The following is a 57,671-nucleotide window of genomic DNA, read 5'->3' on the forward strand; positions in this document are numbered from 1 at the left end:
ACCCGCCTGATTGACCCAGACAGGCGATCCCCCCACAAAACCGAGCGGCCCGTGATCGAAATTCATGCTGTTGAAATCATCAATGGCAACCCCGGCGCCCCCCGCCCCTACGAACTGGTTGGTATAGGTCGAAGGTGGTAGCCACACGCGTGAGGACGTGATCGTCTGGTAGACGAAATTGCGTCCGACCGTTCCGGTATTGCTGACCGGATCGTAGGGTTTTCCGATGCCCGAGACCAGCATCAGATGCACATTGTTGAACTGGAACGCTCCCAGAATAACCAGATCCGCCGAGAGCGAGATTTCTTTCCGGGTTTTCGTGTCCAGATAAGTGACGCCGGTCGCTTTTGTTTTCGTACTGTCGAGATCGACGCGCAGAACATGGGCATCCGCGATAAGGGAAAATCCTGGATCCTGCCGCAGGACAGGAAGGATGTTCACGTTGGGTGAGGCTTTTGAATACAGGTAGCAGTCATACCCGCTGCAATAACCGCAGAAATTGCACGGCCCCATCTGGCAGCCGTAAGTATTGGTATACTGACGCGACGCATTGGCCGCAGGAAGCGCGTAAGGATGATATCCGGCATTTTTCGCGGCATCCCGGAAAACCGATGCTGAGAAAGTATCCTTCATCGCAGGGAGTGGAAAATTATCGGAACGATCCGGAGAAAAAACATTCCCGTCTCCAACGATTTTTCCCTGGACCCTGTAAGCTTCTCCCGAAGTGCCGAAGACCTTTTCCGCTTTGTCGAAAAAAGGTTCCAGCTCGTCATAGGTGACGCCATAATCCTGAAGATTCATGCCTTCGGGAATGAATTTTTCTCCATACCGTTCGATCACGGCACTTCGGAGCCTCAGGTCTTCCGGGGCAACGCGGAAATGAACGCCAGACCAGTGCAGACCCGCACCGCCGACGCCTTCGCCGGGCAGGAAGGCTGCAAGCTGCCGGTACGGCAGGGCCGTCTGGTCCATGGTATTGCGGATCGTCACGGTCGACTGAGACAGGTTCTGGAAAAGCCGCTTGCGGATGGCTCCGCGCAGTTCGTCAATGGATTCCGGATAGGCCCCTTCAACGGGAGTCGTTCTTTCCGACCCCCGCTCAAGCATGACGACCGACAGACCGGCTTCGGTCAGTTCCTTGGCCATGATCGAGCCGGCCCAGCCTGCTCCTACAATGATCGCATCGACATGTTTGACCATCAGGCAGTCTCCCCGGAAATAGAGACCGGACCAATGGGATAGGACGCCCCTTCCTGATTGACCCAGTCCATGAAGTCCGCCCGTGCGCCGGGAAAGCCCAGCATGACCCAGCCCCCAAGGCCGCGATTGCCACCGTAAAGCGGATCGGCAAAAGCCCCTTCAAGCGTGTTGGTCCGAAGCTGTTCGAAAAAGACTCGTCCCGGAATGTCGCCAAGCTGTACGGAGCCACCTTCCAGGGCTGTCAGGATTTCGTCCTGCTGCATGGCGGACAGAGCGGCAAATCCCTTCCCGTATTGCTGGCGGGCGTAATGCTCCACGCCTGCAATCCCCTTGCGATACAGGTCCTTGGGTACAAAAGGAAGCTGGTAGCCCAGATTGGCTGGGCCCTGTTCAAACGGGCCGGACATGTACCAGTTCTCACCCCGTGCGTATGGGGTCTGCATCTGCCGGTCCAGGAATTCCGCAACACCGAGCGCCCTTGCGCCCGGGCCGTTATGATCAGCGGGGAACAGACGTTCGCAGGCGGATTCGAGAAACTGGTATTCCGCAGCATCGAAAAAAACCGGACGATAGGGCTGGGCCGCTTCAGCAGCCAGAGCTTCGGCCCACCGGGCGTTTCCTGAAGCCATCCAGAATGACGTGGTTCCCAGAAGTCCTTTCACGACACTGCGGCGGAATGGATTGTTCAGTGTCGGTTCCATGGGGGGCACAGCTTTCTCCGGGGATAGAACCAGGGGCACAGAAGATCTGGAAACGGGTGATTTACAAACCCGTTTTCTAACGAAAACAGACGAAAACCGCCAGACAATCCCTCATCACAACATGACGAGAGATCTGAATCCTCTGGATGATTTTAGTGGGTTGCTGAACTGCCTGTTGAAGGAAGTTGCAGGGTTCCGGGCTGGGGCGAGCGCTGAACGGTGGTGGGTGTGGCTGCCGTGTCGGTCTCGGCCCCTGTCGGAAAAATGGCGTCCGGCGCATTTGAAGTCGCAACAGGGGTTGTGGTTTTTGGGGGAGCAGGAGAGACGGTGTCCGGTGCAGCCAGCGCGGGCGTGGTGGGTGCAGCCGCTGGCTCAGCGCCCGGAACTCCGAGTGTCTGCTGCTGTACGCCCCCGTTGACGATGGGCGTTCCCGCAGCATCCGTCATCCAGGACAGGAGCTTCTTGCGGATCTGGAATTCCAGTTCCACATTCATGTCCTGCATCATCTGGTTTGTGAGGGTATAGAGTTCCCTGCGGGATGTCGGATCGCGGTCGCCGGCGTCCAGCTTGCGCGTGATGCGGGCATGAACGAATCCGGTATGCTGGTTGCTGGCATCCGACACGTTCAACTGTACATCCATGGCGCCCGTCACCGCGTTGTCGCCCGCGCGGTTCAGATAGGCCTGCTTGATGATGAAGTCCGCCTTGCCCGACGTTCCGCTTGCGACCAGACGCTGTCCGGCCATGTTTTTGAGTGCCTGATCCGGCGCGATGGGCGCTTTGGCCGACAGAGAATCCGGTGCGGCGGGCGCTTCGTCCTGAACGTCAATCGAGGCCACGTTCAGATGGATCTGGGGAAGATAGCTGTAATCGGTCGGGGGGAATGTCTCGTCCGCGGTCCCGTCCGAGCAGGCGGCCATGCCCAGAGACAGCATCAGGCTCCCCAGACCGGTCCAGTAACGTATGCGCATATCCTGTCTCCTGAAGGCGTTACTGACGACTGAAAAGGGACTTGATCCGGCTTTTCAGTCTCTGTCCAGATGCTGGAGGGTGAGAAGGGGACGCTGGCGGCTGTGGTATCGTAAAAGATGGCGCTGCCTTGGGAGAAGGGGGTGGTGGTGTTTCGTCCGGAACACTGGGACGAAGACCAAAAGCCTGCCCGACGCCGAAATCTTCCGCTCTGAACGGACGGGCGTCCCGGATCAGGGACACATGTTCGGGATGACGGGCATACCAGCCCAGAATGAGCCCCGGAATCATCGCCGCTGCGGGATCGTCACTGATCAGCATCGGAGCGTCAGGATAGTAAAAAGACGGGCGCAGGGCCGGAAGCGTTTCGTTCCAGATCAGATAAAAAACCGTATCGGCGTCCTGAAAGCGGCTTACGCTGAACGCCCCCACCTGAAAGGTGATCTGAGCCAGAAGGGGCAGCGCCGTGAAGGGAGACGAGACGATCAGCGGGCCCTGCCCGCGCTGGGCTGCCAGCAGCGCAGTGATCCGGTTTTCGCCGATCTGCCGCCCGTTCGGGCAGGGCAGTGCTTCACCGCTATCGGCATGGCCCGACGGCAGAAGAAGCGTATGCGGCGCAAACCCTCCAAGCCAGGAGCCGGAAAGTTCATTGACGGCGATTTCAGGCAGGGTGTCGCATGACGGACCGGTCTGCGGAGGAAGCGGAGCGCCCAGCACTCCGGTCGCGAGCGGCCAGAACACCGGATCCATCGCCATCAGAAGACGCCGCCGGACGGACGCTTCGAGCGACAGGACATGGCTTGCGCGGTACTCGCCTCCTTCAAGCCACCAGCAGGCCTGCTTCCCCGTGGCGTCTTCCGTGAAAACCACCACGCTGAAATCATCCGCCACGATTTCCCGGCTGCTTGCGCTCCAGCAGGGATAAAGCTGCTCGACCGGAAAGCCATCAAGCTTCACGCCATCAAGCAGGGGGATCATCATGCAGTCCGTTCTCCAAGTTCCCCGCGGGTGAAGCGGAAACCCACATTGCAGAATTCACAGTTCATCGTGATGGCGCCATTTTCGACCATGTGGTCGAGGTCGTCTTCCGGGAATGTCTCAAGAACGGAGGCCAGCCTCGCCCGGTTGCACCGGCAGCCATAAGCCAGGGCACGCGGCGTCCCTACGCGGACGTCCAGCGTCCCGAAAAGCCGCTGGATCAGGCGCTCGTTGGACAGGTCCGGGTCAAGGACTTCCTGCTCCGTCACCGTTCCGGCTAGTGTGCAGGCAGTTTCCCAGGCGTCCTCATCCTGTTCGGACGCCTCGATCCCGCCTTCTGCCGCGATCCGCTCCAGAACAAGCGCTCCGGCCTTCCATCCATCCGCCGATTTCGCACAGAACAGCCGGATCCAGCAGTCGTGCTGCTCGCTGGTCTGGAAATAGTTCACGGCCATGTCCGCCAGCGTCGTGCCGGTCAGATCCACGATGCCCTGATGCCGGTCCATGTCCGGCCCCTGGTCGATGGTGAACGCCATGTAGCCGTCCCCCAGAAGGCCCTTGGCCGTCTCAGGGAGGGCATCCCGGTCCGCATCCTCGCGCAGACGTGCGAAGAATCGCAGATCCCCGCTGTCTGTGGCATCCGTCACCAGCATTGAAACCGGACCGTCGCCCTTGATCTGGAGGGAAAAGGCCCCCTTGAACTTTAGGGCCGACACCATGGCCGCCACGAGGGCCAGCGCCTCTCCCCCAAGCTGCGAAACCCCATCGGGATTGTCATGCCGCGACAGGATGGCATCTGCCAGAGGCCCAAGCCGCACCAGACGTCCCCGCACCGGGGAGCGTTCCAGATAAAAGGGCGTAACGCCGCCCGAGACGACCATGTTCGGAACGTCAGGCCGGTTCGTGTCGAGGAAGGGTGGTGTATCCATCAACCGTTTTCTTTCCCAAGAGCCCAGAGCAGCAGGCCCTTCTGCGTGTGCAGGCGGTTTTCCGCCTCATCGAAGACAACGGACGCCTGGCCTTCAAAGACCTCCGGCGTCACTTCCTCTCCGATATGGGCAGGCAGGCAGTGCAGGAACAGGGCATCGGGCGCAGCTTTTGCCATCAGCGCCGTATCGACCTGATAGGGCTGGAACACCTTGAGGCGCGTTTCACGGTCCTTGTCCCCCATGCTGACCCAGGTATCCGTCAGCACGGCATCCGCGCCCGTGACGGCTTCAGCAGGGTCGCGGAAAACCTCGATCGTCGCACCATGGGCCCTTGCCCACGCCACGGCGTCAGGGTTGGGCGCGAACCCTTCCGGCGTTGCCAGGCGGACATTGAAGCCGAGAAGGGCCGCGCCTTCCATCAGGGATGTCGCGACGTTGTTGCCGTCGCCGATCCAGGCCAGCGTCTTGCCGCGGATCGGCCCGCGATGTTCCTCGAACGTCAGGACATCCGCCAGAATCTGGATCGGATGGGAGACGGGCGTCAGGCCGTTGATGACCGGAACCGAGCTCCATTTCGCCAGTTCGCGCAGATTGGCGTCATTCCCGGTCCGCAGCACGATCACGTCCAGAAAGCGCGACAGGACGCGGGCCGTGTCGGCCACCGTCTCGCCCCGGCCAAGCTGCATGTCGCCCGGCGAAAGGACTGAAACGGACCCGCCAAGCTGCCCCATCCCGACCTCGAACGACACGCGGGTGCGCGTCGAAGGCTGGGCGAGGATCAGGCCGAGGGTACGGCCTTCCAACGGGCGCTCCGGATGCAGAGGCTGACGGCGCCCGTTCTGCATGGCCTTGACCTTCGCTGAAAGGTCGATGATCTGCCGGATGATTTCGGGGCTGAAATCGCGCAGATCAAGAAAATGTCTCGGAGTCAGAGTCGCTGCTGTCGTGCTCACGATGCTTTCTCCTGCGTGGCAGAGGCTTTCAGGGACAGGGCGGCCTTCACGAGCCGCTCGCAGGCCTCGCGGCACTCGGCTTCCGTCACGACCAGCGGCGGAACAAGACGCAGCACATTGTCTCCAGCACTCACGGTCAGAAGGCCCTGATCCAGAACCGCCTGCATGACGTCGCCCACAGGCGGCACACAGTGCAGGCCGCGCATCAGCCCAAGACCACGCACATTGCCGAAAACGCCTTCCGAGCGGCTGACAACGTCTTCCAGCATCTTGCCGAACGCGTCTCCAACCGTACGGACATGCTCCAGAAAGCCGGGGCTCAGGATTTCTTCCAGAACGGTCACCCCGGCTGCGCAAGCCAGCGGATTGCCGCCAAAGGTCGTCCCGTGGGAGCCCGGTGTCAGGTGTCGCGCCAGCTCTTCCGTCGCAAGAACGGCACCGAGCGGGAAGCCACCACCAATGCCCTTGGCCACCGAAATTACGTCCGGACGGATGCCATACCATTCATGCGCGAACAGCTTGCCCGTCCGGCCCACACCGGTCTGGACTTCATCAAAACCCAGATACAGCCCGTATTCGTCACAGACGGCGCGCAGCCCTTCCATGAACTCGCGGGTCGCAGGCTTGATACCGCTCTCGCCCTGAACGGGCTCGACGATGATGCCCGCCGTGTGCGGTGTAATGGCCTCACGCAGCGTGTTGGTGTTGTTGAACGGCGCATGGTCGAACCCTTCCACCACAGGGCCAAAGCCCTTTTGATAGGCGGGATTGCCCGTCGCCGAAATCATGGCGAGCGTCCGGCCGTGGAAGGCCCCGTCAAAGCACAGGATGCTGGTCCGCTCCGGATGCCCGTTCTCGAACTGGGCGCGGCGGATCATCTTGACCATGCCTTCATTGGCCTCGGCGCCCGAATTGCAGAACAGCACGGAATCCGCGAACGTGTTCTGCACCAGCAGTTCCGCCAGCGCCTCCGCCTGCGGAACCCGGTACAGGTTCGAGACATGCATGACCTTCGCGGCCTGTTCCGCAATGGTTTTAACCAGTTTCGGATGGGCATGTCCCAGCGAAGTCACGGCAATGCCGGCCCCGAAATCCAGATATCGTCGCCCGTTCGTCGCCGTCAGCCAGACGCCTTCGCCCTGCTCGAAAGCGAGGTCGGCACGTTTGTAATTCGGCATCAGCGCGGGGATCATGATGGATCTCTGAATATCTGGTTGAAAACGAAACGGTTTATGCGGAATCGCAAAACCCTGCTCCGGTTGCCCGGAGCAGGGCTTCAAATTCCGCCCGTGCATAGTGAAGGGCAGAACGGGGTTCCGTCAAACCCCGGCGTGCCGGAATGTGGCGGTCAACCCGGCAGATCAGACCCGCTGATACAGCAGATCCCGCGCCAGCCAGCACCCGACCCGCACTGCCGTCACGCTGCCGCCCTGCCGCTCGAACGCCAGGGTCCAGTCTCCGGGGGCCGTGTGATCGAGTGCGCGCGGGCAGGGCAGAACCCACACATCCTTTGCCAGACGCTGGAGCATTTCCATCCGTCCATCGCCCAGTATTCCCGAAAAACCGCCATAAACCACACCACCCGTCAGTGTGATGGTCACTTCGGCCTTGTCCAGTTCCTCGCAGCGATAGACGCCCGCCAGTTCGGCAATATCCTCGCCGGGCGTCTCGTCACAGCGCATGAGGAGGCTCGTCCGGTTTTCTCCCGGACGCTCCACCACGACTTCCGGCCCCTCCGCAGTCTCCTGCGCCTTTACGACGACCGATCCCGCTTCGGCCCGCGTTGCCGAAATCCCTTCCAGAGCCTCCGGCACCATCAAATAGCGCAGCGTTGCTCCACCGGGTGCAGGTTCGATTCGGGCCGACAGTCCCGTCTCCCGCTCCAGATAGGTCCCATACAGCGCAGTCGGAGGCTGCGTGCTGCGGTCCGGCTCATAGGGAACGCCCAGAGCCGCTGCCAGAATCTGCGCCGCCGCAACCTGTGCCGCGCTCATGTGATTGAACATCACCACGACTGACAGACGCTCGGACGCGACGTGCAGTCGATGGGAGCGCCAGCCCCGCAACGCGCCGCCATGCATCGTCACATCCCGTCCGAACATCGTGCTGCGTTGCAGGCCGAATCCATAAGGCGCGGCCTGACCGTCGCTGAACGTCACCGGCGCGGTCAGACGCCGGTACAGACTGTCCGGCGCTTCACGTGTGGCATCAATGAACCGCTCCCAGGCGATCATGTCTTCCAGAGACGCCCCAAGCCCGGCATCTCCCGTCCAGATGACATTGTTGACCGCCGGACGGAAGCCGCTCTCCACGGTTCCTTCATAGCCGACTGTCCCATCCGGCATGGCACGCGTATCGGCGGCCAGAATGGCGCGTTCCATGCCCACCGGATTGAAAATGGATGTCTGGAGCAACTCGGCAAAGCTGCGTTCCGTCCGGTCCTGAAGAATGTCGGAAATCAGCCGGAAATTCTGGTTTACATAGGAATAGGACGTGCCGGGCTGAAACTGGAGCGTCCGCGTTCCCTCAATGACACGCCGGGCCTCGCGGTCTCCGAAATCCCCTTCGATGGGCGCGCCATGCAGCATCGCTACGGCCCAGTAATCCCGCAGGCCCGACTGGTTATGGGCGAGATGCAGCAGGCCCGGCGAAGGCTCATCGAGCTGCGGCAGCCGCGCATCCACATCCGCGTCCAGTTCCGACGGATCGTCATACAGATCGAGCAGTGTGGCGCAGGTGAACTGCTTGGTGATGGAGCACATGCGAAACAGCGTGGACGGCGTAAACGGAATGCGACGCTCCACATTCGCATAGCCCCAGCCATGCCGGACCAGAACTTCGCCGTCCTTCAGAACGGCCACGGCCCCGCCGGGGCCGGGAAAGCGGGCAGGGAGGGCGGAGACAGCCGCTTCAACACGGGTAAAAAGTGAATCGCTCATGGAGGGAAAGATGGCTCCAGACCGGCTTGCCGTAAATGCCTTTCACCCGGCATAATTGTCCCATCATGGAGGACAATCCTACCCCGCCCCCCGTTCCGGATGCCGCGTCCCTGCGTGAGGCCGCCTTGGCGCATCTCGCCCGCTTCGCCACGACCGAACAGGGTCTGCGTCAGGTGCTGGACCGCCGTCTGCGCCGCTGGGGCGTGCGTGCGTCGCACGCCGGTCTGCCCAACGAAGACATCGAATCCGCCATCGCCGCCCTGCGCCCCGCCATTGACGGGATCGTCGCGTCCATGACCGATCTGGGCGCCGTGGATGACGCAGGTTATGCCCGCAGCCGCGCCACCAGCCTGACCCGGACCGGGCGCTCCCGTCGTGCGGTGGAAGCGCATCTCGCCAACAAGGGTGTCGATCAGGAGACTGTCCGCGACGCCCTCAACGACTCGCTGGGCGAACGGTCGGACAGCACCGCACGGGAGGCCGAACTCGCTGCCGCCCTCGTTCTGGCCCGCAAACGCCGCCTCGGCCCGTTCCAGAGACCCGACCGGGAGGAAGAAGATCCTCTCAAGACCATGGGTGTTTTCGCCCGTAACGGTTTTTCCCGTGATGTCGCGCAGAGCGTGCTCGACATGGACCCCGATGAGGCGGAAGACCGCATCATCGCCTTCCGAAGTCTGTGACAGTGATGGCCCGCATTCTCCGCTGCCTGCCGCTCGGCCTGCTTGCGCTCCTCGCGGCCTGTGGCAACCGCTACGAATACAGCCGCGCCAGCTTCAACGGCCCGTTGCAATGCGCGCCCTATGCCCGCGAACGCACCGGGCTGAAACTGAGTGGCAGTGCGGCCTCATGGTGGGGGCAGTCTGCCGGACGCTATGCCCATACCCATATGCCCCGTCCCGGAGAAGTGCTGGTTTTCCGCGCCACATCCCGTGTTCCCAGCGGCCATGTTTCCGTCGTACGCCGACAGGTTTCAGACCGCACGATCCTCGTCGATCATGCCAACTGGGAGCCCGGCCGCATCGACCACGCTGTCCCTGTGACGGATGTGTCCGCCCGCAATGACTGGACGCTGGTGCGGGTCTGGTGGGCGCCTGTTCATGGTCTGGGAAAGCGCGCTTATCCGACCTACGGCTTCATTTCATCGCATGACAGTGACGACGCTTCCTGAGAGGAATGCTTGCACAATCGTTCAAGCCTTGCCACATGATGAGGCCTCGGGTGGATGCCCTCGCTTTTCGGAGTAACACACTATGGGTAGCATGAGCCCCGTTCACTGGCTGATTCTGGCGGTCGTCCTGCTCGTCGTGTTTGGCGGCGGCGGCAAGATCAGCGGCCTGATGGGAGACTTTGCGAAGGGCATCAAGTCCTTCAAGAAGAACATGGCCGACGATGAATCCATGACCGCGACGGACGCCCCGCAGGCTCCGGGTCATATTTCGCCGCCGAACCAGAACCCCGGCTATAGCCAGACGACCAACAGCGAAACACACCGCAATCAGGTCTGATGCAGAACCTCAAGGTTGATGAAAGCTGGGGCAATGCCAGCCGCCAGATCGTGCAGGCCGGCCAGCGGATGGACCAGCGCGGCTGGGTTCCGGCAACGGCGGGCAACCTGTCATGTCGCCTGCCGGATGGCCGGATCGCCATTACCCGCTCCGGCGGCCACAAAGGCTTTCTGACGGACAGCGACGTCATCGAGATCACGCCGGACGGCGTGCCGGTCGATCCCGCCAATCGCGCGAGTGCGGAAACGCTGCTGCACACGCAGCTTTACGCCCATGACCCCGCGATCGGCGCCGTTCTGCATGGCCATTCCGTCGCCGCGACCATCCTCTCCATGGATGAACCGTCCGACGCGATCACGCTGGCGGGCTATGAAGTCCTCAAGGTCTTCGAAGGCCAGACGACTCATGACACGAGCCTGGAACTGCCCCTGTTTCACAACGATCAGGACATCGCCCGGCTGGCCACGGTTGTTGCGCCAAAGCTCGCGGACATGCGCCTCGGCTATCTGATTCGCGGCCACGGCGTCTATGTCTGGGGCAAGGACATGTTCACGGCCCTGGCCCGCCTCGAAGGGCTTGAGTTCCTGCTGGCCTGCGAACTCGCCCGTCTGCAGAAGAAGGCCTGACCATGAGCCGCCTGACCGTTTACCGCGATGATGCTCCCGACATGATCCTGCTGGACGTCACCACGCCCGGCGAGATTGCGGAGACCCTGCGTCCCCACAATATCCGCTTCGACCGCTGGTCGGCTCCCGTTACACCGGCGCCTGACGCCCCGGCGGAAGAGGTTCTGGAGGCCTACCGCCCCTATCTGGACACGCTGATGGGCGAGACGGGCGCAGGCAGCGCGGATGTGGTGCGGATCAACGCGTCCACGCCGAACCTCCCGGAACTCCGGAAAAAGTTTCTGTCCGAACACACCCACAGCGAAGACGAAGTCCGTTTCTTCGTGCACGGGCAGGGCGCGTTCGTCCTGCATATCCGCGGGCGCGTCTATTCCGTTTTATGCACCCAAGGGGACCTGATCTCCGTTCCTGCAGGCATCCCGCACTGGTTCGACGCCGGGCCGAAGCCGGACGTGGTGGCCCTGCGCGTCTTCACCGACACGACCGGCTGGATCGCGCAATATACCGGCGATGACATCGCCAACCGCTTTCCCGCTGAAGTTCCCTGAAAGTCCCCCATGATCCGTCTCGTCCTGCTTGATATCGAGGGCACAACCCTGCCGATCTCTTTCGTGCGGGACGTCATGTTCCCCTATGCGGCCAAGGCCCTTCCGGCCCTGCTTCAGGACCACACGAACCCGACGGTCGTGGCGGCGCGGGCGGATATCGCCGTGGAATATCCGGGACAGGACCCGCTGACAGTCTGTCAGGACTGGATGAAAGCGGATGTGAAGGCAGCCCCTCTCAAGACGCTTCAGGGCCTAACCTGGCGTCAGGGTTTCGAGGACGGCACCCTTCAGGCCGACCTGTATCCGGATGTGCCACCCGCCCTGAAGGCCTGGTCGAAAGGCGGCCTGCGTCTGGCCGTCTACTCATCCGGCTCCATCCCGTCGCAGAAACTGCTCTACGGCCATACGGCACAAGGCGATCTGACGCCCCTGTTCGAAGACTTCTTCGATCTTTCGACCGGCGGGAAAAAAGACGCGGCCTCCTATGAAAAGATCACCGCCGCCGTCGGCCTTCCCGCAGACGAAATCCTGTTCTTGTCCGATATCGGCGCAGAGCTGGATGCCGCCCAGAGCGCAGGGATGAGCGTCTGTCAGCTCGTCCGCGAGCGGGACGGCACCATTCCGCATCCGGGTGTCGCGCAGGCTCCCGACCTGAACGCCGTTTCCAGCCAGTTTGGCCTGCCCGTCGTATGATCCTGCACACGGACTGGCGCCATATCCCTGCCTCCGCCCGCAATACGGTGGCAGCGCTGGGCAATTTCGACGGCGTACATCGCGGCCATGTGCATCTCCTCGAAACATTGCGGATGGCGCGGCCCGATCATCCGCTCTCGGTTGTCACGTTCGACCCACACCCCCGAACACTGTTCCGCCCGCAGGACCCGCCGTTCCGCCTGATGCTGCCGGATGTCCGCGCCGCAGCCCTCGGCAGCCAGGGCGTTGAACACGTCTTCCAGATCCCGTTCGATGCGGAATTCTCCCGTCTGAGCGCCGACCGGTTCGTGAACGATGTTCTCGTGAAGGGCCTCGGTGTGGCGCATGTGGCCTGTGGTGCGGATTTCGCATTCGGCCACCGTCGTCACGGCAATATCGACCGTCTTGAGGCTCTTCTCGTGCCCCATGGAATCGGTCTGACCATCGTGCCCCAGCTTGTCGATGACGGGGGCCCGATTTCCTCCAGCCGCATCCGTCGCCTGTTGCAGGAAGGCTATCCTGAGCGCGCAGCCGAGGAACTGGGCCGTCTCTGGAGCATCACCGGTCCTGTCATGCACGGAGACCAGCGCGGGCGTCTTCTCGGCTTCCCTACGGCCAATATTCCCCTGACGCAGCATCTCGAACCCGCGCGCGGCGTCTATGCCGCCCGCGTTACACTGCCCGATGGCCGGGTGATCCCCGGTGTCGCCAATATCGGCCGTCGTCCCACGATCAATGACGGCCGGGAAAGCCGCCTTGAAGTCCATCTCTTCGACTTCAACGAAGACCTGTACGGCCAGACCCTCAGCGTTGCGCTGATCGCGCTGCTGCGTGAGGAAAAGAAATTCTCCGGTCTGGACGAACTCAAGGCCCAGATTGCTGCCGATGCCGCACAGGCCCGCTCCATTCTGGCTGACTGAACTTTCTCCAGTCTTCTGAATCCCGCCGGACCGTCACCCTTCCCCGTTTTCGGGGGAGGGTTTTTTTTTGCAGTATGACATTGTGTGTCGTTTCTGCCACGTCTTTGAAGAGAGAATGAGAATCCTTCGCATTTTTATGGAATCGGTATTGAGAATAATTCTCAATAAATCTTTAAGGGCAGCATCAGTTTTCGTTTGCAGGATCATGATCCGATGTCGTCCAGAACACCTCGCCCGCCTCTGGGCTCGCTCTCTCTGGCTGCCGGCCTGACGCTCGTCTGTACCGCAGCCCATGCCCAGCAGACTGATGTCCGGCACCATCACAAGGCCCGTCGTCAGGCCCCCCAAAAAAATAACGCCCTGCACCCGCAGGAAACGCGGCCTGTGGCCCCGAAGAGTGTGACGCCTGTTCCGAAAACGGCGGATAACAGCATCAGCGCCGCCCCTGAGGAAGAAGAGCACCTCCAGGTCGTCGGTTCCCCCATGAACATCCTGCACGAGACCATGGGTCTGAGCCGGATGCCGGAAGATGCGCTGCATACCCCGCAGACGATCAACATCGTCCCCCAGCTTCTGATGCAGCAGCAGAACGTCAAATCCCTCGACGAAGCCCTGCGCAACGTTCCGGGCATTACAGCGTCCGTCGGCGAGGGTGAGGGCGGCATGGCGGGCGACCAGTTCCTCATCCGCGGTTTTCAGGCCCAGAACGACATTTACGAGAACGGCCTGCGCGATTTCGGCGTCTATACCCGCGACAGTTTCGATTATGACCATGTCTCGGTCATCAAGGGACCGTCTTCCGAAGTCTTCGGCAATGGCACGACGGGCGGCGCTATCAACATCACCACCAAGGTCGCCCATCTCGCCGACAGCTATGGCGGCAGCTTCTCGGGAGGCTCCGCTGATTATTATCGCGGCACGCTCGATTTCAATAAACAGATCGGGGATTCCACGGCCATCCGCATCACTGGCATGGGTAACGAGAACAACACGGTCGGCCGCGACAACGTCTATTCGCATCGCTGGGGCATCGCGCCGTCGATCGCATTCGGTCTGGGCAAGCGCACGACGTTTACGCTGGAATATTTCCACCAGACCGACAACCGCGTGCCGGATTATGGTGTGCCGGTCGTGACCAAGCCGGGCACGACCATTGCAAAGCCCCTGACGGAATACGGCCTGAACCGCAACAACTGGTACGGCACGAGCTACGATCAGGATGCTTCAAACGTGGACATGCTGACAGGCCGCCTGAAATTCGACCTGAACAGGCATATCACTCTGTATGACGACCTGCGCGGCGGCATGTACAGCCGGTACTTCTCCTCCTCACAGCCCGGCTGCGATACGACCTGCGTGGCCAATTATTTCAACAACCCCCAGGCGGCGACCGTCAACCGGCGCGGTCATCTGGGCGGTCCCGAGCCCTATCAGCAGGATGACTGGTCCGTACAGAACGTCTTCTCGGGCGTTGCGAAATTCTCCACGGGCAGCATCCGGCACCAGATCATCGCCGGCGTCGATGTCGCGCATATCTATGACCGCCGCACCAATTACGCCTATAATTTCAATGGCCAGAACGGCACGCGAACCGATACCACAAGCCTGCTCCATCCCTCCGCCACACAGCCCGGACTGCTGCTCGGCACACTGGGCCAGTATAGCGGTACCCTCGTCAGCATCCCCGGCGTTGGCCGTGCGCTCTATAAAACGGGTGATGCCACCGATGTGGGCGCGTTCTTCTCTGAACAGATCTGGCTTCTGCCGGAATTCTCGATCCGTGGCGGTTTTCGCTGGGACCACTGGGACAGTCACTATTCGGCCAATGGCGGCACGATCGGCGCAGGCGTGGCCTACGGGCAGCAGCAGGACACATTCAATCCGACCGTCAGCCTGATGTACACGCCGACCAGCGATCTCATGGTCTATTTCAACTGGGCGCAGTCCACCACGCCGCTGGGCCTGTATGTGACGAACAGCTCCGAACCCCTGAAATCCTCCACGCAGGGCTTCAGCCCCGAGCGCAGCAGTCTGTACGAACTGGGAGCGAAGTATAACGCCTTCCATGGCCGCATGGGCTTTACGGCCTCCGTTTTCCGTCTGGAAAAGGGCAACGCCCTCATGACCGATCCTTCAACGGGCGATGTGTCGTCTTCCAGCGATCGCCAGCGCAATCAGGGCGTCGAACTCAGTGTGTCGGGTGAGATCCTGAAGAACTGGACCATGATCGGCACCTACGCCTATTACGACGCCACAACCGTCTCGTCCCTGACGGCCGCCGATGTCGGCAAGCGCATCCAGTATGCTCCGAAAAACTCCGCCACCATCTGGTCTACCTATACGATCGCGCCGAACCGCCCGTGGAACGTCACGTTTGGCGGAGGCCTGACCTGGCGTGACGGCGTTTATCTGAATGCCACAAATACAGGGTATGTGCCCGCGACCGTGGAGTGGGATGCCGTGATTTCCCATAATTTCGGCAAGCACTGGCGCGTGGCCATGAACGGCTACAACCTCGACAACCGCCTGAATTACAGCAATCTGTTCAGCGATCGCGCCACTCCGGCTGTCGGACGGTCCTTCCTCTTCAACCTTTCGGCGAATTACTGAGCCGAAACAGCTTCGCCTGAAGGAGAAATTCCCATCTCTTTCAGGCGCGTGCGGACCCGCTCCAGCAGGTCCGCATCGCCTTTCGGCCCCAGCGCTGTAAGTTTCTGGTCCATCGCCAGCAGGATGTCGGACGTCGCATCCACAACCGCCTGACGCCACCAGCCCAGCGCTTCTTCGGTTTTTCCGGCATCCACGAGCGCCGTCGCATAATTGTGCTGCCCCCGGTAATCGCCGCCCTCGGCCGATTGCCGGTACCAGTCCAGCGCTGCCGCCCGGTCCTGTGGCACGACCCAGCCTTCTTCCAGAAACCGCGCATAAAGGTTCATGGATTTCGCATGACCGTGACCGGCGGCCGTGCGGAACAGATCCAGCGCCCGTGGCAGATCCGCGTCCATGCCAATCCCGCGCATGGTCAGGATGCCCAGATTGTACCGGCCCCATTCGTCGCCCGCAGTGGCGGCGGCGGCGTAACAGTGCGCTGCCTGTTGCAGATCCTTCTCGCAGCCCCAGCCGAACTGGAAACACCGGCCGCGCATGTTGTGCCCCGGCCCGAACCCGGCACTGGCCGCGATCGTGAACCAGTCCAGCGCCCCCGCCGGATCGCGCGGAACATGCACGCTGTCCAGCAGCACCTGCCCCCATTGCACGATCTGAAGATGCTGACCCTTCAGCGCCCCCTGCCGGATTTCTTCGATCTGCGGTGGCAGGACAGGGGCCTCAGGACGACGGGGGCGGGCTTTGCGGCCCAGAAATTTCCGAACGATCCGCTTCATCAGAGTGCCGGCACGATCTGCTGGACCTCAAATCCGTCCTTTCGCAGCAGGGCGGGCAGTCCCTTCGGCCCGGCCATATGCAGGGAGCCTACCGCCACGAACAGGGAGGCCCCACCGGCATGAAGCTGTTCGATTTTCTGCGCCATGCCGACATTCCGATCGTCCAGAAGCCGCGACATGAAGCGCCGTTCCTGCGCAGTGTTCAGACAGTCACACCAGTCCCGGTACGCATCCAGCCGCTTCACGTCACTGGATGCCCACATTTCAGCAAGCCGCCGGTTTTCGGTCTGTGTCTTGCCCGATGACACGCCCTTGACGATGTCGTCGATGAACGCATCTTCATCCGCCTGATCCGGCCCGATCAGCAGGTCACGCTGCATCTGCACCGTCTCCAGCCCGATCAGCGGTTTTTTCAGACTGCCCGCCATGCCTTGAAGCACGGCATCCACGGCATAATCCGGATAATATCCGTCCCAGCGTGAGGCCAGGGATTCGACCCCGGCCGCCTCCACGCCCACAGCCACATGCGCGAACGCCGCGCTGGGCACGCATTGCTGATCCATGAGGGCATCCACCTTCACCTTGCGTCCGGACTGCACGAGATGCGCCCAGCGCACCGCATCTTCGGGTTGGCGCAAGATGGTCGCAGTATCGGGGGCGTTCAGATCAAGCTCCAGCGCGACCTTACTGCTGTGCAGGATCGCAGAGCGTGTCAGCGGACCGGGCATCAGCCAGTCCTGCTTCGCGACATGCAGCGTCCCATACAGCCACGACGAATGCCCGTCCTTCGTCACTTTCCACAAAAAGCCCCGGTCCGGAGCCGTCCGGAACATCTGCCCCATCCGGGCCTTTTCCGGCACACTCGCCGCCGCCGGACAGCGGGGCGCCTGTGCCAGGGCCCCCGTGCAGAAAACCAGAACAAGCCCTGCAACAGACTGGAAAAAACGATGTGACCGCACGGACCTGCCTTCTGAAAAAAGCGCCATATCCCGCATCATCCGCCAGTCCTGCTGTCCCGGCAACCCGCTTTGAGGCGGCCCTGCATTGCTGCCGCCCTCAACCCTGGACTTGACCGGATTGGCTCCCGATCTCCATATGGTCCCCCTTAATGTGAATGACCGAAACTGGCCCGTCCCCCATGTCCGATAAGACTCCCGATCCTTCCGTCGCCGCATTCAAGGAACAGCAGGACCGCTACCGCGATACCGTGTTCCTTCCCCGCACCGGCTTTCCGATGCGTGGCGGCCTGCCCAAGCGCGAGCCCGAGACGCTCGCCCGCTGGGCTGCGATGGGGCTGGACGACCGGATCCGCGAAGCCGGGAAGGGACGTCCCGTCTTCACGCTTCACGACGGCCCCCCCTACGCCAACGGTCACATTCATATCGGACACGCCCTGAACAAGGTGATGAAGGACGTGGTCAACCGCGCCCATCGCATGTCGGGTTACGAGGTCCGTTATCTTCCGGGCTGGGACTGTCATGGCCTGCCGATCGAATGGCGGATCGAGGAGCAGTATCGCAAGGCCGGCAAGGACAAGGACCAGGTGCCGCTGCTCCAGTTCCGCGCCGAGTGCCGCCAGTACGCTGCCGAATGGGTCCAGAAACAGGCTGAAGACTTCAAGCGCATCGGCGTACAGGCCGAATGGGCCAACCGCTATGTGACGATGGACTTCAGCTCCGAAGCCAAGATCGTCGATGAAATCGGCAAGTTCCTGCTCAATGGCAGCCTCTATCGCGGCCTGCGCCCAGTCATGTGGAGCCCGGTCGAGAAGACCGCCCTGGCCGAAGCCGAGATCGAATACCACGATATCGACTCCACCACGATCTTCGTGGCCTTCCCGGTCATCAAGGACCCGACGCCGGCCCACGCCCTGAGTGGCGTCTCGGCCGTCATCTGGACGACCACGCCCTGGACCATCCCCGCCAACCGCGCGCTCGCTTACGGTCCGGACATCACCTACGTGGTTCTGCGCGTTGACGAGACGAACGAGAACAGTGTCGTTCCGCAGGGCGCGAAACTGTTGGTGGCTGAAGACCGCGTGGAAGCGTTCTCCGCGGATGCCGGCATCACGGCCCATCACATTCTCTACACCCTGCCGGGCAATGGCCTCGAAGGTGCGGTCTGCGCCCATCCGCTGCGCGGCCGTGGCTATGAATATGACGTGCCGATGCTGCCGGGCGAGTTCGTCACGACCGATGCCGGTACGGGCCTCGTCCACATGGCGCCGTCGCATGGTCAGGACGACTTTGCACTCTGCCGCCAGTACGGCATCGAAGTCCCCGAACTGGTGGAAGACGACGGTCGTTACGCGCCGTGGGTTCCGCATCTGGCTGGCATTCACGTCTTCAAGGCCGCCGATCCGGTCTGCGACCTGTTGACGGAAGCCCGCCAGTCCGCCGAACATGACGACGCACCCGCCACCGGCCTTATGGCCCGCGGCTCGGTCCGCCATTCCTACCCGCATTCCTGGCGCTCCAGAGCCCCGATCATTTTCCGGGCGACGCCGCAGTGGTTCATCGCGATGGATGGCGAGACGAAGCTGCGCGAAAAATCCCTCAGCGCGCTGGATAACGTCACCTTCGTCCCCGAAGCGGCACGCCGCCGTCTCACGTCGATGATCGAACAGCGCCCCGACTGGTGCATCTCCCGCCAGCGCGCCTGGGGCGTGCCGATCGCGGTTTTCGTTGAGAAGCGCACCGGCGAGGTCCTGCGCGATGCCGCCGTCATGCAGCGCATCGTCGAGGCCTTCCGGGAGAAGGGGGCTGATGTCTGGTATGAAGCCGACCCGGCCGTGTTCCTTGGCGCCGACCGCAATCCCGCCGATTATGAACAGGTCTTCGACATCGTGGATGTCTGGTTTGAAAGCGGCTCGTCCCATCGCTTCGATCTGGGGCAGGAGGGGCTGAACTTCCCCGCCGATGTCTACCTTGAAGGCTCCGACCAGCATCGCGGCTGGTTCCAGTCCTCCCTGCTGGAAAGCGTCGGCACGATGGGCGTTGCGCCCTACAAGGCGCTCGTGACCAACGGCTTCGTCATGGACGAGCAGGGCCGCAAGATGTCCAAGTCGCTGGGCAATGTCGTGGCCCCGTCTGACGTGACGGACAGTCTCGGCGCGGATATTCTGCGTCTGTGGGTCCTGAACTCCGACACGAACGAAGACCTTCGCATCGGGCAGGAAATCCTCAAGCAGCAGGGCGAGCTCTACCGCCGCCTGCGCAACACGCTGCGCTGGCTCCTCGGCGCGCTTGATGGCTTCACGCCTGAAGAAGCCGTGTCTTATGCCGATCTGCCGCCGCTAGAGCAGTATATCCTGCACCGCCTGTCGGAACTGCGCGGTCTGATCTCCAGCGCGGTCGAAACGCATCAGTGGGTGGGTGTGTATCCGGCGCTGCACGGGTTCTGCACCACCGACCTCTCGGCGTTCTATTTCGACATCCGCAAGGACGCGATCTACTGCGACGCCAAATCCGATCCGACGCGCCGCGCGGCCCGCACGGTTCTGGACGTCCTGCACCGCGCGCTCTGCACCTGGCTGGCCCCTGTTCTCGTCTTCACGGCGGAAGAAGCCTGGCAGGCCCGTTTCGGCGAGAACGACAGCGTGCATCTTGCGCAGTTCTTTGAGCCGGACGTTGAATGGAACGACCCCGAACTCGGCAACCGCTGGGAAGACATCCGCGCCTATCGCCGCCTTGTCACGACCGAGCTGGAAACGGCCCGTCGTGACGGCACGATCGGCTCCTCGCTCGAAGCCAGCGTCACGCTGCCGCTGTCGCAGGAAGAAGCCGGAATTCTGGGGGGGCTCGACTGGGCCGAACTTCTCATCACGTCCCATGCCGAAACCGAGCTGCTGCCGGGCGACACGGCCCATGGCGGCCCGCAGGTCGAGCGTGCGCCGGGCCATAAATGCGCCCGCTGCTGGAAAGTCCTGCCGGAAGTTGGCGAAAATGCCGAACATCCTGCCCTGTGCCGCCGCTGCATCGACGTGGTGAGCGCCTGATGTCCCTGTGGCATGACGGTATGAGCCGCACGGGGCGCATGGTTCTGGGCTTCGTTCTGCTGCTTCTGGTTCTCGTTCTGGATCAGGCCAGCAAGGACTGGATCCTGTATGCCTATCACCTGCCGGATCGCGGCTCGGTCGAGATCCTGCCGTTCCTGAACTTTACGATGGTTTGGAACCATGCCGTAACTTTCGGCATGTTCGGCGGTCTGGGCAGCCGGGGTCCCTGGATCTTCTGCGCTGTCTCGCTGATTGCGGTGGGGCTTCTGGTCTGGACGCTGACGCGTACGAAGCGCACGCTGGTGGCGGCGTCGTGTGGTGCGATCGCCGGGGGCGCCATTGGCAATGCCATTGACCGTTTGCGCTATGGCGCGGTCGTGGATTTCCTGCATGCCCATGCTTTCGGCTGGTCATGGTATGTCTTCAACGTCGCGGATTCCGGGATCGTCTGCGGTGTGGCCGTCTGGCTGATCGACTCCCTTCTCGCCGAACGTCAGGCCGCCAGAGCTTCGAACACGAAGTGATACGCTGGCGGAACTTGTTTCCACGTCCTGGTCCGGCCTTGCTCCCGCGCCGTGTGAACTGTAGGAGTGTTCCAATCATGATCGCGTCCCAGGGGCCCTCCATGCGTCGTAACCGTCTTTTCGTTGCCCGTCTCAGTGTCCAGATGGGTGCCATGGCTTCCGTCGGCCTGCTGCTTTCGGGCTGCTCGGGCGCCGATGTCTCCCGCGCGATCGGTCTCGAACGGGCCATGCCCGACGAGTACACCGTCACAACCCGCGCGCCGCTCTCCATGCCGCCTTCCGAGCAGATGCAGCTCCCCGGCGCGGCGGATGCCCATCGCCCGGACGAAAGCCCGCGCATGCAGGCGCTCGAAACGCTCTCGCCGGACACGGCCCTGCATCCGGACTCCGGTAAAGGCAGCACGGGGCAGACCGCACTGGTCGGACAGGTGGACAAGTCCGCCAATGCGCCGAACAATGCCGAACTCGGCGCGGCCGATGCCGGCTTTGTGGACAACCTGATGTTCTGGAAAGGCGGCAATGCCGGGTCCGTCGTCGATGGTGACGGCGAAAACCGTCGCATCCGCGAGAACTCGGCTCTGGGCCGCAACCCCGCAACGGGCGCCACCCCGACGGTCCGCAAGAAGAAAGCCTTCCTCGGCGTTCTCTGAGTATGCCCGTTCCTTCCGCTCCCTGACGGGGCAGAAGGAACGGCCCTGTCTGCCGTCCGGCTCCAGTCCGGACGATGAGGAGGCATCGTGACCGAGGCCCCGTCCTTTCCCCGCCCCCCAAGTCGCCCAACAATCCGTCGCTTGTCCGGTCATGTGATCGACCTGATCGCAGCGGGCGAGGTCATCGAACGTCCGGCCGCCGCGCTGAAGGAACTGGTCGAAAACGCCATTGATTCCGGCGCAACCCGCATCGTGGTCGCGCTGCGTGCAGGGGGGACGGACCGGATCGACGTTACGGATAATGGTTGCGGCATGAGCCCGCTTGAGCTGGAACTGGCTGTCGAGCGGCACTGCACTTCCAAACTTCAGGACGACCATCTCGTCCAGATCCGGACGCTCGGGTTCCGGGGCGAGGCTCTGCCCTCCATCGGCGCCAGCGCGCGGCTTTCAATCACGTCCCGCACGCCCGATGCCGATACCGCCTGGTGCATCCGCGTTGATGGCGGCATCATCACCCCACCACAGCCCGCTTCCGGCCCTGTCGGCACACGCATGGTTGTGACGGATCTGTTCTTCGCCACCCCGGCGCGACGCAAATTCCTCAAAAGTGCGCGCGTTGAGAACGGGCATGCCGAGTCCGTCATGCGGCGGCTGGCCCTGTCCGCGCCCCAGTGCGCCATGCGTGTCCTGCTGGATGACAAGGTCCTGTTCGATCTGCCCGAACAAAGCCCGATCAGTCGTGCGGCGTCCATCCTCGAGACCACGCCCGATACGCTGATCCCGCTCGACGAACAGCGCGGTGCGGTGCGCCTGTCGGGTTTTGCCTGTGGTCCGGCCCGGACCCGCGCTACCGGATCGGGGCAGTTCATTCTGGTCAACAACCGTCCGGTGACAGACCCGATGCTTCGCACCGCCATTCGTGTAGCCTATCGTCCCGTCATCGAGCGCGGCCGCTTCCCGGTCATGGCGCTGCATCTGAAAGTTCCGCTGGAACGGCTGGACGTGAACGTCCATCCCGCCAAGACGGAACTACGTTTCGCCGACGAAGCCGAAATCCGCTCCCTCGTCATCGGCGGTCTGGGCCGGGCGCTGGGGCATGGCTCGAAGGGCGGAGGCGGCATCCATGCGAGTTTCGCCCCGCGGTCTTCCATCGTCTATCCGCCCCGGTCACCAGAAATCCGTCCGCCGGAACCGCGCGAGACGATGACGTCGCTCCCGTTGCAGGCCAGCCTGCCCCCAGCCTCGACGTCAGGGTCTGAGCGTGCACCCCAAACCCCGCAGGCCGCGCCCCGTCAGGGTTTCGCGGAAACGGACCCCGCTTTCGCGCCCGCCGCCCGCGCCCCGCAGCAGCCCGAGGCGCTCGATCCGGCGTTCCCGCTCGGCGCGTCCATCGCGCAGGTTTTCGACACCTACATTCTCGCGCTTGCGCCCGATGGTGACCTGATCCTCGTGGACCAGCATGCGGCCCATGAACGCCTGACCCATGAGCGTCTGCGCGAACAATACGCGAGCGGCGGCACCCTGCGTGCGCAGGCCCTCCTCCTGCCCGAAGTGGTGGATCTGCCCCGCCGCGAGGCCGAGGCCCTCATGGCACGGGCGGAGGATCTGGCCAGACTCGGGATCGACCTCGAATCCTTCGGCCCCGGCAGTGTGCTGCTGCGGTCGGTTCCGGCCCTTCTGGGCGCGCAGGACATTCAGGGCCTCCTGAAGGACGTCGCTGACGAACTGGCCAGCGATCCGGATCTGGATGCCGCCAGTACGGGAAGTTTCGCACATCATCTGGATGCCATTCTCGCGCGCATGGCCTGTCATGGAAGTATCCGCGCAGGTCGTCGTCTCAAGCCTGAAGAAATGGATGCCCTGCTGCGGGAGATGGAACGTACGCCGCGCGCCAATACCTGCTCGCATGGACGGCCCACATGGCTCAGACTGACACGACGGGAACTTGAACGCCTCTTTGGGCGCGTAAAATAACACGCAGGGTTGAAGAGTGGTTTCTTGCAGCCCCATGTTAGGACCAGCGGCGATCACTTTGCCGACAGGAAAGACAACAGAATGTCAGCGTCACTACAAGGCAGTTCCGAGGCCAGCTCAGAAGTCAGCGATGCCTCGCTTATCCACTCTCTCCGCGCCATTCTCGGGGCGCGACATGTCCTGACGACACCTTCGGCGACCTATCGCTTCCGCAAGGGGTTCCGTTTCGGCATGGGAGACGTGGTGGCGGTGCTTCAGCCGGGCAGCCTTGTCGAATTGTGGCGTGCCGCGAAGCTCTGCGCCGAATCCGGCCGGATCATCATCATGCAGGCCGCCAATACGGGCTTGACGGGCGGCTCCACCCCTGATGGCAACGACTATGACCGGGGCGTGGTCATCATCAGCACAAACCGTCTGGACGGCATCCACCTGATTGGCGAGGGGCGGCAGGTCGTGTGTCTGCCCGGTTCCACCCTGCATGATCTGGAAGACAAACTCGCTGCCATCGGCCGCGAACCCCATTCCGTGATCGGGTCGTCCTGTATCGGTGCGTCGGTTCTGGGCGGTGTCAGCAACAATTCCGGCGGCGCGCTGGTCCAGCGTGGTCCCGCCTTCACCGAAATGGCGCTGTTCGGCCAGATGGGTCCGGACGGCAAACTGCATCTCGTCAATCATCTCGGCATCCGTCTGGACGGCAACCCGGAACAGATCCTCGCCGCCGTGCAGGCCGGACAGCTTCCCGAAGCCGCCATCGACTGGAACGCCGGACGCGGTCACGACGAAAATTACGCCACCCATGTCCGGGACGTGGATGCCGATACGCCCGCCCGGTTCAATGCCGATCCCAACCGCTGGTATGAAGCCGCGGGATGCGCGGGCAAGCTGGTCGTGTTTGCGGTCCGCCTGGACACATTCGAGGCGAACAAAAACCCGGCCGTGTTCTATATCGGGACGAACAGCACGTCCGATCTTGAAGACCTGCGCCGTCATGCCCTGACCCATTTTGACGAACTGCCGATCGCCGGTGAGTACCTGCACCGTGATGCGTTCGACATCGCCGAGAAATACGGTAAGGACACGTTTGCGGTCATCCGCTATTTCGGCACGAAATACCTGCCGAAATTCTTCTCGATGAAGTCCCGCTTCGACGTTTTCGCGCAGAAACTGCCGTTCCTGTCCGATCATTTCAGCGATCTGGCGATGCAGGTCCTCAGCCACTTCCTGCCAAAGCAGCTTCCCCGGCGCATGTGCGAATACCGTGACCGTTTCGAGCATCACCTGATGCTCAAGGTCTCGGCCCCCATGACCGCGCCCGTTCGGACCTATCTGGAACAGTGGGCCTCAGGCACGGGGGGCGCTTTCTTCGAATGTACGCCCGAAGAAGGCAAGCTTGCCTTCCTGCACCGCTTTGCCGCGGCCGGTGCTGCCGTGCGGTACCGCGCAATCCACACGAAAACGGCCGAAGACATCGTGGCGCTCGATGTCGCCCTGCGCCGCAATGATCGTGAGTGGTTCGAGGTTCTGCCGAAGGAGATCGAGGACAAGATCATCGTCAAACTCTATTACGGTCATTTCTTCTGCCACGTGATGCACCAGGATTACGTGATCAAAAAGGGCTACAACGCCATGCAGGTGGAGCACGACATGCTCCCCGGACTGGACGCCCGCGGCGCGCGCTATCCGGCGGAACACAATGTCGGGCATCTCTACAAGGCGCCGGACGAGATGGTCGCCCATTACCGCAGCCTCGATCCGTGCAACTGCTTCAATCCGGGCATTGGCCTTGCGACAAAGACCCGGAACTGGGTTGCCGAGAGCGTCTGACGCTCCCGACTCTCCTTAGAATGCGGCGGTCAGGTTCATGTTGAAAGACCGCCCCATTCCCGGCAACGGCCCCAGAACACCCGTAGCGTCGTAATCCCCCAGCGAGAGGCCGCCCAGCGGCAGGTAATATCGCTGGTTCAGCACGTTCGCGAGTTCGGCATTGAGCGTGAAATACCGCCAGCGATAGCTCCCCCCAAGCCCCAGCAGAGCATAGCCGGGCGTGCGGGGCTCGTTGCGTAGCCAGTCCACGGTGTCCTTGGATTTCACGAGCGTCACCTCTACGCGACCTGTCCAGTTCTCATAGGTCTCGTGCAGCCCGATCAGGCCATTCGCAGGCATCTGGTGATACAGGCCCGAATGCGTGACCAGATCCACACCGCGCACCCAGTTGATGTTCCCGACCAGCTCGCCCCGTCCATAAGCCGTCCTGTCCCACAGGCGCACGGAGCCTGAGGCGTTGATGCCATAGCTCTGGGCGTTGTGATTGACGAAACCCAGCATCGACAGTCCGTTCGAGAAGCTGCTCAACCGCCGGACGTTAATGTAATTGTGCGTATAGGTATAAAACGGCTGGATCTTCAGATCCCAGCGCTGGGTCGGGTTCGGATCATGCCAGTCCACCGTGACACTAGCCGTATTCGCGACCTCGGGCGACAGGTTCAGGTTCCCCACATAGCCGTTGCCATCGCCAAACCAGCCGATCATCCGCGTCGCCATGCTGCCCATGCCCCAGGCATAACGCTCATACAGGTTTGGCGAGCGCGTCTTGCGGGCATAGCCCCCTTCAATGGACAGGCTGTCCAGCGGCTTCCAGCGGCCCGTTGCGGTCACGTCGAAATTGACGTCCGTGCGCCCGCGTGACGCCTGGTTGAACCGCTCCGCCGCCATCGCATCGGCCATGGCCATCATCCCGGTCCAGGAATAGGGCGCGACCTTGCCCGTATTCATCATCACCAGATCGTTGCGGAATCCGAGCTGTGTGGAAAAGCGGGGCAGCCACTGCGCGTCCCATTCCGCGAAATGACCCAGCCGGTCCCGATGGCCGTTATTGATGTTGTGATAGGTGCCTGGCCCCATCATCATGCTGCCCTGAAGCGGCGGCCACCAGTCGTTCAGTCCGTTATGGTCGAAGGAACTGCCCAGCTTGAGCGTGTGCTTCAGCCCGAGCGGAATGGTCGCCTTGATCGCATAGGTCGCCGTCCGCGCATCCGTATTCATCGGCATACCCGTGGTCGCGCTGTGACCGCCCTTGTCCGAAAGCATGTCCATGACATGCGTCACCCGCTGCCAGGAGCCGCGCACATCGAGCGTGCCCCAGTCGAAGTCGCCCTTGTACTTGCCGTTCACGAAGGTGGAGCGGTTGTTGGTCATGTCCATGTACTGGTTGGGAAAGCCCTCATAGGGGATGTCCTGCTGACCGAAGGTCAGGGCCAGAAGATGGTTGGCCTTCTTCACGCCCAGCGTCACGGCATGGTTGAAGCTCAGATACTTGGTGGACCGCACCTGTTTCCCGCTCCCGCCTGCCTGATAGTCGCTGGCATGGGAATAGGACGCCGTATAACGCAGGCTGAACATGTCATTGGCAACCGTCAGGGACCCTGAAGCCCCCGAACCGCCACCGTTGCTGCGATAATCCCCCCGCACATGCCCGGTCACGAAGATATTGCCCGTTTTGGCAAAGAGCGGGTCTTTGCGTTCGATCTCGACGGTCCCGCCGATGCTGTCCCCGCCCAGACTCACGGGCGTGATCCCCGCAATGGCCACCGCACGCGAAACGCTGTCGGGATCGACATAGGACATGGCGGGATTCATATGGTTCGGACAGGCAGCATCAATCCGCATCCCATCCACGAGCGTCGCTACCCGGTCGTCGGCCATACCGTTCAGGACGGGCAGGGCGGAGACGCCGCCTGCGGAATAGGTGCTGTAACCGAGCGCATGGTCCAGAAGATGCGCTGTATCCGCGCTGGTCGTCTGGGGTTGGCGTATGCCGATAACGTTCAACTGCTCGGCTTTGGTAGACTCGACGGAGTCCGGCGGGGAGAGGACATCCTGTGCGGATGCTCCTGAAAAGGCGGTCAGGGTAAAGAAAAGCGCCGTCAGGCACGGGCGCGCATAACCTGCGTCCGTGCGGGTCCTGTAATGGGGGAGCATGGTCCACATCCTCGACTGATCTGAAATCCAGTCACGGCGGATCACGCCCCACAGACTGTCCCAACAGAGACAGACCGCAGGCACTTTCGTCCTCCGCCATGACCACAATGGGGTTCAGACGAGGCGAGGTGGCCCTCGGGAGGGGGGAAGCAGTCGCCAGATCGCGGGAGGCGCACGCGGCGCCCCGGGCGTCTGGCGGATCTGACGTCCTATGGTCCCACAGGCCGGCAGTATAGGCAGGCTGGCCAGAATGACCGCCAGAAGCTGCAACAGCGGACAGAGCGGGCAGGTGCCGTCATGCGAATGGTGATGATGCTGATGTCCAGCGGTCATGCCGGGCATCGGCCCGGACATGTGCTCCATCATCACCATGGGGGAAGGTGCAATGTCGATGCCCGTCAGGCGCTCGATCGTCGCCCGGGGACTTTCTTCGGGATAGGAACATCCTTGAAGAACGAGCTGCCCCAGAAACCCCAGAAGAACCACGGCGATGACTGCCAGCGCAGGCAAACCGGAGCGTCGGTTCGAAGGGGGAAAGAGGCGGGACATGACGCCCGCATCTGGCGCCCGCATCCCCTACCGGTCAAGAGCGCGAAATACGTCCCGACCCTATATTTCTGTCTGTTTTCAGCCGATTATAGGGCCCGCATTGCGTCAGTGCAGGGATTTCTGCCGACCGGTCAGCACATTCCCCGCCGAGGCAGCAGCAATGCACAGTACGCCCATCCAGCGCATTGCGGACAGGGCCTCATGCAGAAACACGAATCCTGACAGAGCGCCCAGCATCGGCTCCATGCTCAGCAGGATCCCCAGATCGCGCGGGCTCAGGGTCCGCATCGCCATCATGTCCAGAATATACGGCACCGCCGAAGAGAGGACCGCCACGCTCAGCGCCGCCCCGCCCTGCCAGGGGTGGGTCAGGACCGTCGGGATCGTCGGGATCAGGCAGGGCAGAAGCAGGATGGCCGCCGTGCTCATGCCCAGTGTCGTGGCGACGGGTGCGGGGAACATTTTCCCCATCCGCGTGCCGGTCAGGATATAGACCACCCAGCCGCACCCGCTCAGAAGGGCCGCCGCCACGCCGAACAGGTTGAGCGACGCCAGACCTGCTGTCGATCCTTCGGGGCGCAGCAGCAGGAACAGCCCCGCAACCACAAGCCCAGCCCAGCACAGATCCAGCCAGCGGCGGGAGCCGACCAGCGCTAGCGTCAGGGGGCCGGTGAACTCAAGAGCAACGACGACACCCAGAGGCAGCCGGACCAGCGCCACGTAAAAGCAGAAATTCATGATCGCAACGGCGGCCCCGTAAGGCAGCAGGAGCTTCAGCCGTTCGACCGTCAGCGTACCGCGTGTCGGGCGCCAGATGCACAGCAGGATCACAGCTGCCAGACAGACACGCAGCCCCACCATGCCGGTCGGACCGAACAGCGGGAACAGTCCTTTCGCTAGCGTTGCGCCGATCTGAAAGGAGGAAATTCCCCCGATCAGACATCCGACGGCCTTGAGCTGGCTATGAGACTCCGTGGAGCTGGCCGGTGACGACACGCTCAGACGTCAAGCTCGTCAACGGAGCGGGCGTGTTCCTGAATGAAGCGGAACCGCAGCTCCGGCTTGCGGCCCATCAGGCTTTCCACACGCTCGCTGGTCGTCAGACGGTCCTCGGGTGGCGTAATGACGCGCAGAAGCGTCCGCCGGGCCGGGTCCATGGTCGTCTCCTTGAGATCCTTCACCGGCATTTCGCCCAGACCCTTGAACCGGGAGACCTCGACCTTCGCATTGGCCTTGAAATCGGTCTTGATCCGCCGCAGCCGGTCCTGATCGTTCATGGCATAGACCGTCTTTGGTCCATGCGTGATGCGATAGAGCGGAGGCTGGGCCAGATGCAGATGCCCCTGACGGATCAGTTCGGGCATTTCGCGATAGAAGAACGTCATCAGAAGCGACGCGATATGCGCCCCGTCCACGTCGGCATCCGTCATGATGATGACACGACCATAGCGCAGCCGGCTGATATCGAACGACGCCCCGATGCCGCAGCCCAGAGCTTCCGTCAGATCCCGAAGTTCCTGATTGGCCCGCAGCTTGTCGGTCGTGGCGGAGGCCACGTTGAGGATCTTGCCCCGCAGCGGCAGCACGGCCTGCGTCTCGCGGTCGCGCGCCTGACGGGCGGACCCGCCAGCCGATTCGCCTTCCACGAGAAAGAGCTCCGTCTCCGCAGCATTTTCACGCGTGCAGTCTGTCAGCTTGCCCGGGAGGCGCAGCTTGCGCGTGGCGCTCTTGCGGGCCGTGTCCTTGACTTCGCGGCGGCGCAGGCGCTCTTCCGCACGCTCCACCATGAAGGCCAGCAGGCTATCCGCCTGCTGCGGATTACCGCCGAGCCAGTGATCCACGCGGTCGCGGAGCGCCCCTTCGACCAGTCGCGACGCTTCCTGCGAGGTCAGCTTGTCCTTGGTCTGTCCCTGGAACTGTGGGTCGCGCACGAAGACCGAGAGCTTGGCCGCCACGGAGCCCAGAACGTCCTCAGCCGAAATCGCAGCAGCCCGCTTGACCTTGCGCTGATCGCCCCAGGCGCGCAGGCCCTTAACCAGCGCGGCCCGGAATCCGGCTTCATGCGTGCCGCCCTGAGGCGTGGGAATCGTGTTGCAGAACGAGGACAGCGTCGCCGTTCCGCTCTCAAGGAACGCCACAGCCCATTCCACACGCCCCCCCGTGCGGCCGTCGGCTGCAACCGGAAGGTCCACGTCGCCTGCCCAGAGCGGTGTCAGCAGATCCGGATCAGGCCCGAGTTCCGCCGAAAGGGCATCTTCCAGCCCGTTGGGGAACTGGATGGTGGCCTCAACCGGCGTCTCGTCGCCTGCCTTGATCAGGGAAGGTTCGCATTTCCACTGGATCGTCACCCCCCGGAACAGGGCAGCCTTGGAGCAGCACATCCGGTAGAGCCGGGCCGGGGAGAAATGATGGTTGCCGAAGATTTCCGGATCGGGCGTAAACCGCACCGTTGTGCCGCGCCGGTTGGGCGCGTTACCGACTTCCGCCAGCGGCGCCAGCGAGACACCGCGCATGAAGTCCTGCCGGTACAGCGTCCTGTCCCGCGCGACCTCGACTTCCAGCTTCTCGGATAGCGCATTGACCACTGAACTGCCCACGCCATGCAGGCCGCCGGAGGTGTCATAGGCCTTGCCCGAGAATTTTCCGCCCGCATGCAGCGTGGTGAAAATCACCTCAAGTGCGGATTTTTCTGGAAATTTCGGATGAGGGTCGGTCGGGATGCCACGGCCGTTATCGCGCACCATGAGCGTGCGCGGGCCTTGCAGCCGCACGTCGATGGTGGTGGCATGACCCGCCACCGCTTCGTCCATCGCATTGTCGAGAATTTCGGAGGCGAGGTGATGATACGCGGTATCATCCGTCCCGCCGATATACATGCCTGGCCGGCGCCGGACAGGCTCAAGCCCCTCCAGCACCTCGATGTCGTGGGCACCATATTCCGTATCGACCGGCCCCTTGCGGGACGTTCCGGTCTTGGGTTTGCCTGTCTTGCCTGACTCGAACAGATCGCTCATGTCTGCGTTGTCGCCGCCCCGCTACGGAACGTCAAGCAAACGCTTCGGGGCAGGGCGACCGTTGGCTTCAGAACAGGCTCTCAGGCGCGGTTCGTACGGCGTGTTGCGGTATTTTTCGTTACGCCCTTGCGGGAATGGCGATCCACTGTCGCCGGGGCTTCACAGCTCTCATAGGAGGCAGGCTGGGCCACATCCTTGGCTTCGGCGTAATGGGCCAGGTCGGCAGAGCTTTCGAGAGCATTGATCTCGTCGAACATCGCCTCGCGCTGCTGACAGAACACCGTGCCGGATTTCAGTCCGCCGAGCGACTGGATGTCGGCAAGCTGCGTGATGTAGTCGTCATGCTCGACCTGCGCGCGACGGCCATAGGTCGTGCGGAAATAGCTGTTCAGGCGCTCGTCCGCATTCAGCAGGGCAGGACGGAACTTGTTGACGAAGGCATTGTAGCGGTCCTGCGCCTTGCACGACAGAGCCGTCACCATCAGTTCGGACTTCAGGCCGGCCACATCGAAAGCCTCATGGGCAGGCGAGTTACCACAGTCCGCAGCGCGGGCGGACAGGGGATGAACGGCAGCAAGCGTAGCGCAGGAAAGCCCGGCAGCAAGCAGGCCCTTGACGGAACGACGGAAGATCGACGGCATTGACAGACTCCACAAGACCGGATCGACCGGCCACAACCACTGGAACAGACTACCTGCGGTCGACCCCCGGCGAAAGCTGATTCTGCGTCTGAGGAACGTGCGGCAAGCCCTTCATCCGAAACATGATTTCATGGCAGAAAAGGGGCGCCATGCCTCTTGGCGCCAATTTATCGGCCCTGTGGCACAAAATACCGTCAAAAAGGCCGGAGCATCAGGATGCAGCCTTTCGCGCCGTGCCGTCCTGCTCTACATGCGAACGTCTGTCTGCTGCGGAAACGCGGCCTGTCCTGTCACGATGCGTTGGAGTTGACCGTGCGTCTGCGAGGTTCTGCCATTACCCTGGGTTCGGCACTTGCCGTGTCCCTGCTTCTCTCCGGCTGTGCCCAGCAGCCGATCGTTCAGCGTTCCGTGGCTCCGAATCCTTTCGGTTACCAGCGGGCATCCGCCGTCTGCCACGTCTCCGCCGTCAAGAAGGCTGCCGATGGAACGATGAGTGTGGACATGACGGTCCGCAGCGATGACGGACTGTGCTCCATCGCCATCCAGAAGCCGATGGGAGGCAATTATGCGTCCTTCGGCGTCAATCCCCCGCCGACACATGGCAAGGCTTTCCTCTACAATTATGACGGCAAGACCTACGTGGACTACACGCCCGCCACGGCTTATGCCGGAACGGATTCGTTCACGGCCGAGCTGATCCCCGGTGGCGGTCAGAAGCGCGAGCATCTGACGATCCACGCCACGGTCGATGCAACCGGTGTGGTTGTCGCAAAGCCGCCCGCAGTCGTTGCCCCCACACCGACGAAGGCCACAGCAAAGAAGACCCCCGTCCGTCACACGACGCGCCGTAAGAAATAAGAGATCCATTTCTGGATGGACCGGAACAGGGCGGGGAGAATTCTCTCCGCCCTTTTTCATGCCTGACAGACACAAAAAAACCGGCGGCTCCACAGGAAGCCGCCGGTTGACTGGAAAGCAGGACCTGTTCGCAGGTCTTACTTGAAGTCGATTTCCACGCGCCGGTTCTGCGGCTCGCGCGTATTGGCTGCCGTGACCACCAGCGGATGACTCTCGCCAAAACCCTGTGTCGTGATCATGCCCGCAGCCACGCCGTCCCGGACCAGCTCTTCCTTGACGGCGCTGGCACGACGCTGGGACAGCGCCATGTTGTAGGCTTCGCCACGATGGCCCGGATGGGCCGCCGAACTGTCGGTATAGCCGCTGACTTCGATATGGGTGACCTGAACGGACGTGGAATTGCGGGCCGCTGCCGCGACCACAGCCTTCGCCCGTGCGCTCAGCGTGGCCGAATCCCAGTCGAAGAACACCAGATAGGTGCGGGTGGGCGCCGGTCCCGGAATCGGCATTGGGGCTTCAACAGGCTTCGGCGGCGGCGGAGCCGGATTGAACTCGTAACGCAGACCCAGCATCAGTGAATGGTTGAAGTCTGTTCTTGTGTCGCGGTTGCCGCTGGACACGCCGAATTCCTTCGTCTTGTCCCAGCCCCCATAAATCCCGGTCGCCGTGGCATGGTGCCCGTTCGGCCCCATCAGTGTGTAAAAGCGGTATTCCGCTGTGGCCGACAGACCCACGACCCAGGGAACGGGGAAGGACAGGCCGAAAATGCCCTGATAGGCAAAGTTTCCGGCCGTGCCGCCCACATGCTGGTCGAAGGCGCCGTTCGGAGCATGAACATAGGTGTTCATCGCCTGCCAGCCATAGCCGATACCAGCGCCGAAATACGGGAAGACCCAGGATTTGCCGATATCCATGTCGAACAGCGCATTGGCCATGACGCCATAGCCCTGCTGACGCCCGCCGACAGAAGACGGGAAGGTGCTGGAGCGGAACTGCTGCAGACGGTTGTTGCGGTAGTTGCCCTCGACCTCAACACGGAATCCGTTCCCGAGGCCGTATCCCAGACTGCCGATTCCGGTCACGCCAGCCTGATAATGGTCACGTCCACTCGGAAAGACAGGTGACAGGCGTGCTGTCTGGTCCTGGTTGAAGCTCGCGCCGCCCTCACCTGCAACATACAGCCCTTTGACGGGCTGTGCGGTTGCGGCTTCCATGACAAGCCCGGTGACAAGCATCGAAACGCCTGCAGTGAACCCGGCACGGGTCAGCCAGGTCCTGACAACGGATCGGTGCGTCATGTCCATTTTTCTCCAACCAGCCAAATCTGCCAACCTTACCGTGTGTGTTCTTGCCGAAAGCTCGGACGATGGCAACGCATCACACGGCACAATGCCGCATCATGCAGTTTTCTTTATGGCAGGTTCGCCATGTGCTGTGTCTTCACTCCCACAGTTTACGCCTCTTCGTCCAGATCGAGCCTGCGCGATCCGAGGGTCCGCTCAATGGGCTGGGAAACGTCGCGCATCTCAAGCTCGATGATCCACAGATCAGGATCATACTGTTTCTGCCGCTCCAGATAGGCGTCCACGCTGGCGGCATCAGTGGCATCCACGCGGGTCCAGCCCGATCCGTCCTCCCGCAGCACGCCGGTCCCGCCCGAACGGTCCGTCAGGACGATCAGGACCGCACCGGCATCCTCGTCTCCCTTTTTCAGAACCATGGCAGAGGTTCCATCCGAGGAAATACGGCGCAGGACAGCTCGTATCCAAAGCCCTGTTTTCAATCGTGCGCCCATGACCGTTTCCGTTCGTCCTGCAAGGTTAGTGGAGGGGCGCGCTGTTCTCGTCGGGAACAGACTCCAGGGCCGCCTTGTAAGCGGCAGGGGAAGACAGCAGCGCCTTTGCTGCGTCCATATCGGCGTCCGAGCCGATGGCGGCCGGACAGTGCTTGCGGATCTCGAGGATTTTCGCGACCGGAACCGGATAGCGGGCGCTCCGTGCCATCTGTACGGCCTCGCCCTGAAGGCTGTTTCCCGCTTTCAGGGCGGAAAGCTGCGCCTGAAGCGCCTCCGCCCCAAGGGACGTGCAGATCTGCGGCATCACGCCCAGCCCCTGGATTGGCCAGCCCAGCGGAGCCTGGTTGCGACTCCACGTCACGAACAGTTCGCCGCCATTCGGCATCTGGCCGATTACCTGAACGAGCCCCTTGCCCAGCGTCTCGCTCCCGATCACGACGGCGCGCCGGTGATCCGCCAGTGCGGAAGCGAGAATCTCGGCCGCGCTGGCCGTCCGTCCGTCCACGAGGACGACCACGGGGGTTCCGTTGGTCATGTCCCCGCCCTGAACGGCCCAGATATGGTTGGCCAGAGGATTCCGGCCCTGCGTGGTTACGGCGACGCCATGATCCAGCAGGAGGGCCGCAGTGGTCACGGCCTGTTGCAGGACGCCACCGCGATCGCCGCGCAGATCGAGAATGATGCCCGCAGCCTTGCCCTTCCCTGGCGCTGGAGGGGGAGCATCCGGGGTCGGTTCGTCCACGACCTGGTCGATATACTGGCTGATTTCCTCGGCCGTCTGGGTCGAGAAGGACGAGACACGCAGAACGGTGAAGGGGCCCTCGGTGGATGCAAACACGGTTTCCGGTGGAACCTGCACCCGTTGCAGCCTGTAGGCCGTGGGACGGTGTCCCTTTGCCGCGATCCCCAGCGTGACGGAGCTGTGCTCGTCTCCCTCCAGCCAGTCCTGAACGGTTGCGGCATCCTGACCATGCGTGGAGCGTCCATTGACGGAGACCAGATGCTCGCCCGTATCAACACCCGCTTCCCAGGCGGGACCGTTGGCGTTGACGGCCGTAATCACGATGGTTCGTCCACTTTGCCCGAGGCTCAGCCCTACTGTCCCGGTGCTGCCCGTGCGCCGCGTCCGGTCCGACGTGGCCGGGGAGGGCCCAAGATAGCGGGAATAGGGGTCGAGATGATTGAACAGCTCGTCAAAGAACCCCTGCAACAGCGCATCTGACCCTGCGTCCCGCAATGTGGAGGAATGCTGCCAGGCCGCCTGCATCGCTGCGGTAACCAGATCCGCCCAGGCGGAGTGACTGCCCGCAGCAGGCAGGGCCCGGCTGAAGAGCACTGTCTGCCCCTGAAGAACGCTCAGTGTCGCAGGGAGGGGCGCATCGACGGGTTTGTCAGCTGCGGTGGCCGTTCCGGGGGCATGGACGACCGCAGGTGCCGCGGTCGTGGGCTGTGTGACCGTGACGGACAGGGTCGGGTCGATGGCGGTCAGACCATCCAGCCCCCAGACGCAGAAATCCCGCGCGGAATGGGCTTCCAGCGTTCGCGGCTCCAGAAAACCGAGAGCTGCGATCAGAACGTCCCGCGTGATGGATGCCGAAAAAACGGGAGGTACTGGCGCAGCAGGAGGCACGGCCGTTGACGTGGCGGGAGCAGGGGTGGCTTCGACAGGACGGGCGGCATCCGGTCCGGCCCCGGTCGGTGCCTGAGCTTCCGCCCGACGGCTGTGGAGGGCAAGGACGAAGATGCAGAACGCCAGACACAGCGCCACACGACATGCCGCCTTGCGGCTGCGCGGCATGAAAAAGGTCACAGGGCGGGCGGCATGACGCAAGACGGGGTCCTTGGAGACGGGACGGCAAAAGAAGGCTGCTCCCGTAACGCGACCACGCCACAAACTTCAGCCACGGTAAAGACTTGCCAGATCAAATCTGGGGTCGGCAGTGCCATCTGGCAACACTGCCGACCCGATCTGTTTTCAGTCTTCCGACGACGTGTCGGAAACAGTCTTACGCTTCCGCGGCGTTGTGGTTTTCGTCTTTGTGGCAGATTTGGCCGGGATACGCTTCGTTACCGTCTTCGGAGCGGCCTCGCCTTCTTCCGAAGACGCAACGGCTTTCTTGGCCTTCGCCGTTTTCGGAGCCGCTTTTTTCGCGGAAGTTTTTTTTGCGCCGCCTTTCAGGGGTTTGCCCTTTTCCGCCAGAAGCGCCACCGCTTCATCGAGCGTGACCTCCTCCATGTCCTGCCCCTTCGGCAGGTTGGCAATCAGCTGACCATGCTGGGCGTAGGGGCCGAACCGCCCCTTGCGGATCATGACCGCTTCTCCGTCCTTGGGGTGTGGTCCCAGATTGCGGATGGAGGCGAGCTTTTTTGCCAGCGAATCCACGGCCCGGTTCAGCCCGACGGTCAGGACGTCGTCGTCCTTGTCGAGCGTGCCGTAGATGGCCCCCATCTTCACATAGGGTCCGAACCGCCCGAGGCCGGCCTCGATCTTTTCGCCCGTTTCGGGGTGAAGGCCGACCAGACGGGGCAGGGACAGCAGGCCCAGCGCCTGTTCCATGGTCATGGTGTTGCCGTCGAGGCCTTTGGGAATGGTCGTCCGCTTGGGCTTGGCCTTCTTGTCCTCGGGATTGGGTTCGCCGCGCTGGATGTAGAGCCCGTACGGCCCGCGACGGATCGAGATATCCTCGCCGGTGTCCGGGTCCTGTCCCAGAACTTTCGGGCCGTCATTCAGTCCTTCGGTATCGCCTTCCTCGGCCACCAGACGGCGGGTGAACTGGCAGGTCGGATAATTCGAACAGCCGATGAACGCGCCGAACTTGCCAAGCCGCAGGCCCAGCCGCCCGGTTCCGCAGGACGTGCAGACGCGCGGATCGCCGCCATCAGGGCGGGGCGGGAAGAAATGCGGCCCGAGGTCCTCGTCCAGAGCGTCGATGACGTCCGAGATCTTCAGGTCCTTGGTCTGCGCCACGGCAGCGGAGAAATCATGCCAGAACGCTGCCATGACGTCGTGCCAGTCGGCACGGCCGCCCGAAATGTCGTCAAGCTGTTCTTCAAGTGAGGCCGTGAAGCCCGAATCCACATAGCGCTCGAAGAAGGACGTCAGGAACGCCGTGACCAGCCGTCCACGGTCTTCGGGAATGAAGCGCCGTGCATCCAGTCGCACGTAATTGCGGTCCCGCAGCACGCCCAGAATGGAGGCATAGGTCGAGGGACGGCCAATGCCGATCTCTTCCATTTTCTTGACGAGCGAGGCTTCCGAATAACGCGGAGGCGGCTGGGTGAAATGCTGTTCGGCATCCACGGCGCCGGTCGTCAGGCGATCGCCTTCCTTCATCGGTGGCAGGAGCTTACCGTCTTCGTCCTCGACCTTGGTGTCGTCCCGGCCTTCGATATAGAGCTTGAGAAAGCCGTCGAATGCGATGGTCGAGCCCGTGGCGCGCAGAAGCGTCTGACCGCTGGCATCAGCCAGCGTCACTGCGACCTGATCCAGTTCCGCCGACTGCATCTGCGAGGCGACGGAGCGCTTCCAGATCAGGTCGTACAGCTTTTTCTGTTCGGGTGTCAGCGCATGAGCGACGTCCTGGGGCGTCAGGAAAACATCCGTCGGGCGGATGGCCTCATGGGCCTCCTGCGCATTCTTGGCCTTGGTGGAATAGGCCCGCGGGGAATCCGGCACATAGTCGCCCCCGAACGCCTTGCCGATATGCCCGCGGATGGATCCGATGGCTTCCTTTGCCATCGTCACACCGTCGGTTCGCATATAGGTGATTAGACCGGTGGTTTCGCCGCGCAGATCCACACCTTCGTAAAGCTGCTGCGCCGTGCGCATCGTCGTTTGTGCGCTCATCCCGAGCTTGCGGGAGGCCTCCTGCTGGAGGGTCGACGTCGTGAAGGGTGGCGGCGGATTGCGCTTGGTGCGCTTGCGCTCGACAGAGCGGACCGTGAACTGGCCGCCCAGAACCGTATCGCGCGCTCCGAATGCCAGCTGTTCGTTGTTCAGGTCGAACTGGTCGAGTTTTTCACCCTTCAGATGCGTCAGACGGGCCTGAAAAGCGGCCTTGCCGGGCGTCGTGAAGCCGCCGGTGACGGTCCAGTATTCCTTGGGGCGGAAAACCTCGATTTCGGCTTCGCGCTCACAGATCAGACGCAGCGCCACTGACTGCACACGTCCGGCACTCCGGCTGCCCGGCAGCTTGCGCCACAGGACGGGAGACAGCGTGAAGCCCACCAGATAATCCAGCGCGCGGCGGGCCAGATAGGCGTCGATCAGCGGGCGGTCCAGCTCACGCGGGGCCGCCATCGCCGCCGTGACGGCCGATTTGGTGATTTCGTTGAAGGTGACGCGATGGACGTCCACGTTCTTCAGAAGCTTCTTTTCTTCCAGAACGCTGCGGACATGCCACGAAATCGCTTCGCCTTCGCGATCCGGGTCAGTGGCGAGATAGAGGTTTTTCGCCCCCTTCAGCGCCTTCGTGATGGCGGAGATCTGCTTTGCGCCGCGTTCATCCGTCTGCCAGCTCATGGCAAAGTTCTCGTCCGGGCGCACGCTTCCGTCCTTGGGCGGCAGATCCCGCACATGTCCGAATGAAGCGAGCACGGTATATCCGCTTCCCAGATACTTGTTGATCGTCTTGGCCTTTGCCGGGCTCTCGACCACCACAACGTCCGTCATCGCCACTCCGGTATTCCGCGTCACTTCAGTTCGGCAGCAACGCCACGCGTCCGCCGGGCACAAACTCCACAACCCCGCCGAGCTCCAGCTCGGCCAGCGTCGCAAGCACTGCCGACACGGAGAACTGGCAGCGGCGCACCACATCGTCAACTGCTACAGGCGTCACGGAGAGAAGAGGCCGCACGCTCTGCTGCACCAGATCGGGGTCAATCCAGCCGGCATCGGGGATGTCGCCCCATGCGGACGATGGTTCGGAAAACCCGGTCAAAGGCGGGGTGTGGCCTGCTGAACGCTGCCAGGGCACGGGGTCGCGTGCGGGAAGTTCCAGCGGCAAGGCCTGAAGAATATCGTCAATATTTTCTGTCAGGGTCGCCTGGCTCGTTTTCAGCAGATGATTGCCGCCCCGTGACCGCGGATCGAGCGGCGAACCCGGCACGACCAGAAGTTCGCGGCTGTAGGACTGGGCCAGATCAGCCGTGATCAGCGTGCCGGAGTCCAGCGCGGCCTCAATGATGAGGCAGCCCAGCGAAATCCCGGCAATCAGGCGGTTTCGTCGTGGGAAATGGCGGGCCAGCGGCGCGGTTCCCAGCAGGGCTTCCGTCACCAGACAGCCCTTTTCGGCAATCTGCTCTTGAAGGGATGCATTTTCCGGCGGATAGACATGATCCAGCCCTCCGGCGATTGCGGCCACCGTCAGGCCCGGATAAAGGGCAGCGGCATGCGCGGCCGAGTCGATGCCCCGCGCCAACCCTGAAACCACGCAGATTCCGGCATGGGCCATTTCGGCCGCAAGGCTTTCGGCAATCCGGATTCCCGCAGCCGAAGCATTGCGTGCTCCCACAATCCCCACGGACCGCATCGACAGTTTGTCGACATTCCCGAGCGTGAACAGGACAGGGGGCGCATCCGGCACCCGCGACAGCAGGAGCGGATAGTCCGCATCCCCCCGCAGCAGCATTTTCCCACCCAGTTTTTCAAGGCGCTCCAGTTCGTCTGCCATGCGGGAGACGGACGGAATGGCAGGATCATCCTGACGTCCCGCCTTGCGCATCCGTCCCGGCAGGGCCGCCAGAGCAGCTCCCGCGCTGCCATACTGCGTCATCAGTCGCGCAAAGTTGACCGGACCGACGCCCGGCGTCTGCGACAGGCGTAGCGTGTCGATTCGGTCTGTGGTGGATATGACGGGAGAGGGGGCTGCGGAAGCTGTCATAAGGTCTTTCTCCTTAAGGCAGATTCCTTAATAGGCACTTAAAATCTTAGGAACGGGGCGCTTGGTCCACGTTCACGCGCGGCTCTTGGCCCGTTAGAAGGCGCGCAATATTGCTCCAGTGCCGGGCCCAGATCAGCAGCGAGACGAGCAGCGTCGCCACAGGAATGGGGGAGTGCAGCGTGCGTCCGGACAGCAGCACCATCAGCACCGGCGCGAGCAGAAACGCCGCCAGAGCGCCAGCTGAGGAAATCCGGCTCAGGCGTGCGACCAGCAGCCAGACCACACAGCAGCCCAGCCCGACCGGCCAGGACAGGACCCAGATCGTTCCGAGCCCTGTCGCGACGCCTTTGCCGCCCCTGAAGCCGAGCCAGACCGGAAAACAGTGCCCGAGGACGACGGCGACGGTTGCCACGGCCATGGTCATCTCGCCTGCGCCGGGGAAGAAAAACCGTGCGATCAGGACCGCCGCAGCTCCCTTGAGCGCATCCAGCAGCAGCGTGGCCGCAGCCAGACCGCGTCGTCCCGTGCGCAGGACGTTGGTTGCGCCGATATTGCCCGAACCGATCTTGCGGATGTCCCCGCCGCCAGAAAGCGCCGTCAGCAGCAGCCCGAACGGGATGCTTCCGATGACGTAGGACACGAGAAACAGCAGGATGAGCTGTGCCTGAAAACCGCTCACGACCGTGCCTCCGCCAGTCCATCAGCGGTGAAGACTTCCACGCCCCGCTTGAACGTCCGCAGGACACGGCCTTTCAGATTCCGGCCGTCAAACGGTGTGTTCTGTGCGCGTCCCGGCAGTTCTCCGGCGACCACTGTCCATGATCCTTCCGGATCGAACAGGCACAGATCGGCATCGCTCCCGATGGCCAACGTTCCGGCATCAAGGCCCAGCAGGGCAGCCGGAGCGGACGTCACCAGCCGCAACGCATCCACAAGCGGCAGTCCCGGGCCCAGTGTTACACCCAGCAGCGTGACCAGTCCGGTGCCCCCGGCGCGGGCCTGTGCAAAAGGAAGCCGCTTGTCATCCGCATCCGCCGGAGCATGGTCCGAGGCTACGGCGTCAATCGTTCCATCCGCCAGCGCGGCACAGACGGCCTGCCGGTCGGCGTCGTTGCGCAGGGGGGGCGAGAGTTTCGCGTAGGTGCGGAAGTCGCCGATATCGTCTTCGGTCATGGCAAAATAGGGCGGCGCCGTATCGCAGGTCACGCGTACGCCCCGGCTCTTGGCCGCACGGATCAGGTCCAATCCCTCTGCCGTCGAGACATGCGCGAAATGCAGCCGCGCCCTGGTCATGGCCGCCAGACGCAGATCGCGGGCGATCATGATGGCCTCGGCTTCGGCCGGAACCTGCGGCAGACCCATTCGCACCGCGCGGGCTCCGGCCGTGGCACACGCGCCTTTGGCCAGAGACGGATCTTCCGGATGCTGCACCACGATGGCGTCGAGAAAGCGCGAATAGGACAGCAGGTTGCGCATCTGCTTGGCGTCTGAAATCGCGCGGGTTCCGTCCGTGAACGCCACGGCTCCGGCGTTACGCAACAGCCCGAGTTCGGCCATTTCGCCGCCCTCGCAGCCGCGCGTCAGCGCGCCGTAAGGGTGGATCGAGACCATACCCGTCTCTTCACCCCGGACCCGCAGCAGATGCACGAGGGCCGGATTGTCGATCGGTGGCGAGGTGTTGGGCAGGACCGCCATGGTGGTAATGCCACCCGCGACCGCAGCCCGCGCCCCGGAAGACACGCTCTCGCGGTATTCCGACCCCGGCTCCCCGAGTGCGACGCGCATGTCCACCAGACCGGGACACAGCACGGCTCCGGCGCCATCAATGACCCGCGCGCCTTCGGGAACCGACCCGTCTTCGCAGGCGACGATCTTCCCCTGGCGCACCACAAGCCGTCCGGTCTCATCGCGACCAGACGCCGGGTCGATCAGGCGGACATTTTCAAAAACGATATCACTCATACCGGCATCCGTGCCCGGGACAGACGGTCCAGAACCGCCATCCGCACAGCCACGCCCATCTCAACCTGTTCGGAAATCACGCTCTGATCCGAATCCGCCACGTCCGAGGCGATTTCGACGCCACGGTTCATCGGCCCCGGATGCATGACGAGCGCGCCGGGATTGGCCAGCGCCAGACGGCGTCGGTCCAGCCCGAAGAAATGGAAATATTCCCGCGCACTCGGCACCAGACCCGCCCCCATGCGCTCTTTCTGCAGGCGCAGGGACATGACGACATCCGCGCCGGCCAGCGCCTTGTCCATGTCGGAATACAGCGCGACATTGCCGAGCCCGGCCATAGCCCCCGGAAGCAGCGTCGGGGGTCCGACCAGCCGCACCCGGTTTCCGAATGCCGTCAGCAGATGGATGTTGGAGCGTGCCACCCGGCTGTGCCCGACATCCCCGCAGATGGCGACCGTAAGGCCCTCAAGGCGGCCGAAATGCCGGCGGATGGTCAGCGCATCCAGTAGCGCCTGTGTCGGATGTTCATGCGTGCCGTCGCCCGCATTGACGACGCTGGCTTCGACTTTCTGCGACAGCAGGGCCGGGGCGCCGGACTGCGCGTGACGGATGACCAGCAGGTCACAGCGCATGGCGTTCAGCGTTGCCGCAGTATCCAGCAGCGTCTCGCCCTTGTTCACCGAACTTGTGGCGACGGACATGTTGATGACGTCCGCCCCAAGCCGCTTGCCCGCGAGTTCGAAACTCGTGCGGGTGCGGGTGCTGTCTTCGTAGAACAGGTTGATGACCGTCCGCCCCCGCAGCGCATCACGCGGCGCGGAGCGCGAACGGCTCAGCAGCGCATAGCTCTCCGCCAGATCGAGGAACGGCACGAGCTGTTCGGCAGACAGCCCCTCGATTCCCAGGAGATGCCGGGGGACGGAGGGCCGCTCAGCCATCGGTGGACGCGGAGGCGAGAACGGCTGCGATGCGGGCCAGAACCTCGTCCTGTCCCAGCGCCGCGAGCGTCAGGTCAATACCCGGAGATGTCGTGGAGCCGGTCATGGCCGCGCGCAGCGGCTGGGCCACGGAGCCGAGCTTGATCTCATGTTTTTCAGCATAGGCGCGCAGCGTTGCATCGACGGTTTCGGGCGTGAAGTCCGAAAGCGCGGCCAGATCCCTGCCGACGCCCTGCAGAACCGTGCGCCCATCCTCGCCCAGCAGCTTCTCGGCCTTGGGCGTGAAGGTCAGGGGCAGCGTGAAGCCTGCGAAAGCGGCGTTGTCCGCCAGTTCCACGAGCGTTTTTGCGCGCTCCTTGAGGCCTGGCATCATTGCAAGAATGCGTGCGCGGGTGCGCTCATCGGTGACAACGCCGTCGCGGCCCTGCAGGCGCTGCATGACGTCATCCGTCAGGCGCGCATCATCGGCAACACGCATCCAGATCCCGTTCAGATGCGCCAGCTTGACGTAATCCATCCGGGACGGGGAGCGGCCAACGCCATCCAGATCGAACAGCTTGATCTGTTCCTCGCGGGACAGGACTTCGGCATCGCCATGACCCCAGCCCAGACGCAGCAGGTAGTTGCACAGGGCTTCCGGCAGATAGCCTTCCTCGCGGAAGTCCACGACCGACTGTGCGCCATGTCGCTTGGACAGCTTGGCGCCGTCCGGCCCGTGGATCAGCGGCAGATGCGCGAAATGTGGCAGGTTCCAGCCCATGGCGCGATAGATCATGGCCTGACGGAACGTGTTCGTCAGATGATCGTCACCGCGCATGACATGGGTGATGTCCATATCGTGATCGTCGACGACCACGGCATGCAGATAGGTCGGCGTACCGTCCGAACGCAGCAGGATCAGGTCGTCCATTTCGGAATTTGCAACCCGGACTTCGCCCTGCACCAGATCCTTGATGATCGTCTCGCCGTCACGCGGGGCCTTCAGGCGCACGACATAGGGTGCACCGGCGGGCGCTTCGGACGGATCGCGGTCCCGCCATGTGCCGTCATAACGGGGCGGGCGCTTCTCGGCCATGGCCTTCTCACGCATGGCGGTCAGTTCTTCGGGGGTGCAGAAGCACTTGTAGGCCTGACCTTTTTCCAGAAGCTCAAGTGCCACTTCCGTATGGCGGTCCTGCCGGGCGGACTGGAAAACCGGTTCCGCATCCGCCTCGATTCCCATCCAGGCCAGGCCGTCAAAGATCACGTCCACGGCTTTTTGAGTAGAGCGTTCCTTGTCGGTGTCCTCGATCCTCAGGAGGAATTCGCCGCCGTGATGACGGGCAAAGAGGAAATTGAACAGGGCGGCGCGGGCGTTGCCGACATGCAGCAGACCCGTCGGGGAGGGGGCAAATCGCGTACGGATGGTCATGCCGCCGTCATATCACGCTCTGACCCGCGCTTCCATCCGCCAGCACGAGCGGGTCTGCGGCGTTTCGTCACGCACCATCGCTTTACAAAAAGCTAAGGTTCTTCAAGCGCGTGTGATTTCCAGCCGCCTCCCGAAGCGGCTTATTGTGACGTTCAATAGTCCGGGTGGTGCCTTTCCAATGAACAGACGAGATTTCAATGCCCTGCTGGCAGGGCTGGGTCTGACCTTCGGAGAAGGGAAGATCCGTCACGCCAGTGCCACGACCTCCCGTGTGGATGTCTTTACGCTGCGCGCCAATAACTGGGTTCCGAACAATCCGGAGTTGCCTGTCATCGTCTATCGCAATGCGCTCGAAGCCGGGCCGGATCGCGAGGCGGTGTATGAAGACCTGTTCAGCCGGAACGGCTGGCCGCCGCAGTGGCGCAACGGTGTCTATCCGTTTCATCATTATCACAGCCTTGGCCATGAAGTTCTGGGCTTTTCCAACGGTTCCGCGCGCCTGATGCTGGGAGGGCCGAATGCCCGGACGGTCGAGGTGCGCGGTGGCGACATCGCCGTGCTTCCGGCCGGAACGGGGCACTGCAATCTCGGATCGGACACGGAGTTCACCGTCATCGGCGCCTATCCGCCCAACCAGTCTTTCGACATCCTCCGCGCCGCCCCCACGGCGGAGCAGAGTGCCCGTATTCACGGCCTGCCCTTCCCGAAAACCGATCCGGTTCAGGGCGCAGCAGGTGTTCTCGCACGGGAGTGGCACCCATCATGACGGGTTTTCCTCTCAGGCGCCGTCCTTTCCTTGCAGCGCTCGCGGGGCTGGCCACGGTCAGCAGCGCCAGTGCGGTCGAGGCAACGAGCCAGAAAATGCGGATCGGCATTATCGGCACAGGTCATGTCGGCACAACGCTGGCTGAACTCTGGGTCCATGCGGGTTATCCCGTCATGGTGTCGTCGCGTTCCCTGAGCGAGGCGCAGTCTCTGGCCACGTCGCTGGGCCCGCTCGCCACGGCCGGAACCCCGGCGCAGGCGGCGGCTTATGGCGATGTGGTGGTCCTCGCCGTCCCCTATGGCGCCATTCCGCAGCTTGGTCCACAGCTTAGCCGGACACTGCTGGACAAGGTTCTGCTCGATCCGTCCAATCCCTATCCCTGGCGGGATGGGGCGATTGCGGACACGGCGCAGCGGGACGGGGCAGGGGTGACGACACAGCGTTATTTCCCTTCGGCGCATGTGGTGCGGGCGTTCAACTCCATCGACATGACCACGCTGCGTTCGGAGGCGCATCGCGCTTCGCCGCTTCTGGCGGTTCCGGTGGCGGGGGATGATGCGCAGGCCGTGTCGCAGGTGACGACGCTGGTGAAGGCGGCCGGATTCGATCCTGTCGTGACCGGCAATCTTGCAACCGCAAGGCTGTTTCAGCCGGGAAGTACGGGGTTTGAACTGGAGCGGGATGCTACCGGTCTGAAACAGGCGCTGCACCTTCCGCAGTAGATTGGGCCGCAGGAGGCGCTGACCTTAATCGGGGAGGCGCGTCCTGCGGAAAAATCCGTTACGGTTCTGTTTGTGAAGACAGAACCCCTTTCCGTCCCGGACCTCGATCCGCGCGAACTTCTGGTGCGCGAGGAACGCCTGGATTCCTTGCGGCCGCCGCCTGCCGTGATCCGGTCTGTTCTGGATCAGGGGCGGCAGATGATCTGCTGGCTCCCGGTCGCTGTCGGGCTTGGGGGCGTGACCTACCTTGCCCTGCCGTTCGAGCCTTCCATCCTGTCCGTCATGCTTGTCACCCTCCTGTTTAGCCTGACGGGAACCGGGTGCCTGTGGTGGGGCTGGCAGCGGCTTTTTCCGCGCCTTCTGGGATTTGCGCTTCTGGCCGTCGTGACCGGTTTTGGCGATCTGGCGTTACAGGCCCGGATGCAGCCGCCTATGCCGGTTCTGCCGACCCATGCCACCGTTCTGACCGGTCGTGTTCAGTCTCTGGAAATTCTGCCGCCCCGCAATGACGATGAGGATGACGGCCATCGTGTTACTCTGGCCGATGCCGTGTTCGAGACGCCCGTGGATGCCGGAATGGCGCCGCTGCGCCGCATGTTGCATATCCGTCTGCGCGACGATGACGACCTGTTGCCGGAGCCGGGAAGCACGATCAGCCTGCGCGCGATGCTGCGACCGCCGCCCCCGCCGTCATGGCCGGGCGGCCGGGATCTTCAGCGGGAGGCATGGTTTTCGGGACTGGCGGGAAGCGGGTACGCGCTGGGGCCGGCCAGTCTTACAGGCGCTCCTTCCCGGCCTTCGCGGATCGAAACCCTGCGCGAAACCGTCGCTTTCCGCACGGCGGCCGTGCTGTCCGACCAGACCGCCGCCATTGCCGCTACGCTTCTGGCGGGTGAGGCCGGGGGCATCGACCAGCAGACGCGCGAGGCGTTTTCTGCATCCGGGCTGGCGCACCTTCTTGCCGTTGCGGGGCTGCATCTGGGGCTGGTGATGGCCGCCGTCATTGTGACGTTGCGCTGCGGTCTGGCGTCTATCGAATATATTGCCCTGCGCTGGCCCTGCCGGCAGATCGCAGCCGTTTCCGGACTGCTGGCCGGAGCGGGGTATGTGCTGCTGACGGGCGCGCATCTGCCCAGCCTGCGGGCGCTGGGGATGGCAAGCCTCGTGACGCTGGCCATCGTGACCGGGCGGCGCGTCCTGTCCATGCGGTCTCTGTCCATCGTGGCGCTGCTGATCCTGCTGGTCTCGCCGGTTTCGGTTGTTGATGTGTCGTTCCAGATGTCGTTCGCCGCCGTGATGGGGCTGATTACGGGGTATGGCGTGCTGCGCGAGCCGCTCATGCGGCTGCGCGGGGAGGGGGACTGGTACAGGGTTGTGGCGTCCTATGGCGCGGCCCTGACGCTGACGAGCCTTCTCGCCGGGCTGGCGACCCTGCCGGTCAGCATGGCGCATTTTGGCGCGCTTCAGCCATGGTTCGTGCTGGCCAATCTTGTGGCCGTGCCGCTGGCGGCTGTCTGGATCATGCCGGTCGGGCTTCTGGCGCTTGTCGCCATGCCGTTTCATGCCGAAGCGCCGTTTCTGAAACTCATGGGTGTGGGCATCCGCATCGTGCAGGTGCTGGCGGAGCGGGTGGCGGCGTTTCCGATGGCGCATCAGCCTGTTCCGGCCATGCCGGGCTGGGGGCTGCTGCTCGTGATGCTTGGGCTGTGTTTTCTGTGCCTGTGGAAAGGCCGGGTCTGCCTGGCCGGTCTTCTACCGGTGGCGATCGGGGTGGCGTCGATCTGGCTGGCGCCGAAGCCCGATATTTTCGTCTCGGCGGATGCGGGGCTGATGGCGGTGCGCCGTCCGGACGTCCTGCTGGTTGGTCCGCATTCCGGTCTGGAACGCCGCACGCTGGAAGACTGGCAGCGGGCCCTTGCGCTTCCGGTGGCGCCCCTGCCGCCGGACTGTCTGGCTGGTTTATGCCGGATCAGCGTCGGGGTGCAGACTGTCCTGCTGCGTCCCCGCGACTCATCGGATGGCGCCATTCTTCCGGACGCGCGGCAATGCGACGGGGTGAGCCTGTTCATCAGCGCGTCTCCCGCCCGCAAAGGCTGCGCGGATGTGCCGTCCATCGACCGGTTTTCGGTCTGGCGCGACGGGGCTTACACTGTGTTCGGCGGGCGTGCCCTCACGATTGTTTCGGACCGGAGCTGGCGGGGGAGCCGGCTCTGGGTTCCGCCCGTGGGCTGGCACGGCATGCCCAATCTGCCATTAGCCCCATCCGAATAGGGCGTGTCTCAACGTTTTGGAAAGCAATCGCCCTGTAGGATCGTCGCACAAGGAGATCCGTTATCGTGGCGCAAAAAACCGCAGGGGCCATTCTGTTTGGCCTGTCACTGACAGCCGCCGGGCCGCTCCATGCCGCGCCCGTTGCGGTTTGGGAGGGCCTGACGCTGGGCATGAGCGTCCCGGAAGCGCAGATCAGCCATCCACAACTGATGGCGCTGCCCTCTCCGGTGCCGCGCCCCGGTTTTGCGCGCTACGTCATGCAGGGGCCGTTCATCGGCTCCTGTCTCTCGACGGTGGATGTGAATTTTCTGGGCGGGCGTCTGGCATCTGTCGAAGTTCATGCCCTGACGGACACGGATTCCGGTGATGTCCGTATCTGTGCCGAGGAATGGGGCCGTGCCATCCGTCAGAAATACGGTCAGCCCCTAGTTTGATGTGCGCGCGCCGATGACGGAAAACATCACCTGGAATGCAAACGGCTTTTCCGTGACGACCCATATGCGCGTCCTCAACAGCATCGTGCTCTATTCCGTCTCCTATCAGGCCCCGCGCCGCACAGCCGCCCAGATTTTCTGAAGTCCAGATTTTCTGAAGGGGTGTCTAGCGCGCGGCGGCTTTCCGGGGCGCGGGTGCCGCCATGCGTTTGTCCGGATACAGGCACCATGTCGTGGCCGGGCAGCGCCAGCATTCGGGCGCGCGGGCCTTGCAGACATAGCGCCCGTGCAGGATCAGCCAGTGATGCGCCGGGCGGAGCATGTCTTTCGGGATGCGGGCGACCAGCCCGTCCTCGACCTGTCGCACGGTCTTGCCGGGGGCCAGGCCGGTACGGTTGCCGATGCGGAAGATGTGGGTATCGACTGCCATCGTATCCGCGCCGAATGCGACATTCATCACGACATTCGCCGTCTTGCGCCCGACACCGGCCAGCGCTTCGAGCGAGGCCCGGTCGGATGGTACCTGTCCGTCGTGACGCTCCAGCAACTGATGGCAGAGCAGGTCCACGTTATGCGCTTTCGCCCGCCACAGGCCGATGGTGCGGATGTGCCGCGCAATGCCCTCTTCGCCGATGGCCGCCATGGAGGCCGGGTCGGGGGCTTCCTCGAACAGGCCTTTCGTCGCCTTGTTGACGGATTTGTCCGTCGCCTGTGCCGACAGCACGACGCTTACCAGAAGTTCGAACGGATTGCGGAACACCAGTTCGCTTTCCGCATCCGGATTGGCTTCGGCAAGCGCTGTGATGAAGGCTTTTGCGGCCGCCTTGCTCATGGCCCGCTTCGCGGTTGCGGGGGCATCGGTCATGACGGGCACTCCAGTAGGGTGTGTTGCCGGAGGTGTGTTGCGTCTGGTCCGGACACACAGCAAGATACGGCAAAGTTCTGAAAATTCCATGCCATCACACCCCATGTCATTACACCGTGGCCTGTTCTGCATGACCTTGCAGACCGGCAGACGGCGGAGCACCCTGTGTCTGATACCGTTTCCGATACCTCTTTTCCCATGAGCCGCCAGCAGCAGGAGGGCCGCAAGCAGGAGGTGTCCTTCACGGACGTCCTGTCTTTCGTCTGCAGCCGCTGGTGTGACCATCCTCTCCTGCTGGCGAAGACTCTTGGTGGCGTTGCCCTCGCCACGCTGGCCGATGTCTGCACGCCCATTCTCGCGGGGCGTCTGGTGGAGGATATTTCCCGCCATGCCGCCGGTCCCGCTGTAGAGAAAACCTCGGAACTGCTGCATCTGCGCGACGATGCGGGGTTGATGGTCGCGGGGCTGATCGTCCTCGGGCTGGTCGGGCTGTTCGGACGGCGCTCCTCCTTCATCGGGATTTCGTATCTCACGCTCGCCATCATGCACCGCGTCGCCAATCAGGCGTTCGATCGGGTGCAGCGCTTCTCGACGGACTGGCATGCCAACAACTTCGCCGGCTCGACCGTCCGCAAGCTGACGCGCGGCATGTGGGCCATTGATACGCTGGACGACACGCTCCTGCTTCTGATCGCGCCGGAAGTGCTGGTTCTGGGCGGGACGACGGCGGTTCTTATGGTTCGCTCGCCGCTGATGGGGTCGGTTCTGGCGGTTTCGGTGGTGCTGTTCGCCACGCTCTCCATCCTTCTGACCCTGCGCTATGTCGCGCCGACCGCCCGTGCGTCCAATGAATGGGACACGAAAATGGGTGCGGCCATGGCGGATGCCGTGACCTGCAATCCGGTCGTCAAGGCATTCGGTGCGGAAAACCGCGAGGACGACCGGCTCGACAGCATCATCCGTGGCTGGCGTCAGCGCACTCTGAAAACCTGGGTACGCGGCACCAACAGCGCCAATCTTCAGGCGCTGGCCTCGCTCGCCATGCGGATGCTGCTGATCGGGCTGGCCGTCTGGCTGTGGTGGGACGGCAAGGCCGGTCCGGGTGACGTGGCCTATGTGCTGACGATGATGTTCCTCGTGCAGGGGTATCTGCGCGATCTGGGACAGCAGGTCAGTCAGGTGCAGCGTTCGGTCAATGAGATGGAGGAACTCGTGGCGATTTTCCGTCGCGATCCCGCCATTCAGGACGCAAACGATGCGCAGACGGCCCGTTTCACAACAGGGGCCATTCACTTCGAGCATGTAGACTTCCAGTATCCGGGGCAGGTCAAACCGCTTTACAACGACCTGAGCATCGACATCGCGCCGGGGTCCCGCGTGGCGCTTGTCGGGCCGAGCGGCTCGGGCAAGACGACCCTGACCAAGCTGCTCCAGCGCCTTTATGACGTGAACGGCGGCCGGATCGTGGTGGACGGGCAGGATATCGCCCATGTCACGCAGGAGTCCCTGCGCGCGCATATCGCTATCGTTCCGCAGGAACCGGTGCTGTTTCATCGCACACTTGCGGAAAACATCGCTTATGCGCGCCCCGATGCGAGCCGTGCCGAGATCGAAGACGCCGCCCGTCTGGCCAATGCGGCGCCGTTCATCGAGCGGTTGCCCGAGAGGTACGAAACCATGGTTGGAGAGCGTGGCGTGAAGCTCTCGGGTGGCGAGCGCCAGCGTGTTGCCATCGCCCGCGCCTTTCTGGCCGATGCGCCCATCCTGATTTTCGACGAAGCGACGTCCAGCCTCGATTCCGAGTCCGAATCCCTTGTGCAGGACGCGATGCGTCGCCTGATGCAGAACCGGACCGTCATTGTCGTGGCGCATCGTCTCTCGACCGTCATGGAACTGGATCGCATCCTCGTGTTCAGTCAGGGCGCGCTGAAAGAAGACGGAACGCACGCCGAACTGATTACGCGCGAGGGCGGGATCTACCGCCGCCTGTTCGAGCTTCAGTCGCTGGAGGGCTGAGGCTGGAAGGAAAGGGTCTGCTTTTCGGCATCTTTCCCGGTCTGAAGGCGTTTCGTCCTTCATGGACGTTTCCGCCCGGACCACAGGATGCCCGATAAAGAAGCTCGGCGGGAGCTATACAGGAGACCGCCGCATGACCATCCGTTCCGCCTTCACTGCCCTGCTGCTCGCAACGCCTGCCGTTTTCAGTATCGGACATGCGCTGGCCGAACCGGTCGCGTTCGACCACGCGCGGCTGATTGACGGAACCGGGGCCTCGGCGCAGCCGGATGCCACGGTGGTCATCGACAATGGTGTGATTCTTTCGGTCGGCATCCCGGCTCCCGCCGATGCGCGGCATGTGGACCTGACGGGCAAGACGCTGATGCCCGCTCTCATCAGCGATCACAGTCATGTCGGCCTCGTGAAGGGCACGGGGGCCAGCCGCGATAACTATACCCGCGCCAATATTCTCGCCGCGATGAAGCAGTATTCCGATTATGGCGTCCTGACCGTCACGGCGCTGGGTCTGAACCGTTCTCCGCTGTTCGATACGCTGCGTCAGGAACAGCATGAGGGCCGCAATCCGGGGGCGGATCTCTATGGCGTGGATCAGGGGATTGGTGCGCCGGATGGTGTGCCACCGGCCGCCATGGTCAAGGGCGTTGGTCCCGATCAGGTCTTCCGTCCGACCACGCCGGAAGAGGCGCGCAAGGACGTGGACCAGATGATTGCGGAACACACGGATCTGGTGAAGCTCTGGGTAGACGACTTCCGCAATGACGTCCCGGACGGCAAGACCTATCCCATGCTGCCGCCCGCCATCTATGAGGCCGTCATCGACGAGGCGCACCAGCACGACACGCGGGTTGCGGTCCATATCCACGATCTTGCCGTCGCCAAGGCCATCGTGGCGGCAAAAGCCGATATTCTCGCGCATGGCGTGCGGGACCAGCCGGTGGATCATGATCTGATCGCGGCGATGCTCCGTCAGGGCACATGGTATATTGCGACGCTGGATCTGGACGAGGCGAATTATCTCTATGCCGAGCAGCCGGAGCTGCTCTCCAATCCGTTCGTTCTGGCGGGCATGGACCCGGCCCTGCGCCGCCAGTTTACGGATCCGAAATGGCGCGCGGAGACACTGGCCAAGCCTCTGACCAAGGCCTCGCATTATGCGCTGTCGGTGAATCAGAAGAACCTCGCCGTTCTGTATCGGGCGGGGGTGAAGGTTGGTTTCGGTACGGATTCCGGGGCCGCACCGACCCGTATTCCCGGCTTTGCCGAGCATCGTGAGCTGTATCTGACGGTGCAGGCCGGGCTGTCCCCCGTGCAGGCCATCAGTCTGGCTACGGGCAATGCCGCGGCCCTGCTGCATCTGTCAGACCGGGGTGTGATTGCGCCCGGCCGCCGGGCGGATCTGCTGATCGTGGATGGCAATGCGGATGAAAACATCGCCGCCGTGGACCAGATTGATCAGGTCTGGCAGCGGGGCGCGCTTGTCAGCCACGGCCCCGTGCGTTCGAAGGACTGATTATACTACGGTCTCGGGGCGTGAACGTCCCGAGACGAGCCGGAACATGGGCCCGGTCAGCGTCGTGGAAATCACGGCCAGAACCATCAGCGAGGCGAAGGCAAATTCCGAAATCATGCCATGCGCATGCAGAATGGTTGCCGCCACGATTTCCATCAGCCCCTTGCACTGCAACAGGGAGCCGATACCCAGTGCCTGACGGTGTGTCAGGCCCGGAGCCGGCGGGAAAATCCATACGGCAAGGATTTTCGTGACGATCGCAATGACGACCAGCAGCAGGGATGCCAGAACGGACGGCCAGGTCAGCGCATCGCCGTCGATCCGCAATCCGCTATGGCCAAAGAACATCGGGGCCAGCCAGATCAGCGAGAACGTCCCCACAGCTTCGACCGGCAGGCGACGGACCCAGCGCGGTGGCATGAGCGCACCTGCGAAATAGGCACCGATCAGCTCGTGCAGCCCCAGTTCGTGGCTCGCCCAGGACCCGGCGGCCAGATAGGCCGGAACAGCGGCCCAGATCACCCAGATCGGCGGGTTTTTCAGGTTTCGCGTGGCCCAGCTGCTCAGGAGCGCCATGCCGACGAGAAGCAGGACGGCCAGCCCTTCAAATCCGGTCCAGCCATGCAGCGCATCCGATCCGCGTGCCGCGAACTGGAGGATGGCCAGCCCGATCCAGAGGGCCGCATCGTCCACGACCGCGAGTTTGAGGGCAAGCTGTCCGACGGGGCGGTACACAGGCTCCAGTTCGCGCACGATGCCGATCAGAACCGGCAGCGCACTGACGGAAATGCACAGCCCGATCGACATGGCACCGATCCAGCCATCCCCGTGCGGGGCCTGCCAGCCGTGCAAAGGCAGGAAGAACAGCTTGACCAGAATGGTGCCGATGACGAACGGAACGCCCAGCGCCACGAGTGCTCCGCCCAGCAGGCGACCCAGCGTCGGGGAGGGGAGGTTTTCGGCTTCGGGAGAATGGGTCGGGTTCTGCCACATTTCCAGCCCGGCAGTGAACGCCAGAACCAGAACGGCCAGCCAGCCGATATAATCGCCGTAAAGCGAGGGAATACCGACTTTTGACGCTGGAAAATGCAGGACCGCCAGAAGAATGCCGACCAGAATGGGCAGGATGGCAATCGGAATGGAGCGTCTGAGCAGCTGCCACAGTCCCCACGGAACGAGGACAAATATAAATGCATCCGCCAACAGTGCTGTCACATTCCCCATGACGATCCCTTTTTTGTTTCAGGTCCGTTCAGGGTAACATGGATCAAAAAAATTGGGGTAATTTTTTATTTCCATGTAATGAATAATTCTATGTTTCTTTTTTCAAATAACTCTCTTTGAGGAGAATGAAAACCCGGAATTTTCTTTTGAAAAGACTGGGTTTTTTCCAGTCATCAGGCGATGAAATTCTTCAGGAATTGCTCCAGTGCCCTGCCGCGATGACTGATGGCATTTTTCTCCGCCTCCGTCATTTCCGCAAAGGTCCGGTTTCCGCCTTCCGGTACGAACATCGGATCATAACCGTGTCCATGGGCGCCCCGTGGAGGCCAGACGACCGTACCGTGACATTCACCCTGCACGGTCCGCGTTTCGCCATCCGGCCAGGCCAGACACAGGGCCGCGACGAAAAAGGCCCGGTGATCGGCACTGTCGCCCATCTCCCGATGTACGCGGTCCATTGCGATCTGCATGTCTTTGGTCGGGCCGCCCCAGCGCGCGGAATAGACGCCCGGACGGTTGTCCAGCGCCGCGACGCAGAAGCCGGAATCATCGGCCAGCGCGGGCAGTCCGGAGGCCCTGGCCGCGGCCAGGGCCTTGATGGCGGCGTTGCCGGTGAAGGTCTCTTCCGTCTCTTCGGGTTCCGGGAGGTTCAGTTCGGCTGCCGAGATGACGGTGATCCCGCTCTCGGCCAGCAGGGTGGAAAATTCGCGCAGCTTGCCGGCATTATGGCTGGCCAGAACGATTTTCGAACCGCGGGACAATGTCCGCATCATGCAGTCTCCAGTACGTGATTCTGGGCGTCGAACAGTCGGGTCGTGCCGAGCTTTGCCAGTCGGAGGAGTTCGAAAAATTCGCTCTCCTGAAACGGCTTGTCCTCGGCGGTTCCCTGAATTTCGATGATGCCACCATCCGCCGTCAGAACGAAATTCGTATCGGCCTGCGCGCTGCTGTCTTCAATATAGTCCAGATCCAGCACGGCTCCGGCTTCTGTCAGCCCGCACGAGACTGCCGCGACCTGAGCCGTGAGAGCCTGTGAGCGCTTGATTGTATTCAGCGCGATCGCCAGCGCCACCCAGGCGCCCGTGATGGAGGCGCAGCGCGTGCCGCCATCCGCGTTCAGGACGTCGCAGTCGAGCGTGATGGTCCGCTCTCCCAGTTTTTTCAGATCCACACAGGCCCGGAGCGAGCGTGCGATCAGCCGCTGGATTTCCTGCGTGCGGCCGGACTGCTTGCCTTTGGCCGCTTCGCGCTGGCCGCGATTATGCGTCGCCCGGGGGAGCATTCCGTATTCGGCCGTGATCCAGCCCTGCCCCCTGTTGCGCAGGAACGCCGGAACACGCTCCTCGACCGTGGCCGTGCACAGGACTTCCGTGCCGCCCACGCGGATGAGCGCGGAGCCTTCGGCATGGCGGGCAAAGCCTGTTTCGATTGAAACAATGCGGTTTTCGTCCGGCGCCCGCCCGGATGGACGCTTGCGTGCGGTGTCAGTCATGTCAAAAAAGATCCCGTGGAAGAATATGTCCCGCCTCTAGCGCGTTTGACGCAGACCCATCCAGCCCCGACAGTGGGTTTACCATGATGCGACCACAGCCTCCCCTGTTCCGCCCTTCCATCCCGATGCCGCACGGTCTGGGAGATCGTGAAGCCGCGATTTTGCGTGAAATCGTTGAGGAATATGTCGAAACGGGTGAGCCCATCGGCAGCCAGACGCTGGCCCAGCGCCTGCAACCGGCGTTGTCTTCGGCCACGATCCGCAATGTCATGGCGGATCTGGCGCGGGCCGGGCTGCTGTTCAGCCCGCATGTTTCAGCCGGGCGTCTGCCGACCGAAAAGGGCGTGCGCCTGTTTGTGGATGGCCTGCTCCAGTTCGGCACCCTGACGGAAGAAGACCGCGCCAGCATCGACAGCCGGCTCGATATTCACGGGCGGTCCTATCAGGATATCCTGTCTGAAGCGTCGTCCCTTCTGTCGGGCCTGTCTTCCGCTGCCGGACTGGTGCTCGCGCCGAAATCGGATGCCGCGCTCAAGCATATAGAGTTCGTAGCACTTGGTCCGGGGCGGGTTCTGGTCATTCTGGTGGGTTCGGACGGGCAGGTGGAGAACCGCATCATCGAGACCCCGCCCGGCGTGCCGCCTTCCGCTCTTGTCGAGGCCGGGAACTACCTGAACGCCCGTCTTGGTGACCTGACGCTCGGCACGCTGCGCGAGCGGGTCCGGAGCGAAATGGATGCCAGCCGCCATGAACTCGATGCCCTGACGGCCAGTGTGATCGAAAGCGGTCTTGCGACGTGGGACGCCGATGGAGGGACGCTGTTCGTGAAAGGGCAGGGGAAGCTGCTGGCCGACATCACGGAAATCGAGCGCCTGACGACGATCCGCATGCTGTTCGACCATCTGGAGACGCAAGAGACCATGCTTCAACTGCTGCAACTGGCGGATGCGTCCGAAGGGGTGCGGATCTATATCGGGCGTGAAAGCGGGATGTTCGGGATGTCGGGCGTGTCTATGATCGTGGCGCCTGCCCGCAACGAAGCCCAGAAAATCGTGGGGGCGATTGGCGTGATCGGCCCGACCCGTCTGAATTACGGGCGGATCGTGCCTGTTGTGGACTATACCGCGCGGATGGTGGGGCGTCTTCTGGGCTGAGGGCGTCTGAACGTTTCGGGATGATGGTCCCGGGGTTACGCCTCTTTCATGAAATGACCTTTTTAGACGGGGCGACGAAAGGGGCGGAATAATGCTATGCAGGGGGCATGACGCGACGCTCTTTCCGCTCCCGTAGCCACCAGGGTTCTGGTAACCCTCAAGGTCCGGGCGCCACGCCACCACGCCCTCCCCGTTTCCGCCGCTACCGGCAGTCCCTGGCGATCATCGCCGGTGTGGGGCTTGTAGGCGTGGCCGGGGCGGGCGTTCTGGGCTGGACGACCTATGCCAAGCTGGTGGCGGATCTGCCCAGCGTGGACAGCCTGCGCGCCTATCAGCCGCCCACCGTCAGCCGCATCTATGCTGCCGATGACCGTCTGATGGCCGAGCTGGCGAACGAACGCCGGATCTTCGTGCCGATCAACGCCATCCCCGAGCGCGTGAAGAATGCCTTCATCGCCACGGAAGACCATAATTTCTATACGCATGGCGGCGTGGATTTCATGGCGATCGGCCGTGCGGGCTTGACGGACATTTTCGCGCGTCATGGTCGCCGCCCGCTGGGCGCTTCGACCATCACCCAGCAGGTGGCGAAGGTCATGCTGCTCAACAGCAACGTCGTAAGCCTCGACCGCAAGATCAAGGAAGCCCTGCTCGCCATGAAAATGGAGCAGGTGCTGTCCAAGGACAAGATCCTCGA

At 62.9% G+C, this 57,671-nt stretch carries 51 protein-coding genes (2 of these 51 cut by a window edge); 23 read left to right on the forward strand and 28 right to left on the reverse strand.

The window, feature by feature from the left end; all coding sequences use genetic code 11:
- The 8 genes from A0U94_RS13860 to A0U94_RS13895 all read right to left on the reverse strand — a co-directional run.
- Window positions 1–1,200: the 5' portion of a GMC family oxidoreductase gene (locus tag A0U94_RS13860; protein WP_077803704.1), read on the reverse strand. It extends 576 nt beyond the left edge of the window; the window shows 1,200 of its 1,776 coding nt (coding positions 1–1,200); the start codon lies at window positions 1,198–1,200; its stop codon lies off the left edge, out of view.
- Window positions 1,200–1,910: a gluconate 2-dehydrogenase subunit 3 family protein gene (locus tag A0U94_RS13865; RefSeq protein WP_062108407.1), complete on the reverse strand. Its 711-nt coding sequence runs from the start codon at window positions 1,908–1,910 to the stop codon at window positions 1,200–1,202. Before A0U94_RS13865 ends, A0U94_RS13860 begins: the two co-directional genes overlap by 1 nt.
- Before the next feature lie 143 nt (window positions 1,911–2,053).
- Entirely contained in the window at window positions 2,054–2,872 is an 819-nt protein-coding gene (locus A0U94_RS13870; protein ID WP_077803705.1) for a hypothetical protein, read from the reverse strand.
- 19 nt (window positions 2,873–2,891) lie between these two features.
- The gene (locus tag A0U94_RS13875) at window positions 2,892–3,851 is read right to left on the reverse strand and encodes a hypothetical protein (protein ID WP_077803706.1); all 960 of its coding nucleotides are present in this window, start codon (window positions 3,849–3,851) and stop codon (window positions 2,892–2,894) included.
- Window positions 3,848–4,777 carry an Hsp33 family molecular chaperone HslO gene (gene hslO, locus A0U94_RS13880; protein WP_167369389.1) on the reverse strand — a complete coding sequence of 310 codons (930 nt, stop codon included), beginning with the start codon at window positions 4,775–4,777 and terminating at the stop codon, window positions 3,848–3,850. The genes A0U94_RS13875 and hslO overlap by 4 nt, the downstream gene beginning before the upstream one ends.
- Window positions 4,777–5,805, reverse strand: a complete 1,029-nt coding sequence (gene argF / locus A0U94_RS13885; protein WP_408735610.1) for an ornithine carbamoyltransferase — start codon at window positions 5,803–5,805, stop codon at window positions 4,777–4,779. Before argF ends, hslO begins: the two co-directional genes overlap by 1 nt.
- Window positions 5,727–6,923, reverse strand: coding sequence for an aspartate aminotransferase family protein (locus A0U94_RS13890; protein WP_167369390.1), 1,197 nt, complete (start codon window positions 6,921–6,923; stop codon window positions 5,727–5,729). The genes argF and A0U94_RS13890 overlap by 79 nt, the downstream gene beginning before the upstream one ends.
- A 168-nt stretch (window positions 6,924–7,091) precedes the next feature.
- Window positions 7,092–8,669, reverse strand: coding sequence for a D-aminopeptidase (locus A0U94_RS13895; RefSeq protein ID WP_077803708.1), 1,578 nt, complete (start codon window positions 8,667–8,669; stop codon window positions 7,092–7,094).
- 65 nt (window positions 8,670–8,734) lie between these two features.
- Between A0U94_RS13895 and A0U94_RS13900 the strand changes: the two genes are divergently transcribed.
- From A0U94_RS13900 to A0U94_RS13935, 8 genes are all read left to right on the forward strand, one after another.
- On the forward strand, window positions 8,735–9,349 hold the full coding sequence (locus A0U94_RS13900) for a regulatory protein RecX (RefSeq protein WP_077804008.1): 615 nt from the start codon (window positions 8,735–8,737) through the stop codon (window positions 9,347–9,349).
- A gap of 5 nt (window positions 9,350–9,354) precedes the next feature.
- Complete coding sequence (locus A0U94_RS13905) at window positions 9,355–9,837, forward strand: CHAP domain-containing protein (RefSeq protein WP_077803709.1); 483 nt, start codon at window positions 9,355–9,357, stop codon at window positions 9,835–9,837.
- Between the two features lie 82 nt (window positions 9,838–9,919).
- Window positions 9,920–10,174, forward strand: a complete 255-nt coding sequence (locus A0U94_RS13910; RefSeq protein ID WP_062108393.1) for a twin-arginine translocase TatA/TatE family subunit — start codon at window positions 9,920–9,922, stop codon at window positions 10,172–10,174.
- Entirely contained in the window at window positions 10,174–10,800 is a 627-nt protein-coding gene (locus tag A0U94_RS13915; protein WP_062108391.1) for a methylthioribulose 1-phosphate dehydratase, read from the forward strand. Before A0U94_RS13910 ends, A0U94_RS13915 begins: the two co-directional genes overlap by 1 nt.
- Window positions 10,801–10,802: 2 nt before the next feature.
- Window positions 10,803–11,348 (forward strand): 1,2-dihydroxy-3-keto-5-methylthiopentene dioxygenase, encoded by a 546-nt coding sequence (locus A0U94_RS13920; protein WP_077803710.1) that lies wholly within the window; start codon window positions 10,803–10,805, stop codon window positions 11,346–11,348.
- A gap of 9 nt (window positions 11,349–11,357) precedes the next feature.
- The gene (gene mtnC / locus A0U94_RS13925; protein ID WP_077803711.1) at window positions 11,358–12,041 is read left to right on the forward strand and encodes an acireductone synthase; all 684 of its coding nucleotides are present in this window, start codon (window positions 11,358–11,360) and stop codon (window positions 12,039–12,041) included.
- Window positions 12,038–12,961 carry a bifunctional riboflavin kinase/FAD synthetase gene (locus tag A0U94_RS13930; RefSeq protein WP_077803712.1) on the forward strand — a complete coding sequence of 308 codons (924 nt, stop codon included), beginning with the start codon at window positions 12,038–12,040 and terminating at the stop codon, window positions 12,959–12,961. The genes mtnC and A0U94_RS13930 overlap by 4 nt, the downstream gene beginning before the upstream one ends.
- 213 nt (window positions 12,962–13,174) lie before the next feature.
- Window positions 13,175–15,571, forward strand: a complete 2,397-nt coding sequence (locus tag A0U94_RS13935) for a TonB-dependent receptor (RefSeq protein ID WP_077803713.1) — start codon at window positions 13,175–13,177, stop codon at window positions 15,569–15,571.
- Here A0U94_RS13935 and A0U94_RS13940 read toward each other — a convergent pair.
- Both A0U94_RS13940 and A0U94_RS13945 read right to left on the reverse strand, forming a co-directional pair.
- Window positions 15,565–16,344 carry a tetratricopeptide repeat protein gene (locus A0U94_RS13940; protein WP_077803714.1) on the reverse strand — a complete coding sequence of 260 codons (780 nt, stop codon included), beginning with the start codon at window positions 16,342–16,344 and terminating at the stop codon, window positions 15,565–15,567. The genes A0U94_RS13935 and A0U94_RS13940 overlap by 7 nt on opposite strands.
- Window positions 16,344–17,303 (reverse strand): TraB/GumN family protein, encoded by a 960-nt coding sequence (locus A0U94_RS13945; protein ID WP_244178024.1) that lies wholly within the window; start codon window positions 17,301–17,303, stop codon window positions 16,344–16,346. The genes A0U94_RS13940 and A0U94_RS13945 overlap by 1 nt, the downstream gene beginning before the upstream one ends.
- A gap of 179 nt (window positions 17,304–17,482) precedes the next feature.
- On the opposite strand from A0U94_RS13945, the gene ileS reads away from it, so the two are divergent.
- The 5 genes from ileS to dld all read left to right on the forward strand — a co-directional run bounded on the left by ileS (window position 17,483) and on the right by dld (window position 25,313).
- Window positions 17,483–20,341: an isoleucine--tRNA ligase gene (ileS, locus tag A0U94_RS13950; protein ID WP_077803716.1), complete on the forward strand. Its 2,859-nt coding sequence runs from the start codon at window positions 17,483–17,485 to the stop codon at window positions 20,339–20,341.
- On the forward strand, window positions 20,341–20,865 hold the full coding sequence (gene lspA / locus A0U94_RS13955; protein WP_077803717.1) for a signal peptidase II: 525 nt from the start codon (window positions 20,341–20,343) through the stop codon (window positions 20,863–20,865). The genes ileS and lspA overlap by 1 nt, the downstream gene beginning before the upstream one ends.
- 77 nt (window positions 20,866–20,942) lie before the next feature.
- The gene (locus A0U94_RS13960) at window positions 20,943–21,515 is read left to right on the forward strand and encodes a DUF3035 domain-containing protein (protein ID WP_062030712.1); all 573 of its coding nucleotides are present in this window, start codon (window positions 20,943–20,945) and stop codon (window positions 21,513–21,515) included.
- Between the two features lie 87 nt (window positions 21,516–21,602).
- Window positions 21,603–23,489 carry a DNA mismatch repair endonuclease MutL gene (gene mutL, locus A0U94_RS13965; protein ID WP_077803718.1) on the forward strand — a complete coding sequence of 629 codons (1,887 nt, stop codon included), beginning with the start codon at window positions 21,603–21,605 and terminating at the stop codon, window positions 23,487–23,489.
- 81 nt (window positions 23,490–23,570) lie between these two features.
- A complete protein-coding gene (gene dld, locus A0U94_RS13970) occupies window positions 23,571–25,313 on the forward strand; it encodes a D-lactate dehydrogenase (RefSeq protein WP_062108384.1) in 1,743 nt (580 codons plus the stop codon).
- A 15-nt stretch (window positions 25,314–25,328) separates the two neighbouring features.
- Here the strand turns inward: dld and A0U94_RS13975 are convergent, their stop codons facing one another.
- The 5 genes from A0U94_RS13975 to A0U94_RS13995 form a co-directional block, all read right to left on the reverse strand.
- The gene (locus A0U94_RS13975; protein ID WP_149026777.1) at window positions 25,329–27,467 is read right to left on the reverse strand and encodes a TonB-dependent receptor; all 2,139 of its coding nucleotides are present in this window, start codon (window positions 27,465–27,467) and stop codon (window positions 25,329–25,331) included.
- Between the two features lie 114 nt (window positions 27,468–27,581).
- Entirely contained in the window at window positions 27,582–28,016 is a 435-nt protein-coding gene (locus A0U94_RS13980) for a DUF2946 family protein (RefSeq protein ID WP_062108478.1), read from the reverse strand.
- Window positions 28,017–28,121: 105 nt separating this feature from the next.
- Window positions 28,122–29,012, reverse strand: coding sequence for an EamA family transporter (locus A0U94_RS13985; RefSeq protein ID WP_077803719.1), 891 nt, complete (start codon window positions 29,010–29,012; stop codon window positions 28,122–28,124).
- A 2-nt stretch (window positions 29,013–29,014) separates the two neighbouring features.
- On the reverse strand, window positions 29,015–31,030 hold the full coding sequence (gene parE, locus A0U94_RS13990; RefSeq protein ID WP_077803720.1) for a DNA topoisomerase IV subunit B: 2,016 nt from the start codon (window positions 31,028–31,030) through the stop codon (window positions 29,015–29,017).
- Window positions 31,031–31,110: 80 nt separating this feature from the next.
- Window positions 31,111–31,671: a hypothetical protein gene (locus A0U94_RS13995; protein WP_062030726.1), complete on the reverse strand. Its 561-nt coding sequence runs from the start codon at window positions 31,669–31,671 to the stop codon at window positions 31,111–31,113.
- Between the two features lie 216 nt (window positions 31,672–31,887).
- Between A0U94_RS13995 and A0U94_RS14000 the strand changes: the two genes are divergently transcribed.
- The gene (locus A0U94_RS14000; RefSeq protein WP_233142424.1) at window positions 31,888–32,529 is read left to right on the forward strand and encodes an Ig-like domain-containing protein; all 642 of its coding nucleotides are present in this window, start codon (window positions 31,888–31,890) and stop codon (window positions 32,527–32,529) included.
- A gap of 137 nt (window positions 32,530–32,666) precedes the next feature.
- On the opposite strand, the gene A0U94_RS14005 is transcribed toward A0U94_RS14000, so the two are convergent.
- The 9 genes from A0U94_RS14005 to gltX all read right to left on the reverse strand — a co-directional run bounded on the left by A0U94_RS14005 (window position 32,667) and on the right by gltX (window position 44,517).
- Window positions 32,667–33,827, reverse strand: coding sequence for an OmpA family protein (locus A0U94_RS14005; protein WP_062108378.1), 1,161 nt, complete (start codon window positions 33,825–33,827; stop codon window positions 32,667–32,669).
- A gap of 155 nt (window positions 33,828–33,982) precedes the next feature.
- On the reverse strand, window positions 33,983–34,324 hold the full coding sequence (locus A0U94_RS14010; protein WP_062030730.1) for a DUF1491 family protein: 342 nt from the start codon (window positions 34,322–34,324) through the stop codon (window positions 33,983–33,985).
- 25 nt (window positions 34,325–34,349) lie between these two features.
- On the reverse strand, window positions 34,350–36,122 hold the full coding sequence (locus A0U94_RS14015) for a S41 family peptidase (RefSeq protein ID WP_149026779.1): 1,773 nt from the start codon (window positions 36,120–36,122) through the stop codon (window positions 34,350–34,352).
- Window positions 36,123–36,299: 177 nt separating this feature from the next.
- Complete coding sequence (gene topA / locus A0U94_RS14020; RefSeq protein WP_077803723.1) at window positions 36,300–38,996, reverse strand: type I DNA topoisomerase; 2,697 nt, start codon at window positions 38,994–38,996, stop codon at window positions 36,300–36,302.
- A 25-nt stretch (window positions 38,997–39,021) separates the two neighbouring features.
- The gene (dprA, locus tag A0U94_RS14025; protein ID WP_077803724.1) at window positions 39,022–40,206 is read right to left on the reverse strand and encodes a DNA-processing protein DprA; all 1,185 of its coding nucleotides are present in this window, start codon (window positions 40,204–40,206) and stop codon (window positions 39,022–39,024) included.
- A 46-nt stretch (window positions 40,207–40,252) separates the two neighbouring features.
- Window positions 40,253–40,885, reverse strand: a complete 633-nt coding sequence (plsY, locus tag A0U94_RS14030) for a glycerol-3-phosphate 1-O-acyltransferase PlsY (RefSeq protein WP_077803725.1) — start codon at window positions 40,883–40,885, stop codon at window positions 40,253–40,255.
- Window positions 40,882–42,168, reverse strand: coding sequence for a dihydroorotase (locus A0U94_RS14035; RefSeq protein WP_077803726.1), 1,287 nt, complete (start codon window positions 42,166–42,168; stop codon window positions 40,882–40,884). Before A0U94_RS14035 ends, plsY begins: the two co-directional genes overlap by 4 nt.
- Window positions 42,165–43,106 carry an aspartate carbamoyltransferase catalytic subunit gene (locus A0U94_RS14040; protein WP_077803727.1) on the reverse strand — a complete coding sequence of 314 codons (942 nt, stop codon included), beginning with the start codon at window positions 43,104–43,106 and terminating at the stop codon, window positions 42,165–42,167. The genes A0U94_RS14035 and A0U94_RS14040 overlap by 4 nt, the downstream gene beginning before the upstream one ends.
- The gene (gene gltX / locus A0U94_RS14045) at window positions 43,099–44,517 is read right to left on the reverse strand and encodes a glutamate--tRNA ligase (protein WP_077803728.1); all 1,419 of its coding nucleotides are present in this window, start codon (window positions 44,515–44,517) and stop codon (window positions 43,099–43,101) included. The genes A0U94_RS14040 and gltX overlap by 8 nt, the downstream gene beginning before the upstream one ends.
- A 178-nt stretch (window positions 44,518–44,695) precedes the next feature.
- Here gltX and A0U94_RS14050 point away from each other — a divergent pair, with 178 nt between their 5' ends.
- From A0U94_RS14050 to A0U94_RS16270, 5 genes are all read left to right on the forward strand, one after another.
- Entirely contained in the window at window positions 44,696–45,283 is a 588-nt protein-coding gene (locus A0U94_RS14050) for a cupin (RefSeq protein WP_077804010.1), read from the forward strand.
- Window positions 45,280–46,005, forward strand: coding sequence for an NADPH-dependent F420 reductase (locus A0U94_RS14055; protein ID WP_062108366.1), 726 nt, complete (start codon window positions 45,280–45,282; stop codon window positions 46,003–46,005). Before A0U94_RS14050 ends, A0U94_RS14055 begins: the two co-directional genes overlap by 4 nt.
- 72 nt (window positions 46,006–46,077) lie before the next feature.
- Window positions 46,078–48,276 (forward strand): ComEC/Rec2 family competence protein, encoded by a 2,199-nt coding sequence (locus tag A0U94_RS14060; RefSeq protein WP_244178025.1) that lies wholly within the window; start codon window positions 46,078–46,080, stop codon window positions 48,274–48,276.
- 65 nt (window positions 48,277–48,341) lie between these two features.
- Window positions 48,342–48,710, forward strand: a complete 369-nt coding sequence (locus A0U94_RS14065; RefSeq protein WP_077803729.1) for a hypothetical protein — start codon at window positions 48,342–48,344, stop codon at window positions 48,708–48,710.
- A gap of 13 nt (window positions 48,711–48,723) precedes the next feature.
- Window positions 48,724–48,852, forward strand: coding sequence for a hypothetical protein (locus A0U94_RS16270; RefSeq protein WP_276329210.1), 129 nt, complete (start codon window positions 48,724–48,726; stop codon window positions 48,850–48,852).
- 24 nt (window positions 48,853–48,876) lie between these two features.
- On the opposite strand, the gene nth is transcribed toward A0U94_RS16270, so the two are convergent.
- A complete protein-coding gene (nth, locus tag A0U94_RS14070; protein WP_208611654.1) occupies window positions 48,877–49,575 on the reverse strand; it encodes an endonuclease III in 699 nt (232 codons plus the stop codon).
- 198 nt (window positions 49,576–49,773) lie between these two features.
- Between nth and A0U94_RS14075 the strand changes: the two genes are divergently transcribed.
- On the forward strand, window positions 49,774–51,591 hold the full coding sequence (locus A0U94_RS14075) for an ABC transporter ATP-binding protein (protein ID WP_077804013.1): 1,818 nt from the start codon (window positions 49,774–49,776) through the stop codon (window positions 51,589–51,591).
- Between the two features lie 133 nt (window positions 51,592–51,724).
- The gene (locus A0U94_RS14080) at window positions 51,725–53,104 is read left to right on the forward strand and encodes an amidohydrolase family protein (protein WP_062030756.1); all 1,380 of its coding nucleotides are present in this window, start codon (window positions 51,725–51,727) and stop codon (window positions 53,102–53,104) included.
- On the opposite strand, the gene A0U94_RS14085 is transcribed toward A0U94_RS14080, so the two are convergent.
- The 3 genes from A0U94_RS14085 to rph form a co-directional block, all read right to left on the reverse strand.
- On the reverse strand, window positions 53,105–54,328 hold the full coding sequence (locus A0U94_RS14085) for a cation:proton antiporter (protein WP_062030758.1): 1,224 nt from the start codon (window positions 54,326–54,328) through the stop codon (window positions 53,105–53,107).
- 173 nt (window positions 54,329–54,501) lie between these two features.
- The gene (gene rdgB, locus A0U94_RS14090; protein WP_062108460.1) at window positions 54,502–55,098 is read right to left on the reverse strand and encodes an RdgB/HAM1 family non-canonical purine NTP pyrophosphatase; all 597 of its coding nucleotides are present in this window, start codon (window positions 55,096–55,098) and stop codon (window positions 54,502–54,504) included.
- Window positions 55,098–55,820 (reverse strand): ribonuclease PH, encoded by a 723-nt coding sequence (gene rph / locus A0U94_RS14095; protein ID WP_077803730.1) that lies wholly within the window; start codon window positions 55,818–55,820, stop codon window positions 55,098–55,100. The genes rdgB and rph overlap by 1 nt, the downstream gene beginning before the upstream one ends.
- Before the next feature lie 83 nt (window positions 55,821–55,903).
- Here rph and hrcA point away from each other — a divergent pair, with 83 nt between their 5' ends.
- A complete protein-coding gene (hrcA, locus tag A0U94_RS14100) occupies window positions 55,904–56,974 on the forward strand; it encodes a heat-inducible transcriptional repressor HrcA (RefSeq protein WP_077803731.1) in 1,071 nt (356 codons plus the stop codon).
- A gap of 107 nt (window positions 56,975–57,081) precedes the next feature.
- Window positions 57,082–57,671: the 5' portion of a penicillin-binding protein 1A gene (locus tag A0U94_RS14105; RefSeq protein WP_077803732.1), read on the forward strand. The gene runs 2,074 nt beyond the window's last position; the window shows 590 of its 2,664 coding nt (coding positions 1–590); its start codon is at window positions 57,082–57,084; its stop codon lies beyond the right edge, outside the window.

Origin of the sequence: Gluconobacter albidus (genome assembly GCF_002005485.1) — a bacterium.
Classification (GTDB): Bacteria; Pseudomonadota; Alphaproteobacteria; order Acetobacterales; family Acetobacteraceae; genus Gluconobacter; species Gluconobacter albidus.

Coding starts and splice junctions, on each gene's coding strand:
- A0U94_RS13870 (WP_077803705.1), bottom strand. CDS start 2,872: ATGCGCATACGTTACTGGACCGGTCTGGGGAGCCTGATGCTGTCTCTG.
- A0U94_RS13875 (WP_077803706.1), bottom strand. CDS start 3,851: ATGATGATCCCCCTGCTTGATGGCGTGAAGCTTGATGGCTTTCCGGTC.
- hslO (WP_167369389.1), bottom strand. CDS start 4,777: ATGGATACACCACCCTTCCTCGACACGAACCGGCCTGACGTTCCGAAC.
- A0U94_RS13890 (WP_167369390.1), bottom strand. CDS start 6,923: ATGATCCCCGCGCTGATGCCGAATTACAAACGTGCCGACCTCGCTTTC.
- A0U94_RS13895 (WP_077803708.1), bottom strand. CDS start 8,669: ATGAGCGATTCACTTTTTACCCGTGTTGAAGCGGCTGTCTCCGCCCTC.
- A0U94_RS13900 (WP_077804008.1), top strand. CDS start 8,735: ATGGAGGACAATCCTACCCCGCCCCCCGTTCCGGATGCCGCGTCCCTG.
- A0U94_RS13905 (WP_077803709.1), top strand. CDS start 9,355: ATGGCCCGCATTCTCCGCTGCCTGCCGCTCGGCCTGCTTGCGCTCCTC.
- A0U94_RS13910 (WP_062108393.1), top strand. CDS start 9,920: ATGGGTAGCATGAGCCCCGTTCACTGGCTGATTCTGGCGGTCGTCCTG.
- A0U94_RS13915 (WP_062108391.1), top strand. CDS start 10,174: ATGCAGAACCTCAAGGTTGATGAAAGCTGGGGCAATGCCAGCCGCCAG.
- A0U94_RS13920 (WP_077803710.1), top strand. CDS start 10,803: ATGAGCCGCCTGACCGTTTACCGCGATGATGCTCCCGACATGATCCTG.
- mtnC (WP_077803711.1), top strand. CDS start 11,358: ATGATCCGTCTCGTCCTGCTTGATATCGAGGGCACAACCCTGCCGATC.
- A0U94_RS13930 (WP_077803712.1), top strand. CDS start 12,038: ATGATCCTGCACACGGACTGGCGCCATATCCCTGCCTCCGCCCGCAAT.
- A0U94_RS13935 (WP_077803713.1), top strand. CDS start 13,175: ATGTCGTCCAGAACACCTCGCCCGCCTCTGGGCTCGCTCTCTCTGGCT.
- A0U94_RS13940 (WP_077803714.1), bottom strand. CDS start 16,344: ATGAAGCGGATCGTTCGGAAATTTCTGGGCCGCAAAGCCCGCCCCCGT.
- ileS (WP_077803716.1), top strand. CDS start 17,483: ATGTCCGATAAGACTCCCGATCCTTCCGTCGCCGCATTCAAGGAACAG.
- lspA (WP_077803717.1), top strand. CDS start 20,341: ATGTCCCTGTGGCATGACGGTATGAGCCGCACGGGGCGCATGGTTCTG.
- A0U94_RS13960 (WP_062030712.1), top strand. CDS start 20,943: ATGATCGCGTCCCAGGGGCCCTCCATGCGTCGTAACCGTCTTTTCGTT.
- dld (WP_062108384.1), top strand. CDS start 23,571: ATGTCAGCGTCACTACAAGGCAGTTCCGAGGCCAGCTCAGAAGTCAGC.
- A0U94_RS13975 (WP_149026777.1), bottom strand. CDS start 27,467: ATGCTCCCCCATTACAGGACCCGCACGGACGCAGGTTATGCGCGCCCG.
- A0U94_RS13980 (WP_062108478.1), bottom strand. CDS start 28,016: ATGTCCCGCCTCTTTCCCCCTTCGAACCGACGCTCCGGTTTGCCTGCG.
- parE (WP_077803720.1), bottom strand. CDS start 31,030: ATGAGCGATCTGTTCGAGTCAGGCAAGACAGGCAAACCCAAGACCGGA.
- A0U94_RS13995 (WP_062030726.1), bottom strand. CDS start 31,671: ATGCCGTCGATCTTCCGTCGTTCCGTCAAGGGCCTGCTTGCTGCCGGG.
- A0U94_RS14000 (WP_233142424.1), top strand. CDS start 31,888: ATGCAGCCTTTCGCGCCGTGCCGTCCTGCTCTACATGCGAACGTCTGT.
- A0U94_RS14005 (WP_062108378.1), bottom strand. CDS start 33,827: ATGACGCACCGATCCGTTGTCAGGACCTGGCTGACCCGTGCCGGGTTC.
- A0U94_RS14010 (WP_062030730.1), bottom strand. CDS start 34,324: ATGGGCGCACGATTGAAAACAGGGCTTTGGATACGAGCTGTCCTGCGC.
- A0U94_RS14015 (WP_149026779.1), bottom strand. CDS start 36,122: ATGCCGCGCAGCCGCAAGGCGGCATGTCGTGTGGCGCTGTGTCTGGCG.
- topA (WP_077803723.1), bottom strand. CDS start 38,996: ATGACGGACGTTGTGGTGGTCGAGAGCCCGGCAAAGGCCAAGACGATC.
- dprA (WP_077803724.1), bottom strand. CDS start 40,206: ATGACAGCTTCCGCAGCCCCCTCTCCCGTCATATCCACCACAGACCGA.
- A0U94_RS14035 (WP_077803726.1), bottom strand. CDS start 42,168: ATGAGTGATATCGTTTTTGAAAATGTCCGCCTGATCGACCCGGCGTCT.
- A0U94_RS14040 (WP_077803727.1), bottom strand. CDS start 43,106: ATGGCTGAGCGGCCCTCCGTCCCCCGGCATCTCCTGGGAATCGAGGGG.
- gltX (WP_077803728.1), bottom strand. CDS start 44,517: ATGACCATCCGTACGCGATTTGCCCCCTCCCCGACGGGTCTGCTGCAT.
- A0U94_RS14050 (WP_077804010.1), top strand. CDS start 44,696: ATGAACAGACGAGATTTCAATGCCCTGCTGGCAGGGCTGGGTCTGACC.
- A0U94_RS14055 (WP_062108366.1), top strand. CDS start 45,280: ATGACGGGTTTTCCTCTCAGGCGCCGTCCTTTCCTTGCAGCGCTCGCG.
- A0U94_RS16270 (WP_276329210.1), top strand. CDS start 48,724: ATGACGGAAAACATCACCTGGAATGCAAACGGCTTTTCCGTGACGACC.
- nth (WP_208611654.1), bottom strand. CDS start 49,575: ATGACCGATGCCCCCGCAACCGCGAAGCGGGCCATGAGCAAGGCGGCC.
- A0U94_RS14075 (WP_077804013.1), top strand. CDS start 49,774: ATGAGCCGCCAGCAGCAGGAGGGCCGCAAGCAGGAGGTGTCCTTCACG.
- A0U94_RS14080 (WP_062030756.1), top strand. CDS start 51,725: ATGACCATCCGTTCCGCCTTCACTGCCCTGCTGCTCGCAACGCCTGCC.
- A0U94_RS14085 (WP_062030758.1), bottom strand. CDS start 54,328: ATGGGGAATGTGACAGCACTGTTGGCGGATGCATTTATATTTGTCCTC.
- rdgB (WP_062108460.1), bottom strand. CDS start 55,098: ATGCGGACATTGTCCCGCGGTTCGAAAATCGTTCTGGCCAGCCATAAT.
- rph (WP_077803730.1), bottom strand. CDS start 55,820: ATGACTGACACCGCACGCAAGCGTCCATCCGGGCGGGCGCCGGACGAA.
- hrcA (WP_077803731.1), top strand. CDS start 55,904: ATGATGCGACCACAGCCTCCCCTGTTCCGCCCTTCCATCCCGATGCCG.